Here is a 56,438-nt window from a genome sequence, read left to right as displayed (position 1 = left end):
AGGTCTTCACGACCGAGGGCACGCACACCCCGGCCGTCGGTTGGACCCGCGCCGACTTCTACAAGGCGATCCGCGACGCCGTCGTCCAGCAGCAGCCCGAGCTGGCGCGCGCGAACACGATCTTCTTCGACCTCCAGCCCAACCGGATCTGACCCCTGGTCGCTGTCGTGCGCCTTCGCCCCGGTCCGCCGGAGGCGAGGGCGCACGGCCGGCCTGGTCGATGCGGCGTGCCCGGAGGCTGCCTCCCGCCACCCCGTCGCCGTCGCGGCCGGGTGGCGGAAGGGAGCAGCTGGTCCCGCTCCACCACGCCCCTTCCCTTGGAGGTCTTCGTGACCATCTCCCTGCTGGTGCTGTTCCTCGTGCTCAGCGTCGTGCTGCTGCGCGGTCAGGAGCACGGCGGTGTCGGCCGGGCTCTCGTCTTCGGCCTGACCGGGTTTCTGCTCGCCTCCACGTCGGCGGGCCCGGCCATCAGCGACGTGCTCGGCAAGCTCGCCGGGGCCGTCACCCAGATCGGTGGCTGACGGCGGCGGTCTCCTCTGGTCCCCGGACCCGGCCCCGTGGCCGGCGGCCGGTGGCCGGTGAAGACGCCCCGGCGTCCCGCTCCACCTCGCGCTCCCTGTCCCACTCACCGAGAGGTACTCGGCATGAGCATCCCGCCCCAGCCCAGCGACAACGGCAGCGGCAAGTTTGAGAAGCCGTCCGCGCCCGTCCCGCCGGCGGCCCCCCGCCGCCAGACCAACATCAGCAAGAACAACACCCGCTCGCTGTTCCCGGTGAACGTCACCATCAACGCCCCCTCGACCTCGACGGCCGCGAGCTCCTCGGCCGCGGGCTCGTCGGCGGCGAGTTCCTCGGCCGCCGCCGCGAGCAGCAGCGGCTCCTCGTCCGGCGGAGGCTCGAACCTGGTCCGGCTGGTCCACCAGCTGGAGCGCATCGAGTTCACCACCGACCGCGACCTCTTCCTCTACGCGAAGACCCTGCGGGCGATCGGCCTGGAGCTGCACATGCGCATCGGCATGGACGCCGACGTCGTCGCCGCCGTCCTGTCCCAGTACAAGGGCAAGTGGTACACGTTCGGCCTCGAATCGAAGGTCCGCGGCAAGCTCGTCGGCGCGCACCTGCGGGCCGGGTCCGAGGCCGCCAAGATCGTCGGCCTCGCCGGCGTGAAGATGTACGCCGCCTTCGTCCGGCACTTCGTCAAGCCGGAGACCGAGGCGGCGGAGCGGGCCCGGCGCAACCAGGGCCGCGGCGGACGCGGCGGATTCTCCATCGGCGACAACGCCAGCACGCGTGGCCCCGGCCACCCCGGTGAGGCAGGAGGACGGTACTGATGGCACGCAACACCGACAGCGGCCCCGTCGAGGGCCGCTGGTCGCGGCTCAACGCCGCGCGCACCGCCGCGAAGGAGCGCGTCGAGCAGAACGGGCCGTGGCTGACCTACGGGGTGCCGTGGGCGGCCCCGGTCGTGGGCGGCCTGCTCGTTGAGATCGGCCACCTGACGTGGGGCGGCGACCCGGTCACCACTCCGGTCGCCACCCTCGTCACCGCCACCCTCGGCGTCGGCCTCTCCCGCTGGATGTCCTTCCTGGACCGCCGGTCCAAGAAGGACAAGGCCACCGAGATCGTCCACCAGGCCAACGTCGGCCTGGGGACGGTCGCCGCGACGGCCGGCCTGATCGCCGGACTCGACAACGCGCTGCTCGCGCAGGCCTGGCTCGCCCTGGGCGTCGCCCAGGCCGCCGCGAACAACATGTGGAGCAAGTTCGGCGGGAAGGCGGGCAAGGAGGCGAAGGAGGGCGGCAAGCTGGCCCGGCTCGAGTCCGAGATCGGCCTCGCCAAGATGGAGATCCACGAGGCCAAGTCGAACGGCAAGGGCACCGTCCACGTCCAGATGGAGGCGAAGGACGGCGCCACCGCCGAGGACTTCGCCCGCAAGGTGCCCGCGATGGCCTCCGCCATGAAGCTCGGCGCCGGCCGCATCACCCACACCGTCGACGACGACGACTCCTCCCGGATCAGCGTCCGCATCCAGGTCGCCGACCTCCTCAAGGCCGGCTTCCCCTGGACCGGCCCCAGCGCGTTCGGCAGCAGCTTCGGCGACCTGCCGATCCCGCTCGGCCGCTACGAGGACGGCGAGGACCTCCTCATCAACATCCCCGGCCAGCTCCGCGACCCCGGCCCGCTGAAGAACGGCAACGTGGAGCACTGCATCGCCATGGGCGTCAACGGCGCCGGCAAGACCCAGGCCAACAAGATCCTCATCACCGAGGCGTGCACCCGCACCGAGGTCACGGTCATCGTCATCGACTGCAGCAAGTTCGCCCAGGACTTCGGCCCCGTGCAGCACGGCGTGTGGCCGATCGAAGACGAGTCGGCCGCCAGGATCTTCTTCAAAAAGCTCGGCCCGGTCATCAAGGCCCGCTCCGCCGCCCTCGCGGCCAAGGGCCTGACGGTTTGGAAGCCCGGCTGCGGCATCAACTTCCTCGTCATCATCGGCGAGGAAGCCGCCGACTTCGCCGACGGCGAGGCCTACAAGAAGGTCCTGCGCACCGCCCGCGCCGCCGGCATCTGGTTCGAGTCGTCCCTCCAGCGCGCCACCCACGACAACATGGACACCGACGCCCGCGCCAACAGCCCCGCCGGCCTGTGCTTCGGCCTGCGCGACGGCGCCGACGCCCAGTACTGCCTGCCGGACGAGGCGATCGACGCCGGCGCCTGGCCGCAGTGGGGCAACCGCAAGCCCGGCTACCTGTACGCGGCCGGGCTGGGCATCCCCGAGGACCGGTGGGCCATCACCGCCCGCACCTCCTACGCCAACAATGCCGACCTGGCCGCCGCCGTCACCGCCGGCGCCGCGATCCGCACCCCGCTCGACACGGTCACCGCCGAGGCGTTCGGCGAGCTGTGGACCAGCCGCACCGTCTACCCCGAGCCGCTGCTGGGCGAGGACGACGTCCCCACCCTCGGCCTCGGCCCCACCACCCCCACCCAGCCCCAGCAGGTCGCGGACCCGGCCGACTGGCTGCCCAAGCCGGTCCGCCACACCAACACCCCGCCGGCCATCCAGGCCCCTGTGATCGAGGACATCGACGACGTGGACGAGGACACCGTGGCCAAGGAGATCGCCGAGCTCACCGAGATGCTCCAGCAGGTCGCCGACGACGACCCCGAGCCCGGCCAGTACACCGACACCATCGAGCAGGACATCGAGCCGCCCGCCCAGGACGCCCCCACGCTCGACCTCACCGCCGACGCGACCGAGCGCCTCACCACCGACCAGGCCCGCCAGATGCTCTACGAGCGCCTCGACCAGTGGATCCGCGCCGGCCGTTTCAGCTTCGCCCCGCGCGACGTCGCGGACATCATGCTCCGCGTCGACCTCAAGGACTCCCGCCGCTGGTTCTACCGCGAACGCGACCGCCTGATCGCCGACGGCGTGATCAGCGAGGACGAGTCCGAGGCCGGATTCGGCAGCTACGACCTCCTCCGCTCCCCCCTCGACCCCGGCCCCGACAGCAACGGACAGTGACCGGACCGGGGTGCGCACTGTGCGGGACCCCCGCACAGTGCGCACCCCCCGGGGTCCCTTAGAACCACAGGCGCCTATCGGCCGCACACTGCCGCGCACAGCCCGAAAAACACCTATTCGTCCCCGGCGCACTGTGCGCCCGCCGCCCCCTGCGCACATTACGGAAGGTAACCAGTGAGCCCGACCAAGACGCCCACCCGGCGTCCCACCACCACCCGCCGCAAGCCCGCCGCCAAGACCCCGGCGCCCCGCCCGACCGCCCCGGCCGACGTCCAGTCGGACACCCCGACCGAGCTCCCCGCGACCTTCACCGTCCGGCCCGCTGCCGACCCGGTCCTGGCCGACGCCGCCGACCGCGCCGCCGACGTCCTGGCCCTCGCCGAGGACCAGGCGCTCGCCCTCCTCGCCCGGGCCGCCGTCACCGCCGGCCGCGACCTGACGACCGCCGAGCAGTGGGCAGTCGAGGCCGAGCAGCTGCGCGCGGACGCCGCCGCCGAGGCCGAGGCGGCCACGCAGCGCGCCGAACTGGCGGCCCGGCGGATCCTCGACCTGGCCAACGACCAGGCCGACCTGATCCGCCAGGCCGCGGCCGAGGACGCCCAGAAGCGGCGCGAGGAGACCGACGCCGACGCCCACGCGGCGGCCGACCGGCTGCTGGAGGAGGCCACCCAGCGGGCCGGGACACTGCTGGCCGAGGCCGAGCAGCGCGCCACCGCCGTCCGCGCCCAAGCCGAGCAGAACGCCGAGCGGATCGTCGCCGACGCCGAAGAGCAGGCCCGCCAGCTGGCGGCCGGCATCACCGCCACCGCCGAGGAACAGGCCGCCAAGCTGCTCGGGGAAGCCGAGCGCGGCGCCGAAACGACGCTGCGCCGGGCCGCCGACGACCTCGCCGACCTCCACGAGCAGCTGGACGACGCCCGCCACCAACTGGAGCGCACCCGGGAGAAGGCCGAGCAGGACCTGACCGGTGCACGGGAACTCGCCGCCGCCGTCCAGCGGAACGCCACCGGTTCTGCCGATCGGACCCTGACCGAGGCCGCCACCGAGGCCGAGGCGATCCGCACCCGCGCCGCCGCCACCGCCCGACAGATCCTCAAGGCCGCCGAGGAACAGGCCGAGGAGACCCGCACGGAAGCCGAGGCAACCGCCGGCCGCGTCACCGAAGCCGCCCGCGCCGAAGCCGACTCGGTCCGCGAGGACGCCGAATCCGAAGCCCGCCGGCTGCGGGAGGAGGCCGCAACCGACGCACAGGAGCTCCGCGAAGAGGGCGCCCGCGAGGCCGCCGACCTGCGCGAGCGCGGAGAACAGGCCGTGCAGCGCCTGCGCCGGGACGCCCAGGCCGCCATCGACGAGGCCCGGGAAGCCACCAGCGACGAGCTGCGCCGGGCCAGCTCGAAGCGGGGCAAGGCCGAGGCCGACGCCGAGCGGATCCGCAACACCGCCCGCCGCGACGCCGACAAGGTCGTCGCCGAGGCACTGGCGCAGGTCGCGGAGGCCGAGGCACGGGTCACCGAGCTGACCGAGGAGCAGCAGCGTCTGGAAGCCGCCGCGGCCGCCCGCTACGACAGCTGGTACCGGAGGTCCCACCGCTGGTACCTGGGCCGCATCCCGTGGCTGCTCACCCGCGGCGTCCTGTGGGCGGGCCTCGTGTTCACCAGCACGCGCGAGCACCAGCTCGCGGTGGTGGCCGGCATGCACGACACGCTGGCGTGGTTCCTCGCCGTCTGCCTGGACGGCTGGGTGATCGCCGCGACTCGCAGCAAGATGATCAAGGAGACCCGCATCGCGCTCGCCGTGATGATGCTGTGCCAGATCGCCGCGATCCTCACCGACCTCCACCTGCTCGGCGTCACCCAGGACGCTCACGGAGAGTGGAAGATCCAATGGGGCCTGGCGATCCCGCTCGCCATGGTCGTGCCCACCGCGATCTGGCGCGTCCACGAGCTCATCGACCACGGCAAGGACGCTCACCGCGAGCAGGCCGTGCCCGGGACGGCTGCGGCCGCGCCCACCACTGCCCCCGGCGGCGCTCACGGGGTCCCTGCCCCGCGCCCGCCGCACGGCGGCCAGCCGCTGCCCGCCGCTCACGGCACAGCCGTCTTCGGACCGGGCTCTCACGGCGAGCGCTCACGTGAGCGTGAGATCGCCGCAGGTGGCGGGACTAGTGACGAGCAGCGCGCACTCCCGCCCGGTGCCCCGCCGGGCCCCGTCGCTCACCAGGAAACGCCGCTGAGCGACGCCGCGCTCATGTATGCCCGCAAGGCGACCACCCGCACCCTGTACGACGCGCTCGGCCGCCGGCCGTTGGCCGCCGAGATCCACGCCGCGCTCACCGAGCGCGGTCTGCTGACCGGCACGCCCGAGCAGACGCGCAGCACCTGCCAGCGCGTGCGCGACGCGGTCGAACGCGACGAGCCCGCGCTCAAGCCCCCCGCTCGCACTCCGTAACCAGACCCGACAACGACAGTTCACGCCCCGACTCCTCCGGTGGCCCCCGCGCGGACGACCGCCCGGGGGCCGCCGAAGACGCCGAAGCGTCCACGGCCGACGACCGGCCGCACCCTCCCGACCCAGCCGGAAGGACACCCGCCATGACGTACCCCCAGCCGACGGGGCAGCAGCCCGCGCACCCGCCGGTGCCACTGACGTACTACCCCGAGCAGCCGCGCCCCCTGTACGGCCCCGACGCCACCGCCTACGTGGTGCTGCCCACCGGCGCCGCCCCCCTGCACCAGGGCGTCGTCCAGGCCATCGGCCCCGACGGCCAGCCCCTCCTCCTCGCCCAGGCGCCGGTCCCCGCCTACGGCATGCCCGCCTACCAGCCGATGCCCCACCCGGTGGCCTTCCAGCCGCCCGTCCAGCAGCAGGCCACCCCCGCCACCATCCAGGACTACCTGACCCCGGGCATGGTCAAGCTGCTGCTCGGCACCCTCGCCGTCGGCGGCGCATCCGTCGCCCTGGTCTTCGTCTTCCAGGCCATCGTCGCCGCGGCCGCCGCCCTCCAGACCGTGGCGATCGTCGCCGCCATCGTCTTCGGCGGCATCTTCCTCAGCCGCCTCGCCGGCGGCGGTGGCGGCGCCAAGGTCAACAACAAGATCAGCATCGACGTCGACGCCATCGCCGGACGCCGCATCAAGATGCGCACCCCCCGCCGCTGGCTCTAACCCCGCGGGCCGACCGGCCCCGCCCTATCAGGTAGCGCCCGCCGCGAGCCGCTCGGCGCGCTGACCGTCCGCGACCTCGCCACCCTCCTGGCCGGCCTGCCCGATCACGCCCCCGTGATGGTCCTCGTCCCCGGCTGGAACGGCACCGCCGAACTCGTCGCGGACCGCGTCGACGACTACGACGACTGCCTGCTGCTCGACACCGACTACCCCACCTGCGACCCGTTCAGCCAGTCCCGGGAACGGCGCGCCGCCTGACCCGCCTCACCTCGCGGCCCGCACACCGCCCACCCGGCCCGCCCCAGCGCGGCCGGCACCCCGCTCGATCCCCTGCCCACTGCCCGAACCAATCCCCCCCGATCTGAGAGGCCCTGCTCGATGAAGCTCCGCGCCGATGCCGACAAGCTCGCCGACGCCGTCTCCTACACCGCCAAGGCCCTGCCCGGCCGAGCCGCGTTCCCCGTCCTGCTCGGCATGATGCTGACCACCACGACCACCGGCCTGCACCTGGCCGCCAGCGACACCGAGGTCTACGCGACCGCCGCCGTCACCGCCGAGATCGCCGACGACGGCCGGGCGCTCGTCTCCGGCCGGCTGCTCGCCGACATCTGCGCCCGCCTGCCCAAGACCGCCCAGGTCGACATCGAGCTGGACGACTCCAACGGCCGCCTGATCCTCGCCTGCGGCACCGCCCGGTTCAACCTGCCGACCCTGCCCGCAGACGAGTACCCGGCCCTGCCCGCCCTGCCGGACGCCGTCGCCACCACCGGCGCCGAGGACTTCGCCGCGGCCGTCGCCCAGGTCGCCGTCGCCGTCGGCACCGAGGACGCGCTGCCCGCCATGACCGGCATCGAGATGAGCCTGGACGGCACCGACCTGATCCTCGCCGCCACCGACCGGTACCGGATCGGCCGCCGCGCCCTGACCGTCCGCCCCACCGGCACCCTGCCCACCGTCCCGGCGAAGAAGCGCCGCCGCAAGGCCGACGACGAGACCGGCACCGCGCCGGAGACCGAGGGCGCCCGGATCCTGATCCCCGGCAAGACCCTCGCGGACGCCGCCCGCGCCCTGTCCGGCGACCACACCCTCACCCTGCACTGGTCCGAGGGCCTGTTCGCCCTCTCCCTGCCCGGCGGGCGCAGCTACATGACCCGCCTCCTGACCGGCTACGCCTTCCCGGTCTTCGACAAGATGTTCGCCGCCGACCGGCCCCTGGCCGTCACCGTCCAGGCCGCCGACGCGGCCGCCGCCGTCCAGCGCGTCGCCCTGGTCGTGGGGCGCAACACCGCGATCCGGCTCCACATCACCGACGGCGAAGTGGCCGTCGACGCCGGGTCCGGCGACGACGCCCACGCGAGCGACCGCATCCCCGCCAACGTGACCGGCGACCTCGGCCTGCCGCTGACCATCGCCTTCAACCCGGGCTACCTGCTCGACGCGCTCAAGGCGCCCGGCACCCCCGAGGCCCGGATCGAGATCGCCCACCCCCACCAGCCCGTGCGCCTCGTCGGCCGCACCGACGAGATCGACGAGGCCTACCAGCACCTGCTGATGCCGATCCGGGTCACCGAGACCAGCTGACCACCACCAGCCGCCCGAGAACCGAAGGAGTTCCGTGATGACCGACAACCTCGCCCGCCTCGCCGCCGCCCCCGCCCGCTCCCTGATCAGCGTCGACGGCATCGTCACCGACAGGACCCACCCCGACAACCACACCACCCGGATCGTCCTCACCGACACCTCCGGCTCCCTGACCGTCACCATCCCCTACAACGCGACCGGCGGCACCGCCGCCTACAACACCCTGGACCTCGGCATGTTCGCCCTGATCGCCGGACGGATCGAGAACCAGGGCGACGGTGAGCCGCACCTGGCCGCCGCAGTCGTGGAGTTCACCGACCGGCAGACCACCCGGGACCTGCTGGCCCTGCCCGACCTGGTCGCCGAGGTCCTCGGCCGGTCCCGCAAGGCCATCGGCTCCTGACGAGCGGTCGGCCGACGCCGGCCCCGGCCCCTCACCCCCACCGGCACCGGCGGGGAATGGGGTGCCGGGACCGGCGCGGCTGCCCGGTCACCAGGACCGCAGCCCCGCAGAAGGGACACCCAATGGCCCTGCTCGACACCGTCCTCGCCCGGCTCGGCGCACTCACCGGCCGCACCCGCGCGTACACCACCCGCGCCGGGATCGACCAGCACAACGCCCGCACCGACCAGGACATCCGCACCGAGCGCACTCGCGCCGACCGGCGCGCCCCGAAGGTCCTCACCGACCCGCTCTCCTACCAGCCCGGCCTGCTCGACGCCCGCGCCGCCGTCCTCGACCTCGCCGTCTACCTCGAACACCTCGGCGCCGCCGCCGGCTGGCAGGAACAGCCGCCCGCCCTCGTCGCCGCGCTGTACGGCGCCGCGGACGACGCCGCCGCGCTCGCCGACGAGCTGACCGCCGCCGCCTACACCACCCTCCCCGCCGCGGGCCCCGTCCCGGCCTGGCTCCAGGCCCAGCTCGACGCCCGCAACCCGGCAACGCCCGACGCCGCCTGATCCCCGAAAGGCCCCGCGTGCCCCCCACCCCCCGACTTCTCCAGGCCCTGCTGGACAAGCTGCCCGCCCGCCGCCCCGCCCCGCGGCCCCTCGTCGACCGCGACCACCTGCCCAGCGTCTACCTGCCCGCACCGCCGGCCCCCCGCGAGCCCGCGATCCCCGAACCGACCTGGGAACCGTGGCTCATCGACCAGCAGAGCGACGACCCCGCCACCGACCCGGCCACCGGAGACCGCCCGGACGACCGCTCGGCCGACGCCACGAACGCGTGCTTCCTGGACGGCGCCCCGTACGACGGCGACGGCATCCTCGGCCGCTACTGCTCCTGGGCCTGCGCCGACGCCGACGAGCCGATCAGCCTCCTCGGCGACACCCCCACCCGCTGACACAACACCACACCCGCACCCCGCCCGGGCCCGGCCGCACGCACCGCGCGGCCGGGCCCCGGCACATCCGGAAGGACCCGCCCGCGATGACCACCACCTCCGCCCCGGCCACCGACCGGCCCCGCTGGCACCACGACGCCCGCCGCAACCTCGCCGACATCGACACCTTCTTCCGCCTGGAGTGGCACACCCTCGACACCCCGGCCAAGACCGTCGCCGCCGGTGTCGCCCTCACCGCCACCGTCACCGCCGCGGCCCTGATCCTCGGCGCCGGCTGGACCATCGCCACGCTGCTCGGCATCCTGCTCGGCCTCACCGGCCGCACCGGCCTCGACGCCTGGCACTGGCTCCAGACCACCCGGCCCTGGGACGCCGCCGACCGCCTGGTCCACATCGTCAGCGACCCTGTCCACCGCTACCTCGCCGCCCACAGCGAGACGATCCCGTTCACCGCCGGCACCCTCTTCACCGCCTGGTGGGTGACCGGCCTGCTCCTGTTCATCGCCGTCCACCGCCGCCCCGGACTCACCGGCCGCACCGTCGCCTGGACCCTCTGGGCTGCCGGCACCACCGCCGCCGTCTGGGCCGGAACCGAGCCCGCCAGCCGCTGGACCACCGCCGGGATCACCGCGTTCCTCCTCACCCTCGCCTCCCTGTCCGCCTACACCCCCACCCGCACCGGCAGCTGACAACCGGACACCGACACACCCCGACCCGGGAGACCACCCATGACGACCACCGCGCCGATCACCGACCTGATCACCCCCGGCCGCTTCCCCACCAGCCCGCTCGCCCTGCGCACCGCCGACCCCGGCCGGCAGGCCCAGGTCCGTGCCTTCGCCTCGGAGCAGACCGCCGCGGCCTGCACCGCCGCGATCCGGATCGTCGACCTCTGGGCGCAGGCCGGCACCCACGCGGACCGCATCACCGCCCTCGACCAGGTCCACGCCGAGCTGATCGAGTGGCGCTACCGCCTTGCCCTCGCGGCGGCCAGCCGCCTCGGCCAGGGCCTCGCCCACAACCCCGAGCGCTTCCGCACCCCGATCACCGAGGACACCCCCAACATCGACCGGATCGGCCAGGTCGGGCGGCTGCGGGAAGGCTCGGTGTGGAACGCGACCACCCGCACCTACACCGGTGGCGTGTCCACCCCGGCCTGGGAGGCGATGGCCCGCTACGGCCGCGCCGCCCGGGCCCGGTTCGCCATGGAGGCCCCCGACGACGACGAACTGCAGAACTGGATCACCCTGCCCAACGGCATCCGCCTGGCCGGCAACCGAATTGTCCGCGGGGCCGCCGCCCGCGACGTCGCCAAGCACCTGACCGCCCGCGTCGCCGCGCGAGGCCTGGACGCCTCCCGGATGGAGACCGGAGGAGACCCGATCTACACCGTCACCCCCGACTCCGAGCACAGCGTCCTCCTGCACCAGTGGGCGCTGATCCTGCTGTCCACCCCGGCTCCGACGCTCCAGGACTACCTGACCGCCCGCTACCTGATGTTCCAGGCCCCGCGGACGAAGAAGGGCTCCGACGCCGTCACCCGTGTCTTCGCCGTCGCCGTCGGCGCCGTCCTCCTGGGCACCCAGGCGCCCGCCCTGCCCGACGACATCGACCTGCGCTGCTACGTCCTCGGCCAGGCCGCCGCCTGCCGGTCGTAACCCGACGGCACACCCCACCCGGCGTCCGGTCACCGACGCCGCGCACCAGCCCCGCCCCTCTCTGCCGGGGCGGGGCTGGTGCGCGGCGCGGCCGCCCGGCCGACCCCATCGATCGGAAGGACACCACCGTGCGCGACTGGAACACCCCCGACCACCGCATCGCCGACACCGAGCACGGCACCCTGCACTTCGCCGACGGCATCCGTCTGGTGATCGCCGACTGGCAGGTCACCGAGAACGCGCCCGACCGCGACGGCCACGTCACCACCGAGATCCGCGGCTGGCTCGCCAACGGCGGCGGCACCGGCACCCTCGACGACCCCTACACCAAGCCGATCGCCTCCGGCCCCGCCCGCCTCGTCACCACCGACCTGCGCGGCCGCCGCCCCGTCGCGGACCGCGGCGTGAGCATCCGCTACTACCAGCCCAGCCGGCCGTACCCGAACACCTGGGACCACCGCGGCTGGCTCGTCACCGTCTCCTGGAGCGACCACCGCGCCGACCAGGACGACGAGGCCGGCACGGCCGCCCGCGCCTGAAACCCTCCCGCACCCACCACGGCCCGCCGCCCCGCCCGCCCCGGATCCACAGGCAGGCGGGGCGGTGGGCCGCACACCACCACACCCACCAACCCGACCCGACCCGGCCGCCGGCCGAAAGGCACCCCGTGACCCCCAGCGCGCACCCCGTACTCGACCTCGTCCAGCCCGGCGACCTCGTCGTCATGATCGGAGCCAGCGGCAGCGGCAAGTCGACCCTGCTTCACGCCACCCCGCCCCACCAGATCGTCAGCCTCGACCGGCTGCGCGCGGCAGTCAGCCACCCCGGCGACCAGGGCGCCACCCCCGACGCGCTCCTGATCCACGACCAGATCATCGCCATGCGCCTGAACCGCGGGAAGACGACCTACGCGGACAACACCTCCGTCGTCGCCGCCCACCGCCTGCGCCTGCTCCGCCTCGCCCGCCACTACGGACGGCGCGCCATCGCCATCACCGTCGACACACCGCTGGACACCTGCCTGCACCGCAACGCGCAGCGCCCGGACGAGCAGCGCGTGCCCGACGACGTCGTGCGCCTGCAGCACCGCCTCGCCGCCGCGGTCCGCACCCGGCTGTCCGAGGAAGGCTTCGCCGCCGTCCATCACGTCCGCGGGCACTGACACCCCCCCCGCCACCGCCCGCAGGCGGCCGCCTGATCCTCCCCCGGTGGCCGGGCGGCCGCTTGCCCCGAACCCCGAACGAGAAAGGAGAGGCCGCCATGTCCTTCGACGTCAAGGTGATCAACACCGACGACTACCCGCTGATCGTCACCGTCGACAAGAACAGCGTCGCCGAGGTCCACGGCAGCATCCCGGCCGCGACCGTGGCGGGCATCCTGCGCCACCTCGCCGAGCACTTCGAGCAACAGGCGCCCGCCGAGTACTGACCGGGCGGCCACGCTGCCCACCACCACGCCCCGCACCCAGGCCCGCCCGGCCTGGCGGGCGGGGCGTGCTGGTGCGCGGCGTGGCCGCCCGGCCTGCCCCCCCGCGGAAGGAGAGAACCGGTGACCCCCGCCGACCTCGTCTACGCCCACACCCTCAACCTGCTCGGCTCCGACCCCGGCCTGCCGCCCGAGCTGGAGGCCTCCGTCGCCGCCCTGCGCGAGCGCGCCGACGCCTCCCACACCCCGGCCCGCCCGCCGCTCACCACCCGGATCCGGGCGCGGATCCGCGCCCACTTTCTCACCCGGCGCTCGCCGCGCCTGCGCCTGGGCCGCATCGAGATCACCCTCGACACCTACGCCGTGACGATCGAGCAGCTGCCCAAGCCCGGCTGCGACAGCTGCGGCGACCGCCGCGGCTGGTGGTGCGGCGAGGGCGAGTGGGAGTTCTGCGACTGCGCGCTCGGCCTCTTCTGGCGGCGCCTGCCCTGGCGTCCCGGCCCGGCCCGCTCCTACAGCGCCGAGCCCCCCTTCTAGCCGCCCAGCGGGCGGCCGCACAACCCAACCGCGGCCGCCCCACCCCGCCCCACCATCACCGCCCCGCCCCCGCGACGAAGGGAACGCCCCGTCATGGCGCACACCCGTACCCGATTCCGCCCCCGCCCCGGCTCGCCGACCCGCCCCACCCGGCCGGGCCTGCCCCGCCGCTTCGCCGCCCACCACTACACCTGCGCCGCCTGCGAGGTCACCTGGTCCGGCCCCGAGGCCGACTGCTGGACCTGCGGCCGCCCCGCCACCCGCGAGCACCCCTCCCCCACCAGCGCCCTCCAGCAGCTCCTCGCCCCGATCACCGCCACCGACACCCACCCCGGCCGCGACCACTACCGCGCCCACCAGCCCCAGGACCGGCCGTGACCGCCACCGCCCGCCGCCACAGCGGGCCCATCACCGCCACCGCCCCCGGCCGCGCGCCGCGCACCACCACCGGCGCCGGCGGCCCGAAGGGCTGGGAAGCCCTGGACGGCATCGCCTACCCGGACCTCAGCGGCGACGAGCCCTGCCGCCGGCCCGACACCGACCCCGAGGTCTTCTTCCCCGACGGCGCCCCCGACGCCGACCAGCGCACCACCACCGCCAAGGCCCTGTGCGGCGAGTGCGCGCTGCACACCCGTCAGCAGTGCCTCGCCTGGGCGCTCGCCAACCCGGCCAAGGCCGGCGAGGCCATCTGGGCCGGCCTCACCCACCAGGAGCGCCGCGCCGCTCTGCGCCGGGTCAAGGCCGCCGCCCGCACCGACCGCCAGGAGCCGGAGGCCACCACCGCGTGAACAGCACCCCCGCCCACGCCACGGCCCAGGCCGGAGCCGCGACCGCGACGGCCGTCGGCATGTTCCGCGCCGGCACCCCGGTCGACGGCATCACCGCGACCACCGGCCTGACCGAGCACGAGATCGCCGCCGCCGTCACCCTCGCCGACCAGCCGCCCACCCACCCCGGCAACGGCGCCCCGATCGAGGACCTCCTCGCCTGGGCCGAGAAGCACGACGCCAAGAGCGTGCGCGCCACCGCCCGGCGCGCCCGCGACGCCCTCACCGCCCTGCGCACCCGACGCGACGCCGACCAGGCCGTCACCGCCGCCGAGTCCAAGATCCGCGCCTTGGAGAAGCAGCTCGCCGCCGCCCGCGCCGAACTGCGCATCGCCCGCACCGGCACCATCCCCGTGCCGGGCGCCGGACCGTGGCCCGCCGACCCCACCTCCGCCCAGATCCGTGCCTGGGCCGCACACACCGGCCTGCCCTGCAACCCCCACGGTCGCGTCCCCGACGCCGTCCGCGACGCCTACCAGGCCGCCCGGCGGAGCTGACCACCCGACACAGGGCCGCCGTCCCGGCCCCGGGACGGCGGCGCCCACCCGGACCGAAAGGAACCCCGATGCGCGACCTCGCCCCCACCACCGTCACCGGCTACCTCCACGAGGCCCCCCGGCTGACCGCCCCCCACGGCCCCGCCCTCCTGCGCTGGCGCCTGCTGCTGCCCACCACTGAGGCCGGCGACTACAGCCTCCTCACCTGCATGCTCCCCGACCCCCACCACGACCTGGACGAGACCACCGTCCGCGACGCCTACCCCGCCGGCACCTACGTCGAGGTCACCGGATACCTCCTCACCCCCACCCCCGACCAGCCCCTGCTCCTCCTGGTCGCCCACGACCTCGCCCCCGTCGACGACCCCCAGGACGAACCCATGCCCACCACCGCCGTCGTCCGGGACCTCGCCCCGTACGGGCCCTACCAGAGCGCCGCCGTCACCACCCCCGACGGCGCCACCTGGTGGCACCTGTGGGACGCCACCGGCCACTGGATCGGCCACACCACCGACCCCGCCCTCCTCGACCACGTCATCACCCTGGCCACCCGCGACTGACCACCCGCCCCACCCACCGTCCACAGGCCGGCCGGGCCTCGACCCCGCCCATCACCACGCCCCGCCCCCGGTGCCCGCCAGGCCCAGCGGACGGGGCGCAGTGGCGCGTGGAGCCGACGCCCGGCCGGACCCCGACAGGAAGGGAAGACCACGATGGACACCACCACGCCCATGTCCGCGCTCGACCAGGCCCTCGACCGCGAACTGGCCGCCGTCAGCGCCGACATCGCGCGAACGGACAGCAAGGCCTCCATGCTGCTCGGCCTCATCGGCGTCCTCATCGCCGGCGTGGCCGCCCTCGGCCAGGCGCCCACGTCCGCGCTCGCCCTGGCCGCCGCCGCCATCGCCGCCGCCGTCGCCTCCGCGCTGCTCTCGCTCCTGGTCGTCATGCCCCGCCTCAACCGCACCCGCAGCGATGGTTTCTCCCGCTGGGCCCGCTGCCCCGACCCGGCCGCGATCCGCGAGGCCCTGGCCCACGACGTCCGCCCCGCGCGACTGCACGTTCTCAGCGTGCTGTGCGAGCGCAAGATGCGCCTCCTCCAGTGGGCGGCCCGCCTCGCGCTCGTCGCCGTCCTCGCCGTCTCCGCCGCAGCGCTCCTGTCCGCCGCCGCCTGACCACCCACCACCTCCCCGGCCCCGGCCCGAACCCAGCGGGCCGGAGCCGACCCGTCGAAGGAAGGCCACATGCACCGACCCGTCATCGCTCCTCACCCCGACAGCCCCGCCTCCCAGGCCCTCGGCCTGGACCTGGACGGCACACTCACCCTGGAGAACGGCTGGCAAGGCGGCCGCATCGGCCTGCCCCAGCCCGGCGCGATGGAAGCGCTGCGCCTGCTCGCGAGCAGGCGTGCCGTCTTCGTCTACACCGCGCGCCCGGAGCGGTGGCTGCCGGAGGTCGCGGACTGGGTCAGCTGGTACAGCGGCCTGGACGCCTTCTTCGACCCGGACCCCGAGCGCGCCTACTGGCAGGTCGTGGGCGGACCGATCCTGGTCACCCGCACCAAGTTGGGCGCCGCCGCCTACGTCGACAACCGTGCCGTCCACCACGCCGGCGACTGGACCGCCACCCTCACCACCCTCAGCCACGCGATCGGTCTGCGCGGTACCGGCGGCCCCGCCGCGGCGCGGTCCTGACCGGCCAGGCCGTCCGCAGTCAGCGGGACGAACATTGCCGAACGCCCTCCAGCCGAGCCCCTGGGCCCGTACGGTGCGAACCAAGCCACCACGGAGGGGGACCCATTGAGCACGGACCGTACTGACCTGGACCACCTGCTCGACCTGCTCTCGCTGCTGCCCGGCCCGGACGCCGAGGACTGGTGGATCGACCTCGACGTCGCCGGCACCACCGGCGAGAACGAGCCGCCGGAGACCAAGCGCGAGCGCATCACCTACGTCCTGGGCAACACCGGTCCCTACATCCAGCAGTGCCTGGGCAACCGCACCGACTGGAAGCCGTCCGCCGGATTGCTCGCCCAGTACGTGCTGATGTTCTTCGGCGGCCAAGAGCAAGCCGTCGCCGACGTCGTCAACCGCGGCCTCGGCTACGACACGGAGAGCGCGGCCGGGCTGGAGTGCCTGCGCGACATCCGTACCACCTCCTGGCGCTTGTACCTGGCCCACAACGGACGGCGCCCCTTCCACGAGCGCCTGGCCGACAAGTGGGGCACCGAGACCTTCCAGAACTGACCGACCGCCAGCCCCGGTGGCCCGCCCGAACCGAGCGGGCCACCCCCTTGCCACCCCCGCCCGCCAACCCCCTCGACGACACCGCCAGCCCCATCCCCCCGGAAGGAACCCTCGTGGCGCTCGCCTCCATGTCCGTGCACCCCAGCATCAAGGCCAAGCTCGGCGACCAGGTCCTCGCCGACGTCGCCCGCAACGTCTGGCCCCAGGACTGCCAGAGCTGCAACAGGCCGCTCGGCACCGAACCGCCCTCGCTGTGCGTCGACGTCGACGAGCTCACCAACGTCACCATGGCCACCCTCCATCACACCGCCTGCCAGGCCTCCAGCTGGAACGACAGCCCGATCCTCCGCCTCTCCAACAACCTGTCCTGGCGCTCACACCTGATCAACTGGCCCATCGAGTCCGGTGACGACGGGCCCGTCATCTGGCCCACGCTCCTGGTGAACCCGCACCTCGAAGGCGTCCAGCTGCGCCAGGACACCTTCGGTGCCTGGAAGGTCGCCACCCTCGACCACGCCCACGAAGCCGGACTGCGTGTCGCGGGCCCGGACTTCGTCATCGACCGCCCGCTGCCCGCGCGCGCCGGCCACACCCCCGCCACCCACCTCAACGGCGCCACGGTGACGGTCCGGCTCAGCCCGTTCGAGCAGTGGGGCGGCACCTTCTTCCACCAGGATCAGACCGCCCGCGTCCGCGAACTCGGAGGCGTCATGTTCGGCTACACCACCGCCGTGAACCCCCCGGACATCGCGACCTACGAGGACTTCGTCCAGCCCGTCGTTCAGCGCCAGATCGCCTTCGGCTTCGTCTCCCTGGCCCGCTGACCCAACCCGCAAGGACACCCGTGAACGACGCCTTCGCCACCGACCCCGACCTGCGCCACCTCGCCCGGCTGCTCGCCATGCTCCCCGGCCGGGACGACGTCGCCTTCTGGGCCACCGTCGACAACGGCGCCAGCACCATCGTCGAACCCGGCCGCACCGGCCCGGGCGCCGCCGGCCCGGAGTACATCCTCAGCAAGATGCAGAGCGGCATCGCCAAGCTGAACAAGGCCGAGGACCCCGCCGCCATCGCCTACTTCGGCCACTACCTGCTGATGTTCTTCGATGGCGACCAGCCCGCCCTGTGGAAGTACCTCAACGACCTCTTCTCCGCGCACGGCGGCCGCTCTACCGCCGGCGAGCGCTACACCCGCGACCTGTGCGACACCGCCTGGCGGATCATCGCCCGCTACGACACCCTGGGCGACAACGACCTCGCCGAACGCTGGCCCGGCCACCCCCGGTAGGCAGCCGTCCCAGGCGGGCCGTCCAGTGCAGCTGAGCGTGCCATCCGTGCAGCGCCGCGTAGACGGAAGGGCCTCGTCCCAGGTCAATGACCTGGGACGAGGCCCTTCCGTCGTTTTCGGGGCTATGCGGCCGAGGACTCCTCGGACAGCTCGGCGACCAGCAGTTCCGCGAGCGCAGCGCGGCGTTCGGCCGTCATGTGTTCGCGCAGGAGGGCGAACACGGCTGCCGGGTCCTCCCAGGGGACGGTCGGTGCCTGGGGTTGGGGTTCCTGTCGGGCCTTCGGAAGGCGAGGCGCCTTGGGCTGCCGTTCCTTCTTGAGCTCCCCGACGATCGCAGCCTTCGCGACCTCGGGTTCGAAGTCGCCCGACGGGAGTGCCTGCACGGCCTGCTTGATGACGGCAGCCGTCGGCTCACCGTTGACCTCGACCACCGTGGTGTAGACGTTCTCCGCGGCATCGAGGCCGTGCTGTTCGGCTACCGGCACAAGCTCCCAGGCGCTGGCCTGGTTCAGCTTTTTGGCTCCAATTGGAGCCAAACCACTCGACTGTGCTTCGAACAAGCGCTCCGCGATCTGCCAGGTCCGGATCAGCTTGTTCGCGTAGGCCCGCTTCATGCTCCACCGCGCCAGCAGATACGCCTCGAACGTCTGGTGGCTCTGACGGTAGAGCTTGCCGTCACGGATGATCTGCAAGGCCTTGCCAGCAGCCCAGAAGACCAGCTGGAGGGACTCCACGGCCGCTTCGCACTGCGCCATCGACTCCCGCTCCCGCTCGGTGAGCGTCGGCAGGTCGGAGATCGGGCGGAAGTGGTGCGGCAGCCTGCGCGCGATGTCCACCGCGCTCTGGACCTGCCACTGCTCAGCGGCGGCGTTCGTGCCGCGCTGGCGCCCCATCAGAGGGCCTGCTCGATCGCCAGCGCGAGCTTGTAGAAGTCCTGCCGCGCGCGCAGCGACGTGCCGTTCTCCGCATACTGGATCACCGTCAGGCCGTCTTCGGCAGCGTTGGCGTGGATCTTGTACTTGCGGACGGCGTGGGACACGAGCGGATAACCGCGGTCCTTGGCCCACTGCTGCGCCCTCTTCAGGTCCTCCTGGGTGCGGTCACGTGCCGAGTCCCACTGGTTGACGACCACGAGGAACGGGATCTTCCTCGGCTTGAGGATGTACTCGATGGTGAACTCGGCCGGGTCGCGGGTGAGGAACTCGGTCGTGATCGGCACGATCGCCAGGTCCGCCAGGGCGAGGACTTCCCGCATGGCGTCGGCGGCGCGGCCGTCGCCCAGCGGGTCGGCGTCCGCATCGGCCTCGGGATCGGTGTCCATGAAGCCGGGGGTGTCGACCCAGATCCGGCGTACGGTCGGGTCCTGCAGCAGATCGGGGACCTCTCCCAGCCGCCCCTTGGTGACGACGTAGTCGAATGGGAGTGCATCTTCGGGCACACGGCGTGCCCACTGCTCCATGGACCCCTGGGGGTCGATGCCGACCGCGACGACAGGGGCGTCGAAGCCGGCCTGAGCGGGCTTCGACTCGCCGGATACCGCAGCGAGGTTCACGGTGATGGTGGACTTGCCGGCGCCGCCCTTTCGCTGGATAACGACGATGACCTTTGCGTCACCGACCCGCGTACCGTCAGCGGCTTGATCGGTTTCGCGCCCCGCGGCATCGACATCAGGCGGGGACTGGACAGGGATGACTGTCAAGGGGACCTTCCGTGTGCTTCGCCAGTGCTTGTGCAGCTGGGTACTCGGATCGGGCCGTCCGGCCCGAGTCCGTGTGCTTCCCCGGTGCCCCGGGTACTCGGACACCACCACCTTGCCAGACAGCCGCCCGGCGTCGGGCACGCGGGGCCGGAATATGACAAAACGTCACATCGAGAAGCGGAGAAGGTGGCCCCAGCCGACTGCCGTCGAACCGTACGCGGGAGGTGATCCGGACCGGCTGACAGCTGGTCCGCGGCTCGATTGCTCGAGCCGGGCCGCGCGGCGGCTGCCGGCCTGGCGCGGGCTGCTCGCGGCAGTCAGCGGCTTCGCTGGAGCCTGGGCGCGCCGGACGAGCGCTGAGGGCCCGTCGGCCGAGCGCCGGCAGGGCAGGGACACCGTGCGGAGCGTATGCCGTGGGCACCGGTGAGGTTCTTGGCGATCCGCTCCTCGGGGATGTGGCCGTTGCCGCGGCCGAGGTACTTCAGGACGTGCACCGCGAGGTAGTCCACGTCCTTGGGGTAGGCCCGGCCGTTGAGGACCGCGCGGAGATGGTGGCCGATCTTCGAGGCGATGCTGTAGTCCCCGTCGCCCCAGAAGCCGGTGTTCTGCGGGTCCGGCAGCATGTCGACCAGGTGGGCAAGGTCGGCATCGTCGGCGATGGTGATGACGTCGGGCACGCGAGTTCCCCTCCGAAGTGGCGGCCGTCCCTCGGCCGGCCATGGTGCTGTTCCTTTCCAGTCGGCGGACAGGGAATCCCGCACAACAGTTCTGTAGGGCTCGCTGGCTCAACAGGCGCTTCCCGCCCCGTGGTGGGCGGCTACTTTGGCTGCGGAGTCACGACCGACACCAGGGCGGGAGCGAGCACGCTGGCCAGTGCGACGGCCGGCAGGGCGGCGATGGCCGTGGGCACCCCGAAGCGGGACGCCACCCAGATCCCGGCCCCGGCGAACACCGCCACCACGAGAGCCGCGGCGATGAGACGGGTCATGGACCGGAACGAGAGCAGTGCCTGCGCGAGATGGTCCCGGACGGGCTGGAGCTCCTTGAGCTCCTCTTCCTGGAGCAGGGCGCCGACCCGGCCGGCGACGTAGTTGTCCGCGATCTCGACCAGGAGGACGACGAGCTCCTTCGCGGCGCTCTCGGCGTCGGTGTCGAACCCGGCCTCCGCCACCCTCAGCCGTGCTGCAACGAGCCTGGCGTGTGCCCTCAGCTGCGGCCAACGGTGGGAGCGCCACGGGGTTGTTCTCCGCCGGCGGTACATCTTGAGGATCTGCTGCTCGGCGAAGCGCAGCTCCATCGGAACCCTCGTGAGGTGATTCGGCCGGGTTCTGGGGCCGGCCGCCAGCACGGCCCCGCAGGCGTTCACCACGCCCGCGATGTTGTTGATCGGCACGAATCGGCTCGCGACCCCGAACCACCCCACAGGGCTGCTGCTGATCAACATGCTGCCGAACACCATACAGACGACGATGATGTCGATGATCCGGACTACGACAAGCACCACCGGGACGGCGGGCGAGAAGGCCAGCCGGCCAAGCCCCATCGACCCCTTGGAGACCCCGGCGAGGACGAGCAGCGCGAGCGCGCACCGAAGCAGGTTCCACCCGAACTTGCGCCAGCCGTAGGCGCCCTCCCACAGTGCCCGCCGTATCGCGTTCGGTACCGGCCCCGGACACCCGGCGAGCCGGAGCGACCGCTCCAGCTGCTCGACACGTTCACGCGTCACCTGGTGCGCCGTGTGCCGCATGCGGTAGCTGAGCCTGTAGTTGACCCGCAGCAGCCAGTCGATCACCGGTTTCCCCCTACTCGCCTGACAACCCACCAGAGCGTGCCACGGCGAAGGCCGCGAGATCCGGGACTCCCGGCAACCGGCCGGTCCGGCGGGAGGGCTCTTGCTCACAAACCGCGCAGGCGTTCAGCCCCGTCGGTAGCGGCGGCGCGCGTCTTCCCGGGGACCGCAACGGAGCCCCGGCTCGGTCGGTCCGGCTCCAACCTCGTGCCCGCAGGCCGTGCCGAACCCGCGCGACGGGCCGTTGTGCAACACGGACCCGCTGCCGGGGCCGGACTCCTAGCATGGGAAGCCGGGTGCTGTGGGGGAGTTGGGGGTGGGGATGGACGGCGGCTACAAGGTCGACGTGCGCGCGCTGCTCTCCGGGTCGTGGCAGATGCACCAGGTCTCCGAGGACCTGCTGAACATCGTGACGCTGCTGGCGCGGGAGCTGTCCGCGGCCGGCGGCATGATCGGGGACGACGAGGCAGGGAAGATCTTCGCGTCGGTGTACAAGCCGACGGCGAAGACCACGCTGAACCAGATGGCGAACGCCTGCCACTTCATGGGCCAGGGCTCGCAGACGCTGCTCGCGAACGCGAACAACTACCTGGCGGCCGAGGACGCCGTGGCCAAGCAGCTGCTCGGCGCGAGCGCGGACCCGGCCGGCGATGCCACGGCCGGCCTGGCCCAGCCGTGGATGGCCGCCGGGCAGTGCGCGCCCGACCCGCGGGGGATCGGCGAGAGCCTGCCGGAGGCGCTCGGCAAGACCAGTGGCGTCGACCGGTGGGTGTGGGGGGACCGCTTCCGCGGGGACCCGGACAAGCTCAGGAAGGTCGCCGGGAGCTGGCAGGCCGCCCACCGGCTCACCGTGCAGGTCCTCCAGAGCGCGCAGGACGCCTGGCGTACCGTCGATGCGGTCCACGAGGGCCAGACGGCCACGGCGATCGCGTCGTTCTTCACCGCCTTCGTCGGGCGGCAGGACTACCCGGCGAAGCCCGACAGCACGTCCACGCTGCTGGCCAACCTGGCGTCGGCCTGCCGGCAGCTCGGCGACGCCTGCGACCGGTACGCCAAGCACATCGACGACTCCGCCAGCTTCTTCAACAACTGGTTCGTCGCGCCCTGGGACGACCCCGTCTTCGGCGGCGAAGGCGACGACGGCGGCCTGAAATCCAAGCTCCTCGGCGACACCCAGATCCTCTCGCTCGCCAGCACACCGCACGCCCTCGACGACACCCAGAGCCGGGTCCCCGTCCCCCAGGGCCAGCCCGCCCCGAAGCCGCCCTCGGGCCCGGGCTTCCCCTGGGTCCTGCCCTTCCCCGCGCCGCTTCCCCTGCCCCTTCCGCTCGTCCCCGCGGTCTACACCCCGGTCAACCCGGGCGTCCAGATCCGCACCCCCGTCGCACCCCCGACCCCGCCGATGCCCGGCTACCCGCCGCTGACACCCACCGAACTGGCCACGTTCCGGCAGTGGAAGTCCGGCCTGGTCACCGGCGGCTTCTCCGGCGGTACCGAGGCCGACAAGCGCTACCAGTGGGATGTCGCCGGCTACCCCGAGTACCAGCTCCCCCTCGTACCGCTGCGGCCCAACAAGGAGCCGTACATCATGGCGGACGGCCTCCGAGACACCGACGGCATGATCGTCGAAGCGAAATACGTCCGCGACCCCGCCAAGTGCTACCGCACCCTCGACGAACTCGAGAAGAGCCGAAACAAGGAGAAGGGCGCCAAACCCCCGTTCCTGTTCAAGGACGACGAAGAGGAACTCCAGAAGTACGCGGCCGCCATGAACGACCCCCGCAACCAACAGGTCCGCGGCATGGAGATCGTCACCAACGACCCCAACACCATCCCCTACTGGCGCACCATGATGGCCCTCACCGGCGCCAAGGGCTACGCCCGCTACGTCCCACCCGGCCCCCTCACCGCACCCACCATCTCCTAGGACCAGAAGCCACCATGAACCCCGACCAGCCCATCCCCGACTTCCCCGAAACCAGCACCCTCTTCGTCTTCACCCCCACCCCCGGCACCACCTGGAACCTCACCCTCGACAGCTTCACCCAGGCGCTGCGCCGCAGGGAGGGCGAGGAAGCGTTCGTGCACACCAAGGCGGACGGCGGGGCTTACGGACCCAGCGACGAGCACGACTGGTGGTTCGACATCACCGTGGCCGGCGCGACCTTCGAGGGCATCGGATCCGGCGTCTCGGGGGACGAGGGCTTGTCCCTGCGCAACGCGACCGCCGGCGCGGCCGCGGAGTTCGCCGCCTGGCTGATTCAGGAGCTGGTGCCCGCGAACGGCAGGGTCGACTTCAACACCAGGGCCGGCATGGAGGCCGGACTGCCCGACGAAGTCCTGACCGAGCGCACCATCGCCGGACTCGAAGCCGTCTTCCGGGAGCACCTGGCCGACATGTGACACCGCCCTGCGGCTGCGGTGAGGCGGTCGGATCTACTGCCTGTGAACCCGGGCTCGCCTGACGCCACCGTGGGGTGGCCGGCTTGCAGCCGCCCACCCCACGGTCCTCTCAGCCCATGCTCGGCTGTTCCGGGGTCGGCATTCCAGTCAGGAACAGGTCGAGGAGCTGCGGGGTAATTGCTGACTGGCCGTGCCTCTGGACCTCTTGGGATATCAGGTTCGCGGCCGCGTGGCCGACAAGGGAATTCCGAATTCTCTCGTCGGTCTCACCGAGCTTGTCGAGGACCTGAGCGAACAACAGCGCCTCGCGCGCAAGACGCCGGACCCGCAGCGGATCGCCGCAGCGATCCCACGCCTCCCCCCATGCCACAGCATCCGCAGATGGGATACCGAGTGTCTCGACTAACACGATGACCTCCGCCTTGTCGGGGAGTCGCTCGCCTTTCAGCGTGCGTTCAAGCGTGCTGTGCGGCAGGGCGTTGTAGCCGGCGCGCTTCTCCAGCTCACGAGGCGATGGCGAGCCCGACTCGAACAGCAGCCACTTGATACTCCGGCGCAGCTCAGCGAAGTCGCTGATGAGTTCCGGCTTGATCAGGTTCCGCCGGGGGAGGTATCCCCGGGTTGCCGGGCGCGCGTACCAGTTATCGGGTCTATACCAGTCCGGCCTACGGTCGGACCGGGCCTGGAGCCAACTTAAGTGCAGACCGCGCATGTCGAGTTGGGTTGCGTGGCAAGCTGCAGCGATGGCGTGGAGAACAGGGAAATCAGGGAGCGATTTCGCCGTCATTACGCGGCGGACCGCTCCGATGTTCAGGCCTGTCGCGTCCGCGATGGCCTGGAAGGTCGTGAGGCCGTTCGACGTGCACAGGTCTTCGAGGTAGACGGCGATGCGCTTCTGCCACAAAGGGCTCATCGTCGGAGTCGCCCTCAGACGTCCCATCGGTCACCGCCAGGTGATCTTGGGGATGCGGCGCGCGAGTACGGCCACGACGATGGCGCCCACCCCGGCGAACAGGCCGAGGATGGCCATGATCGGCTTCCCGGCGACCAGCAGGACCGCGCCCACGATGAGGAAGGCGATCACGACGATGGCCTCGGCGGTGCTCATCGGACGGCGGGAAACGAGTTCCGTGCCGTCGTCGCTGTCGTCTGGGGCCTGGCCCGGCCCGGTACCGCAAGGGGGCGCCGACGGCGAGGTCCGCAGGGGGGCGTCGACGGCGGTGAGAGGGGCGTCGGCGCGGCTGTGCGCCGCGCCGTGGTCGAGGTGGTCTGTCACCGTTACCTTTTCTGAGGGCTGACGGCCTGTCCGTGCCTGTCGGACAGGGACGGCTCCGTGCGGCACAGGAGCGGGCCGCTGCGGGTACGACGCGAAGTCGGGCCGACATCTGTGTCGTCCCGACTCGTGCCCGCCCGTAGCTGGCTGCTGCGGGCGGGTGGACTCCAACTACGTGTGCACGTTGACAACCGAGCCGCCTTGCCGGGCGGGCTCGTACATGCGACCTCCAGGATCCCAAGGGCAACTCCTTCGGCCCAACCACATGGATGCCCAATCACGCAAATTTCGCCGCATGTGCCCCAACAACGCCCCATATTCGTGTCGAGGGGAAACCGTTCTATCCCGGATAGAAAGACACGCCTTCCGGTCGACGCCTTGGATTCGATGGCCCGCTGCGGTGCTTTCAGATAAATCTGTAGGTTCGGTCTGACGGGGTTGACCCGATTCGACTTGCCGTCACCGATCCAGCTTGCAAGCCTGATTGCACTCTGAGGCGGTGGACTCCAACCACGGATCAGGCCCCGGCGCATCAGGTGTTGCCGCACCCGCGCCCCAGGCCGGAGCGGGCTCGAAGCCGCTCCGGCCTTTCTCATTCTGGTCCGATGAGGTGACGGAGCAGCTGGCGGGCCAGCCGCCCGGACCATCCGCCGCCATCCTCGCCTGCTGACGCCGACCTCCGCGGCGCGCGGCTCGAAACGACGATGCCCGGCGCCCTTCCGCCCACGAAGAGGGCCCACCGGAACTCTCCGACATCCGGCCGACGCACCAGAGGCCCCGCCAACTCCGGCGCGATCACCACGGCCCCTGACCCCCGATCCGGTGGGCGCCCCGCCCGAGCGGTGACCTGCGGCGTTACTCGGGAGTTCTCCAGGCGACTGTCGTCGTCGAGCTGAACCTGGAGAACACAGTGCGTCTTCGCCCCGCGCTCGCGGCCGTCCTGGCCGCCACCGCCGTCCTGCTAGCCGCCGTCCCGGCCCAGGCCTCCACTGTCCATGCTGCGCCCCGGCTTCTCCGGGTGGGGGAGACGGTGTCGATGCCGTTGGCGGAGGCGATCGTCGCTCTGTCGGTGGCGGAGGAGAGCCGGGACGGGTACGTGCGCGCCGCGTTCCGGCACTGGATCGACGCGGACAAGGACGGCTGCAACACGAGGGCCGAGGTGCTGATCGCGGAGGCCGTCGAGACGCCGGCCGTCGGCCCGAAGTGCGCGCTGCTGGGCGGGAAGTGGGTGTCGCCCTACGACAACCTGGTCGTCGACGATGCCCGGCAGCTGGATGTGGATCACGTCGTACCGCTCGCCGAGGCCTGGGACAGCGGGGCCTCGGCCTGGAGCGCCAGCGAGCGGGAGGCCTACGCGAACGACTTGGGTGACGGCCGGTCGCTGGTGGCGGTGTTGGCGCGGAGCAACCGCGCGAAGGCGGACAAGGACATCTCGGAGTGGCTGCCTCCGCTGGCGTCTTACCGCTGCACCTACCTCACGGACTGGACGGCGGTGAAGACTCGCTGGCGTCTGAGCGTCGACGCCCGAGAGCGCGAGGCGATGCAGCAGCTGGCGTCCGGCTGCCCGAACGAGACGCTGACGGTGACGTTCGCCCGCTGACCACCCCGGTGCCCCCTCCCGCGTCGATGCCGCCGGCCCACCAATGGGCGACACGGCCGGAGTGGCTGGCGGTCGGCGCACACCGGTAGGGCTGGGACAGCGTTCGCTGTCCCAGCCCTGCGCCGTCTCTGGGGTGGTCAGCCGTCGGCGCCGGCGTTGGCGACCAGGCCACCGGGGCCGAGCGGTCGGCGGGCGCCGCGCGGGGCCTGCCGCTGTGCTGGGTCTGCGGTGGGTGCGGGGATCGGGGCGGCTCGCTCGACCGCGGTGAGTCGGGCCTCCGGGGTGGGCTGGTCGGTGGGTGTATCGGCGGGTGTATCGGGGGCGGGGTGCCACAGCGGGCGCCGGTCGGAAGTCATGATCGCCAGTCTGGCAGTCAGGAGGTGTGCCAGGCGCGGCTGCTGCCGATGAAGTAGGCCGTCGGGTCGGTGCTTTCCCCCGCGCTGGGGCCGGCGACGTTCAGGTCGCCGTGCCACACGACGTCGGCGCCGTCCGGCAGCATCACGGGCACGGCCTGCCCGTCATCGTCCACACCGTGGGCGACGGCGACCCGTACGTGCGGGGCGCTCAGCAGGCCCTGCGTAGCGGTGTGTCCGTTGGGGCACACGTAGGTGGCGTCGGGGCCGTCCACCACGACGGTCCCGCCGGGCAGGGTGCCGCACGGGGTACACCCGACCGGGACCGCGCAGGCGCCCATGCCGGCGGTCCAGCGGTACACCCGTCCACCGTCCATCCGGACCGTCAGCGGTCCCACCGGGCGCGGCGCCTGGGGCAGCAGCCGCTCGGCGTCGCCGATGGTCCCCGCCAGCACGTCCAGCAGCGGCTGGACCTGCCGGGCGAGCCGCGAGGGCCGCGGCTCGACCATCATGGTCGGCTCGTCGGGCATCTGGACGTGGATCAGCCGGTGCTGGATGCGCCACAGCGGGCTCTCCTCCCGATCCCGCTCCGACCTGCGCGGGTCCCGGTAGGGGCTGTGTCCCTGCCCATCGAGGACACGCTGGATGTGGCCCTCCAGGTGCCACGCCAGTCCCCGGCCGTCCACGACCAGCGCGGACCGCACGGCATCCAGCGGCACCTCCCCGACCGTCACCGCCCGCTCGTCGGCCTCGACGTAGAAGAGGAGAGCGAGCACACCCAGGCGGTCCCGGTCGGGGGCCTGCTCCCAGCCCGGGCCGAGCAGCCGGGCCGCGCGCGCCACGGCGTCGCGCCAGGCAGCCGGTGCCGTGCTCCAGCACAGCAGGCCCATCGCGGTGGGCAGGTCCGCCAGGACGCGGCGGGCGGTATCGGAGCTGCGCATGGTCCCCTCCTCAGTCGGTAGCGTCACCGTAGCGGTACCGGCGGCGCCGGCGAAGAGAACCAGGGGCCGAGCCATACGGCGTCCACCTGCGCCAGGTGCGGGGGTTGCCCGTTGGCCCGGGCGCAGCGTTGGGCGGGCGGTCGAGGCCTGCTCTGCACGGGGCGGTGCCCCGGCTCTCGCGGCTGTTCCGGCGGGCCGTACGATGTCGATCATGGAAAGCGACGCGCGAGGCATCAAGGATGGCGGCGGGGGTGACGGCGCCGCCCGGTGCGGGTGGTGCGGGAAGCCGGTCCGCGCTACCGGGGCGGGGCAGCGGCCGGGGTACTGCAAGGGCCGCAGCTGTTCGTCCAAGGCCTACCGGGCCCGGCTGAAGCAGCGCCAGGAGGCCTCGCTGGAGGCCGCCCTGGATGACTCGCGCGGGGCATCAAGGGAGCTCGAATCCGCGAGTGCCCGGCAGCTCGCCCGCCTCGGCGAGATCACCGAGCGCACCGCGAGCCGGCTCGCCCAGGCCCTGGATGCGCAGGCGGGGGCGATGGAGCTGAGGGTCAGCCTGTCCAGCCTCACCAACGTCGCCGAGCGCCTGCTTGCCGAGGCGCGCGCCGCCGTGCAACTGGCCCAGGCCGGCCAGGACGGTCGGGGCGGCGGCGGCCTTGATGGCTCGCGTGAGCCACTGACGGCCGAGGCCGATGCCCCGCGGCCGCAGGCGGAGACGTCGGCGTCGCGACCGCGGCCGAGCGCCCCGGAGCAGACCCCGGCGGCGGTGCCACCCACATCCGGACCGTCCCGCCCCGATGGCTCGCGCGAGCCATCGCCCGGTGCCGGCCGCAACGGAGGCCAGGGCACGCGCGAGGCATCACGCGAAATCGAAGAATCCACGCGCGAGGCATCAACTCTCGCCCCCGAAGCGCTCGCCCGCGCCGGCCTGACAGCCCCGCTGTCACCGCTGGCCGTCGGCACCGCCCGCCGCCCCGACCCGGCCGACGACCAAGTGCCACCCCTGACCCTGGGCCCCGCCGCCAACTGGGCCTCGCCCGCCGCCCGGGAACTGGGCACCCCAAGACGCGACTACGCGCTCGGCGACGGCCTCGTCCACCTCACCTGGCCGACCGCCCCCGGCATCCAAGCCCTCGAACGACGCGGCACCCTGGCCGGCTGGATCGAGGTCTACGACTTCACCGGCGCCTGGGTCGCCATCATCGACGGCCGCCCCGTCGCCGACGCCACCGACACCCTCCCCCTGCTCTCCAACGACCCCGCCGACGCCCTCACCCTGCTGCGCCTCGCGCTGCGCCGGGGGTTGGCCTGAGCCGGGTGGACCCGGCGCCCGGCTCAGCGCGGCTCGGACCTCGCGGGAGCCGCCCGACGAGGAGGCGGGGCGCCGGTGCCCCGCCTCCTCGCGCTGCTTACCGGTCTTGGGCGATCGTCTCGATCAGGGACCGCCGTACGACCACGGTCCTGGCGATGCTGTCCGCCCAGGTCTGGTGCCGGGCGTGGACGACCGGGCGCAGGAACCCGGCGCCGGCCGGGAGGGTGTCCAGGACATGCAGCAGCCCACGCAGGATGCTGCGGGCCGCACCGATCGGCGCCCCCGTCTCCTCATCCACCGTCACCACCCCGGCGAGCCGCTGCCCCAGGCTCTCCCCGGTGCGGCCCCGCTCCGCCCACTGAACGACCAGCCAGCCAGCGCCCACCAGCCAGTACCCCTGCGCCAGCCACCCCCGAACGTCCACGTCCGCCAGCAGCGCGAACAGCTGCAGCACGGCGAGCCCGGGCTGCGCCGCGTACAGCGAGGCCAGGTACGCCGTCATCAGACCACCGGCGATCCCGAGGTCGACCCCGGCCGCCGTCGCGCGCGCCGCCCACCCGGCCAGGCCCGGGATCGCCGCCGCCCTCGGGCGGCGGGGCCGCGGCAGGGCCGGCACCACCGGGGGCGGATTCGGCGGAATTGCAGGCGCCCACCAGGGAGCCGGCGGCGGACCGGGCACCATCGGAGGGGATACCGGTCGGCAGCCCGAGGCGGAGGAGTCGTTCATGATCCGGACAACGATGCAGCTGCGGACCGGTGCCGCGCGGGCCCGCCGGACGTGGCGGCCCACACCGGCGCGGCCGCCATTGACCTCGTCGACGTGCTCGAAGTGTTCGCCGACTATGCCGCCCCTGGCTCCGCCACCGGCGACTCGTGTGCACGGCTGCTGAGCGGGGTGGCGGCTGCGAGGGCCGCGGAGAAGGCGTTCGTCGCGGAGACCATGGTGCCGGACGAACCATCAGCGCCCCATTGGACGTTCAACGGGCACCCGCGGACAGGGGCGCCAGGACCGACCCCGACATGTGGTGCAAGTCACATCAAAATCTTCAAGATCTTTGCCGGAACCGCCCGTCGCCGTCCCCAGAGGATGGGGAAACCTCCCCGGAAGACGGAGGAATGAGAAGAGATGACCACCACGAGCCAGTGCTGCGATCTTCCGGCTGGACTCGCTGCGCTCGCCGAGCCCACGGGCTGGACCGGCCGAACCGTGAAGTGCATGAGCCCCGAGATGGGCACCGCGGCCAGGAGCTGGGCTGCCAGCCAGATCGGCATCCCGCTGCTGCTGGGCGGCCCCGGCGGGCTCCTCATCCCGACCGGCCCCGTCGCGATCACCTGGACCTACCGGAAGGTCGAGTTCTCCTTCTATGAGCCGGGGCTACTGGGGTACACCCGCTTCGGGTTCGCCGCGTTCGAGGTGGAGCCGCCGACGAAGGAGATGCTCCTGGCGGCACTCGCGGCCCGGTGGGCGGCGATCGTGGGCGACTACGCGACTGTCGACAACTTCACCCGCAACGTCCTCGGCCACGCCGACGCCCAGCAGTGCCGGGACGCGGTGATCAACGGCCTGCTCGACGACTGGGTCGACTGGCTCGGCAGCTGCCTCACCGACCCCGAACTGCTGAGGATCCTGCGCTCCTACACCGCCGCCGAGCGCCGACGATGGACGGAGATCTGGGAGCACCGGCCCGGCGGCTTCCAGTGGCGGGCACCCGACGGAACCGTCCGTACATGCAAGGGCAAACGGGTGTGGCTGCTGGAGACGCCGAACCGCGACGGCGTAACGGTCTGGGACGTATACCCGGACAAGCCCGCCGCCGGCGCGCTCGCGCTCGACCACGACTTCACCGACCCCCGGGTCGACGCCGTGCTCCGCGGCCTCGACCCGACGGAGGCAGCCGTCGCAAACCTCTGGGCCTCCCGCAAGGCCACCTGGGCCGACGCCGCCCTCGACCTCGGCCTGCCCGCGGCCTACGGCGACCGCGTCCGCCGCAAACTCGGCCACCTCGGCGACCGGCACACCCGGCGCGCCCTCGGCGCCGAGGCGGTGACCCGATGAGCCGCCGCCCGCCCGCTCCGGAGGCGGAGCGCGGTCTGCTGCTGCGCGTGCCGGCCGCGCCGACCTGCACCGCGATGGCCGGCACCGGCTCGGTGGCCGGCGCCCTGCTGTCCGGCACGGTGCCGCCCGACTCCCCGCTGGTGTGGCCGCTGGTCGTCCTCGCTCTCGGCTCCATGGCCTACGACCTAGGCGTCAGAGCCCTCCGGCGGCGAAGCAACTGACGAACGGGACGGGAGGAAAGCCGGCCCGGCCACGGGTCGGCGGCCCCGGCTCGCCGGCCGGGGGCGCCGGCAGTCCACGGTGTGGTCGCCAGGCGGGGGACGCCGTGCCGCGGGGTGCCGGGGATCGAGTCTGACCGCGTCCACGTCGGCGAGTCGTCTCGGTACGCAGCGCCTGACCGGCTCCAGCAAGTGACCTCCATCACATGATGTGACGGACGGTAGTTGACCGTGAGTCAACTGTCAGGACTGGGTGTCGAGGCGCAACCGGCTGGAACGTCCTTCCCGGGGAGGCGCGCTATCCATTCCCGTTGCTCTCCGTGTCCGATGATGATCTTTGGGTGAAATTAGTTCGGCTGAGGTGCGTGAACTGGGGACATCGACCGCTTGACTATCGGCAGGCCACAACGTGGCGCTGACGAAGCAACACCTCGTCAGAATGTGACAAGCAAGGACAACTCCCTATGAGCCGCACCTGCATTCGACCCGCACCCGAGCGCAGAGAGGGACACCCCCCTCCGCCCGCCGGAGCCCGCCCCGGGCGCCCGCGCCCGGCCCGCCAGTGGGGGGCATGGGCCTGATGAACGAGGAATCGCTGTTCGCCATAGGCCCGGAGCCGGCCCGCGACCCGGATGCCGGGCAGCCGGCCACGCCCGCCGTGGACCTGCCGGTGGACCTCCCGATCGACTACGAGGCCTTTAACCTGACCCACCGCCCCTCCTACCTGCGCCTCGCCGAGGAAGTCCTCGGCGACACGGAGGCCGCCGAGAAGGTCGTCCAACAGGTCCTCACCCAGATCGCGGTCCACTGGCCCCAGCTCCTGGCCAGCCCGGACGTCGTGGCCAGCGCCTGGACCATGCTCTGCCACGCCATCCGTTTCGAGGTCCGCCGCCGCGAGCACGACCCCGAACTGCTCGCCCGCCTCAACGACCTGCGCGTCATGCTCGCCCAGATGCGCGCCTCGCTGCCGGACGCCTACGTCGTGGACGACGACGGCCGGATCGAGACCGGCCTGTTCGAGCAGCTCGGCAAGCTCACCCCCCGCCAGTTCGACATCGTCATCCTCCGGGCGGCCAAGAGGTCCACCTACTTCGTCGCCTGGTTCCTCGGAACTCACCCCAGCACCGTGGACCGCCACCTCAAGCGCGCCCTCGACCAACTGGAGGAGGGGCTGCGCCCCCTGCACGTCCTGAAGTCCGCCCGCCCGACCCGCAGAGGAGTACGCCGGTGAACAAGCCCATCGCCGGTCCCCCGGAAACCGCCGTCCCCGGACCGTTCGGCAAGCACGAGCAGGACGTGGAGATCCTCACCGACGTCGGCGCCGGGCCGCGCGCCTGGCCGGCCGACTACCTCACCGGCGGAGGCCAAGCCGACGTTCACCTCGACCGGCTCCTCGCGGAGCGCGAGAGGGAGGTCCCGGCGGACGAGACACCGGGCGGCCCCGGCTTCGCGCAGGCCCTGCGCCAGATCGCCGCCGACGTCGCCCGCCACCGGGCCGGTACCTACCAGGAACCCGAGTGGTGGCACGACTACAACGGCGCGCGCCTCGGTTTGGACTCCCTGGCCCGCGACGCGATCTGCGGTCCCAAGGCCGCCACCCTGCTCTCCCGCTTCGCCCACGAGGAAAGCCGTACCTGCACCGTCTTCGCCAGTGGGGCCGACACGGCGGACATCGAAATCGAGATCGAGGGCGCGCGGGTCTTCGGCTGCTTGCTCCACCTTGCCGGACATCCCGTCAGCGCGGCGTTCTGGTGGCGGATCGCCGCCGGTGCGGGCGACCAGCGCGCTGCCTTCGCCCTCTACCTCCAGCACCTCGGCGTCGGCGAACTCGACCAGGCCCAGTGGTGGCTGGCCCAGGCCTGCCAGGCCGCCGACGGCCACGGGACAGCGATGGAGTCCGGCCTGCCGCCGATGCCCGACTACTACCGAACCCTGCCCACCGTGATGGGGCCCTGGCGCACCAGTGAGAACTCCAGGCCCACCGCCTCGCTCGCCCGTGAGGTCGGCCGTCTGGTCGAGCACACCGACGTGGTCGGGACCGACATCGCGGGCATCGCCCGCCGACCCGGGCCCGGCCTGGCCAGCCGCCTCGGAGAGCTCGCCGGTCACCGCTGACACGTACGGCCCCGAACCGCAGCGCCGCGGCCCGGGGCCGGCTCCGCCCTTCCGTCAGCCGCCGCCCCGGCCCGGCCCGCGAAAACGAAGCCAGCGGACTCCACGAACTCTGACCCCGCCCCACACGGAGACACGATGCCCCTCACCCGCGACCCCGCCACCCTCGCCCTGGCCACCTCGGCCGCCGGCTACCTGCTCACCCTCACCGCGCTCGCCCTCACCGCCATCACCGCCCCCAGCCCCGCCCGCCGCCGCGAAGCCCGCACCCTCCTCGCCCTGCTGCTCCACCGCCGGCGCTGACCGCCGGGCCCGGCCCCCGCGCTTGATGGGAACATTTGTTCGATTTAGGGTGGGGGTGTGACCAGCGCAGTTCCGTTCTCCCGCCCCCACCCCGGCCACCCGGAGTACCAGCCCGGCGACGCCGAACGGGCACCGCGCGAACTGATGTCCGGCCCCGGACGCTGCTGGACCACCGAGCCCCGTTGGCGCTGGGCCGAGATCCGCCTCGGCGGCCGGTGGCGGCCATGCCGGATCGAGAACTGGCGCCTGCACCAGGGCTCCACCACCTGGGTCGCCCTGGTCCGCTGGGGCCCCGGCATCGACGACTGGGGCTGGTACCTCCACCACCCCGACACCATCCGCCAGGCCCCGCAGCCCATGTCGGCGGCGGTTGAACCGTGACCCACTTTGGACGGTTGAGTTCTGACTCTCGCGTCGTCGGTGGTTTTGTTCAGTCGTTGTCGGTGGTGGCGGGGACGCGGCCGAGTTCGCGGCCTCGCATGCGGTAGGACTCGCCCTTGAGCGAGTGGACCTCGGCGTGGTGGACGAGCCGGTCGATCATCGCGGCGGCGACGGTCTCGTCGCCGAAGGTCTCTCCCCAGCGTCCGAAGGGCTTGTTCGAGGTGACGATCACGCTCGCGCGTTCGTATCTGTTTGAGATCAGCTGGAAGAACAGGTTCGCGGCCTCGGCCTCAAACGGGATATACCCCACCTCATCGATCACGATCAGCGGGTAGCGGCCGAGCTTGACCAGTTCGTCCTGGAGCCGGCCGGCGTGGTGGGCGGCGGCCAGGCGGTCGACCCACTGGGCGGCGGTGGCGAACGCGACCCGGTGGCCGGCCTGACAGGCCCGGATCGCCAGCCCGGTCGCGATATGTGTCTTGCCCGTGCCCGGCGGCCCCAGGAAAATCGCGTTCTCCTTCGCGGCGATGAAGTCCAGTGTTCCCAGGTGGGCGAGTTGCTGGCGCGTCATTCCGCGCAGATGGGCGAGGTCGAGTTCCTCGATGGTCTTGATCGCGGGGAAGCGGGCGGCGCGGATGCGGCCCTCGCCGCCGTGACTGTCGCGGGCGGCGACTTCGCGTTGCAGGCAGGCGACGAGGTATTCGAGGTGGCTCCAGGACTCGGCCTGCGCGCGTTCGGCGAGCCGCTCGGCGGCGTCCAGCAGCGCGGGGGCTTTCATCGTGCGGGCGAGGAAGGCCAGGTCGGCGGTGGTCTGTCGGGTGGTGCGGGCGGCGGGATCGCCTGTTTTCGCCGTGTCGGTGACAGTGTTCTGGGACTGGGCAGCGGTGCGGGGCATCATGTGTCCTCCTTTCCGGCGCCGCCCTCGATGAGGGTGAACATGCGGTCGTAGGTGCCCAGTTCGCGTTGCTCGACCTCGATGCCGAGGCTGTCCGGGGCCAGCACCGCGGCTCGGGCGGTGGCCGCGCGGGCGGCCTGCTGATGGATCACCTCGCCGCGCATGAGGTCGGCCGCGGTGGCGTGGTCGGGATCGGTCAGGCTCTGGTGCCTGGCCCAGCAGCGCGGATGGCGGGCCACGGTCTCGTCGCCGCAGGTGACGGTGATCTCCTCGTTGTCGGCGTGGACCATCACCGTCCGGCCGATCGCGCGAGGGTGGACGGAGTAGTCGTTGGTGTCGACGCGGATGTAGTGGTCGCGGCCGATACGGATGCGAAGCGGCCACCAGTGGGGCGGGGCGACCGGCGGGATGGTGAGCATCGCGGTGCGGTCCACCTCCCACCGGTCCGTGGGGCGGGCGTCGATCGAGCGGTGATGCCGCCGGTTGGCGATCTGCAGCCAGGCCGTGAGCTGGCGGTTGAAGTCGTCCGGGCCGGTGAAGGTGCGGCCGGGCACGAAGCTGGTTTCCAGGTAGCCGTTGGCCCGCTCGACCAGGCCCTTCGCTTCCGGGTCACGGGGCCGGCAGAGGTGCACCCGGGTGGCGAGCAGGCCGGCGAACGCGGCGAACTCGCTGGTCAGCCTGCCCTTGCCGACACCGGTTTCGTTGTCCCAGACCAGCGTCTTGGGGACGGCTCCCCAATTGGAGAGCAGGCGCCAGTGTCCGTCGATGAGATCACCGGTGGTCCGCGAGGGCAGCATCCGGGCGGTGATCACGCGCGAGTAGCCGGAGACGATCACGAGCACCGGTGGGCGGCCCGACTGGCCGTAGCCGAGCGGGATGTCGACCGGCGGGAACCACAGGTCGCACTGGGCAAGCTCACCGGGCTGGTAGACGGTCCGCGAGACCGGGTCGACCGGCAGGTAGGCGGGACGCAGTTCGCGCACGCGCTCCTTGAGGATGGTCATCCCGCGCTCCCAGCCGATGCGCTCGGCGATCACGGTGGCGGGCATCGTCGGGGTCTGCTTGAGCAGCTCGCGGATCGCGGGTTCCACGGCGTCCACCGCCGAGCCCTTCAGCGGCCGCTGGTAGACCGGCGGCCGGTCGGTCGACAGGGCCCGTTTCACCGTGTTCTTCGAGATACCCAGATGCCGGGCGATCCCCCGGATCGGCATGTGCTCGGCCCGGTGCAGCCGACGGATCTCGGCCCAGTCCTCCACGGAAATCACCCTCTCCTCCTGACCCTCAATGAAGATCAGGATGATCAGACGATCGCGAGGTGGGTCACCGTTGATCCGCCGTTCAGCGGTCAGTTTTCACCCGTCACCGAGACGGACACGACGGCCGCTGTCTTCTGTTGCCGCCGCCCGATGCCCTGACCGGATCCGGGTGCCAGGGCGCGACGGCGGGTGATGGGGCGACTGGTGAGCGAAGTGGTGAAGGAGGCGAAGGCATCACGCAGGTGGATGGGACGGCTGGCGGGCCGGAAGGCCCAGGTGGTAGGGACTGTGTGGCCCATGCCGCCGGATTCGCCGGGTGCAACGGTGGAAAAGAGGCCTGGGTTGGGAGAGCGGCCGTGGACGAGCATGCTGACGCCCGCCGCGTCATCGACGGCTTCTTCGCCGAGCGCGAGGCCTTGGCGCACACCCGGACTGGTTTTCCCCTCGAGGCGGACGCCATCCGCTCCCAGCGCGAGCGCTTCGCCCGCACGGGCCGGCTCACCGCCGACGAGGTTCTCCAGGTACGGATGTGGGCGGTCGACCGGGCCCTGGCCGCATTCACCGAGGAACGCCGTCCGGCCAGCGCGGTCGAGGAGGCGGTTCGCGCGTACCGGATCGTCGCCCGCTGGGCCGAGGAGCAGTACCAGAACAAGCCGTGAGCACGCCCGCAGCGCCAGGCCCGTGGAGCGAGACGGGTCCTCGGCTCGGGACCGGTGGGAACGGGCCTCACCGTAATCGGGCCCGGTGGGGTGCGCCGTGAGCCACGCGCACACCTTGTCCCTTCCTCCGGCCGCCCGGCCAATGCTGCCTGGCACGGCACTGGTGCGGGCCGGAGCAGCCGCGCCCTACAGGGGTCATCGGTCACAGTGCGCTGGCAGCCCGGCCGGTCCCGCCGATGCTGCTGGACCTCTGCACGACGGGTCCTTCATGGACTCGGCCGGGCTGAACGCGCTGCTGCTGGCCAGGAACCCGAGCATGGTCGCCGGGCGGCTGTGGTCGCCGCCGGCGGTGCCCGGCGCACCCGGCCCCGGTGCTGCTACCGGCGCCTGCTCGCCTATCTCGCCGCCGGCGGCACTCTCACCGGCCCCGCCAACCGCACTGGCCTCGGCGACGACCCGGCGTTTAGGCCCGGGGCGTGGCTGCGCAAACAGGACAAGGCCCGCATCGACGGCAAGCTGACCGAGCAGCAGTCCGCCCTCCTGGACGCGCTCACCCGGCACGCCACGACCGTGACCGGCTGACCCGTCGCACCTCACCGTCCCGGCCAGCTCCGGTCAAGGCCGCCACCCGCCCCGACCCGAACCCCCACCGTGCCCGACGACCTGGCACTGGCCTTGCGCAGCAGCCGGCTCGCCCCCGCCGCCCGGACCCCCATGCGCCTGGACAGAGCCAATCAGGAAAGCGTCCGCAGTGTGGTGACTTCGCTACGTCAACGAACGCTTGCCAGCCGTGCGTCGCAGCCCCGGCAGCACTCGCCGTGCAGGCGTCCGTATGTCACCTCATTGTGTGTGGCGCACGCCCGCACGAGATGCGAACCAGTGGGGGTGAGTCGCCGTTGCGGGACGGGCGTACTCGGACAACAGGGCGCTTAGTCTTCGGCGCGCTGGGTGACGGGGGCATCGGTGCGGTCGCCGGGAAACTCGTACCAGCGGCGTTGCAGGCAGACGTACCGGGTGTCCGCTTCGACCAACCGGACGAAGGACGCGACGGTCTCCGCGAGGCGTTCCTGCGCCCCGGGATGCGAGAGCTCGCCCCCCGCGGTGAAGCCCTGGTGCGACTGCGGGAGGCTGAACATATCGGGATAGACGCGAGTACCGAGGTGCTCCAGCGGCACCCTGAGCGACCACAACCCCCGGTTGCCCCCGATGAGCGAGGGCGAGGCCGACACCAGCAGTGCGTGCTTGGTCTTGAAGGGCTGCGGCCGGATGCGTGAGACCCAGTCGATGGCGTTCTTGAGTACCCCGGGGACGGACGCATTGTACTCGGGTGAGGAGATCACGAATGCGTCGCAGCGTTCGAGCCGGTCGCGCATGGCCAGTGCACCCTGGGGTAGGCCCTCAGCCTCCTCGAGGTCTCCGTCGTAGAGGGGCATGTCGAAGTCGCGCATAGCGGCCAGGTCGACGTCGGCTCCGGCCTCGCTGAGCAGGCGGGCGGTGAGGGCGGCGAGGCGGGCGTTTGTCGATCCGGCGCGCAGCGCGGCACCGAAGACGAGCACCCGCACGGGCTCGGGCTGAGCGTTCGTTGTCATGATCGGTCCCTTCCGCCAGGGTTGCTTCGGCGGCCAGTCTCCACCACCACAACCCTTTCGAACCCGGAGACTTGCAGGGACGCTCAGCTACCGATTGCCTCTGGGCCGCCCGAGCCCGTCCGCGCCCTGTTCCGGGGTGCGTTTGGGTGATCTCACTCACCACGTGAGTCCGTCGACGAGGCGCCGGCACTCCTTGAGGAACTGCCGTGCGGCGGCGAGTTCGCGGGCTCCCCCGGCGAAGGCGACTCGACGTTCCGGCCCGGCACCTGGCTGCGCAAGCAGGACAAGGCCCGCACTGAGGGCAAGCTGACTGACCAGCAGGCCGCGCTCCTGGACGCGCTCACCCAGCACGCCGAGACCGTGGCTGGCTGATCTGGGGCCCCTGGCAGCGGCCGGCCCCGACACTGTCCCGCCTCTCCCGCCTGTCCGGCCGACCTGCGACACTCTGGTCGAGGGGGTGGACCGATGGTGCTGCTGCGCGAAGCCGTAACCGTGGTGGTCCGGGACTTGCCGGGCACCCACCGGGAACTGACCGAGCTGGGGGCGGAGCTCGGTTTGCCGATGCCCGATGAGGACAGTGGATCGAAGCGCGAGCGCTTGGAGGCGTGCCTGCGGGCGCTGACCGACGATGATCTTCTTCCGGTGGCGCAGCGGCTTCTCACCTCTGCACGGGTGCAGGTTCACGGACCTGCGCGATACGGACTTGAAGACGCCGTCTGGTCCGCCGGGCCGGTAATCGAGATCCCTGGCAGGGTACGCCGTGAGCTGGCCGCAGCCCTCGATCTGGGCGACCTGGTCCACCGGCACGAACGATTCGAGCGACTGCTGAAGCAGTTCTGGATCATCGACCACGACCCGCTGACCACCTTGTTCGGATCGTCGACCCCCAGTCTCCGGGCGCTGATCCGCCAGCACTTCTTCCGTAACCCCGAAGACTGGTCGGTGGAGAAGCTGTTCGAGGAACTCGGTGCCTTCGAGGCCACTTCCGCGCGCTTCGGCCGTTTCCTCGCGGGCCTGGTCGACCCCGCCATCCTCCCGGACACTGCAGCGCAGCACCGCATCGTCGCTGCGATCAACCCCGTGCTCGCGGGCACCGGAAGCCGGCTGGAGGAGACCGGCGAGCGGGACGGCTACCCGTTCTTCGAACTGGTCCGCACCGGTCCGGGGGCGCCACGGCGCCTCAAGACCCTGGTCTTCGCCACCACTGCCAAGCCGGACATGCGGATGGTGAGCGTCCTGGACAACGACATCGAGATCCTGGACAACGGGGACGACACGCACCTGGTGTACGACCGTCCCATCGGACCGGGAGGTCTCTGCTGGAGCAACCTCCTGAACTGGTGGCAGGAGACACGGGGAACCGGCGACGAGGTGAAGGACAGGAAGGCTCTGTACGACCGGCTCCTGGAATCCATGCCCACGGACGGCGAGTCGCCCCAGCGAGCCTTCTGCCGCGCCTATTACGAAGCCTTCGCCAGCCGGAGCTGGGATGTGCCGGCGCTGCTGCCCGAGGTCTGGCTGCACTGGGATCACAAGACCGTGAAGGAACGGGGCGTGCGGGCGCTGCTGAACCATCGCATGGACTTCCTGCTCCTCCTGCCCAACGGAGTCCGTGTGATTGTGGAGGTCGACGGACCGCAGCACTACGCGACCACCAAGGCAGTCGACGACACCGTGCGCGGCGACCGCGATCTGAGGTTCCGCGGCTACGACCTCTGGCGAATCACCACAAGCGAACTCAGCCGGCAATCGCTCTCCTCCTTCGTGGGGCCGTTCTTCGCCGCCCTCTTCGAGCTGCACGGGCTGGACGTGCCGTCGGCGCCAACTGCCGCCTGACGGAAGCGCTGCCGAACGCCAACAACGGCGGCAGCCATCCCACCGGACAGTCTCGTGCCGCGTCAACCGGGGCGGTGGCCTTCAGCCGGTGGGGGCGGGCTGCCCTGGATGAGGCAGGTCCCGTAGCGGCGCGGTTCGGGCGAATGCCCAGCCCCACACCGTTCCCTGTTGTGGCGGGTCGGTGATTCGTTGGGTCGGGGTGTTCCTGGGCTGGGGGGTCATGGGTTGGTTGAGAAGGGCCAGGCCGTGGTGGGGTCGCGTTCGGGACGGGGGCCGGTTTCGTGGGGTGTTGCTGGCTGGGTATCGGTGTGGTTCGACCTGCACGTTTTGGTGTTTGGTTGAGAATTTTCGGGTTGCGTGAGATGTACTGGGGTTTTCCGCAGTCCGGATGAGAGCCCTGTATGCGCCGGGTTGGCCCGACCCGGACCGTGTCGGTGGGGGGTCGTAGGGTGCGGCGGGTGACGACACCCGATTCGTATTCCGGGCCGCCCGTGCCCGGTGTTCTGCCGGATCCGTGGGTGGTGGTGCGGGGGACCGACTGGCTGTCCCTGGACACCGGGTTCGGGCCGAACGCGGAGGTGCCCAGGGTGCTGGCGCGGCTGCTCGTCGACGACCTGACCGGAGAGGAGGCCAGGCGGGTTCTCGGTGATCTCGGGCTGCGGCATCAGAACACGATCTACGTGGCGACCGTGCCAGCGGCGTTGTGCGTCGTCGCTGTCCTGGCGCGCCGTGCGGACCGGTGTCCGGGGGCGGCGGACGGGGTGTGCATTGTGTTGCTGGAGTGGCTGGCAGGCGTCGCTCACGACTTCGACGACGCCTGCCCGCCGGGTTGCCAGCGATACTTCGGTGACGTGTTCGTGGACGGCTTCACCCCGGTGATGGCCGCCGCGCGCGCCCTGAGGCCGGTGCTGTACCTGGCTGTCGCCCCGTTCCTCGACGATGTCGACGTTGGCGTGCAGGATTCCGCGCTGTCTGCCGCCCTGGTGTTCGCCGAACATCCCGACCTGGCCGGGCAGCGTGACGGCCTGGCCGCACGCGCCCGCCGCCTCCTGCTCACGTGTGACATCCGGTGGCAGCGCCGTCAGGCTCTCGATGCTCTGACCGCGTGGGGCCATGACATCACCGGCCTCACCCGGCCCGGCGACGAGGACCGCGGCCCGTATGTCACCGGTCCGGCTTGGCCTTTCGACGACGGGTACTGCGACGACCCGCCCTTCTGACCGTCCCGACGGGGAAGAGGGCCGGCCGCATCACCACCCGGCCCGGGTACCCGCCGGTCGCGTTGGTCGTCACCGACGCCGGACCGGTCGCGTTGGAGGGCCGGCAGCAGGCCGTGGCGGATCTGTCCGCCGGCTGCTGGCGCGGCCGGTGGTGCGGGGAGGTTCGCGACTACAACGACGACGGGTGGCGCGAGTGCGACGACGCGGTGCCCATCGTCGCGACCACCCTGGAGCTGCTGGCCGCCCGCGGGCCGCTCGGGCCGGTGCGGTGGCGCTTCGGCCGCTCGGGCCGGCACTCCCTCATCGAGGCGCTGGAGAACCCGAACAACCGGGCCGCCTACGACTTGCGCCAGGCCGCCCGCGAGGACGAGCAGCAACGGGTTCACCAGGAGCTGATGGACTCCCTGGTCTGCATCGACTGCGGCGACGTTCCCGAGGAGGAGAGCACCTGGGCGTACGGCCCGAAGGGACAGGTCGAGTGGACCCGCCGCCCCGGCGGCCGTTGCTGGTCCTGCCACCAGGACCGCGAGGACCGCCTGGAACGGGAGGCCGAAGAACAACTGGAGGCCGCCCGCGCAGCGAACGCCGCGCTGCGCCCGTGCTGGACGTGCCGGGGCTCAATCGGGGGGAAGGAGGGCTCGGAGCTGGAGCTGCTGTGGCGGGTCGGTGATCGGCTGGGCAGGGTTGTTTGCGGGCTGGGGGTTGATGGGTTGGTTGAGAAGGTCCAGGGCCGTAGTGGGGTCGTGTTCGGGGCGGTGGCTGGTTGCTGGAGCGTTGCCGGTCGGGCGTCAGGGTGGTTTGAGCTGCGGGTTTTGGCAGTTGGTTGAGAATTTGCAGGTCATGTGAGAAGCGATGGGGATTTCCGCAGTCTGGATGAGAGCCCTGTATGCACTGGGTGGGCCCGGGGTGGCTGGTGCCCGGTTTGCCTGGGGTTTAGTGGGTGCGGTGTCGGGTCCAGGTGGTGAGGAGGTCACCGGACAGCGGGGTGAGGCGGGGTAGGCCGAACCCGGCTCCTGGCGCTGCTGGAGCTGTACGCCGACGGCCCGCTGAGCTTCGACTACCGGTTCAGCCCGGACAAGGCCACCCGGCGGGCGATCCGCCTGCTCACGGCCCTCCTGAGCGTGCCTCCCAGAGCCGTACGCCGCCACGCCCGCGGCTCCCGCTGGCCCGCCGGCCGCAAGCTGCGCCAGGCGGTGAACCACCAGACGGAGGAGGAGTTCTGCCCTGCGCGCCTGGCCGAGCGGGCAGCGAAGCAGGCCCGCGCGGAGGCGGCGGACGCCCGGCGCCGAGCCGCGCGAGCGAGCCGCGGAGAGAAGTAGCTCAGCCTGCGAATCTACGGTTTGTTGTCACTGGGGGATCAGCTGGTGTCACTAGACCCTGCTGACGGTGGCGTATGGGGGCGGGGAGCGCTGGGTGTCACCAGGGTGCGGATGTGTAGTGACATCAGGAGACTTCGCGCAGTGACATCTTGATGCAGATCCCTAAGCGGGCGGTCAGCTCAGTGCCAGATGGTGTTGGGCCTGTGCTCATGAGTTCCGTACCAGGCTCGGGGCTGCGGTCGTCGGCATGGGGTTCAGGGGCTGTGGTGGGTGGTGTGCCCGGGCAGGGGGCCGTAAGCGGCGCAGAACTCGCAATCACAGCTGGTCATGGAGTTGGCCTGGCAGTGGGCGGTGGGCCAGTACGGGGACGCGCAGGGGCCAGGGTCGACAGGGGTGTCGTCGCTGGGCAGGGTGCGGTGGCACCAGCCGCACTGGATCGCGGCCGGCACGCCGGCCTGACGCAGGCACCGTGCCGCGTGGGCGGCGATGTCGAACGGGATGCCCGACTGGACGGTGGCGGGCGCGCTGTCCAACAGCTGTCGGCTGCGCCACAGGCTCAGCCCGGTGACCGTGCGGACCGCTTTGAGGGCCGTCGGGTCGTGAGGGGAGTTGCCGGCCAGCAGGACTGTGAAATCCGGGTCCTCCACGGATGCCCCTCGTCGGTCGGAGTTGTGCCCGGTGCCAGTCAATCGTCCTGGCAGGCTGTCAGGCCACGGGTTTTCGCTTCGTCGGGGCGGCGGCCTGGTCGGTCATGGCACCAGTTCCAGCATCGATGCCGGTGGCAGTGACGGGTTGGCGGCGGCTGCTTCCACCGTCTGCCAGTTGTCGTCGGTGAGGAGTTCGACGATGACCGCAGGCGGTAGGGCCGGATGACCGGCGGCGATGGGCCTGGCCTGCCGGTCGGTCAGGCACACGAGCAGGGCCGGGGCCGTTGCGTGGCGGTGGCGGGCGATTTCGCGGAACGCTTTGTGCACCGGCGGCCGGTGTCGGGCCAGGTGTTCCAGCAGGGCAGGTGTCGCGTCGGGATTGGCTGCCACCTTCGCGACGACTCGCGCTCCGTGCCGTTCGACCATCGCCCGCAGCCGGGTTTCGGAGAGCCCTGGGTGCGGCGCGACGGACTTGACCACTTTGGCGTCGGGGTCGCGGGCCAGCGTGTAGCGGGTTTCGGCCGGCAGGTCGCGGCGCTGGGCCAGGAGCATCCGCACGGTCGCTTCGGGTGAGGCGGCCAGCTCTTCGACCTCGGCCGGACAGGCCGCGGCGATGCGCGGCAGCAGGGGCGAGCCGAGCGGGGTGGCACCGGTGAGGTGGGCGAGGACGTCGAGTGGCAGGCGCGGGTGGTGCGCGAGCCGGCGCTGGACGTCGTGGCCGATGTCGGTGGCCAGGGTGCGGATCAGGGCCTCGTCGATCGCGGGATTGTCCGCGAGCCGGGCACGGACCCAGGGGACGGGATCCTCGGCGAGTCGCGCGTGCACCTGGGGCGGCAGGTCGGGGCGGGCGGCCAGTTCCTGGCGCAGCAGCACCGAGGGGTGGTCGGCGAAGAGCGCGGCGACGGCTGCGGGGGTGGCCGGGTTACGCAGGGCCGCCTGCTGGATGTCGTGTACGGCGGACTCGTGGGAGCCGTCGCAGGCGGCTCCCGGCGGCAGCTCGCAGTCGGGCTCCGGACAGAGCGGGTCGTGGACGAAAGGGGTCGTCTTACGGTCGCAAACCAGGCAGGACCGAGCCGCGGGCAGCCCTTCGCCGGTCAGCAGCGCCGCCAGTAGGGCCGGTGGCGTCGCCTCGTTGGCCGCTGCCGCGCGGCGGACCTCGGTGTGCGGGTGCTGCGCGAGCCGGGCGGCGAGGTCCGACGTCGTCCACAGCGCGAGTTCCGCGACGACCCGCACCTGCGGGTCCGCGGCGAGCGTCAGCGCCACGTCCGGCGGCAGATCGGGGCAGGCGGCCAGCTTCTCCCGGTGTTCCACGAGGGGACCGGTGGCGAGCAGGCGCCCCCACTGAGGCCTGCCAGCGCCTTCTTCGAGCAGGGCGAGCGCCGCGCGCGGCTGTACGGCGGGGTCGACGTCGTCGGCGGTGAGCCGGCCCTCGTACGCGAGCCGTACTGCGGCCTCCTCGAAGCGGGAGGCCAGTGCCTTCACTTGTGCATGGCTGAGGTCCGGGCGGCAGGCCAAGGCCTCGGCGAGGTCGGCGTCCGCCACCGCGATCAGCCGGTCGACCAGTTCGCAGGGCAGGGAAGGGTTGGCGGCCAGCCCGTACAGAACGTGATTCACAGGTGAGGATCCTGCCCGACGCGTGATCGAACGGCTCGTGGATTTCGGCGTTGCCGCCTGCCGTACCGGTATCCGGCAGTGGTCCGAGCACGGTACCCGGCGGACCGGGGCCTGCTCCGATTGAAGGTGGTCAGCCTTCCGTCCCGAAGCGCGTCGGCCACGTGTACCGCCGAACCGCTCCACTCTCAGCCGCCGCCCGTCCGCACGTGTACCGCACGCCCCGCTCTGGTGTCAGCGGAATGCCGATTGCGGTGTCACACCTGTGCAGAGTCCGGCTTCCTGGATTGAGGGCGCCTGTGTGCAGAGGGCACGGGTTCTCGCGGCGTCGGGGGAGTGGAGGTGGTGCTCGTGCCGGAGGAGAACGGGCCAGCCAGCTCGGGGCCGGTGGTGCCGGTGGCGCTGGCGCGGCAGCAGGCGGTGGACCGGCTGCTGGCCCTGGATGCGCGCGGTGAGCTGGTGACCGGCCATGTGCGGTTGGTCGCTGACGCGGTGGGGGTGTCGCTGCGCACGGTGTGGCGCTGGCTGGCCGCGGCCCGTGCCGAGGGAAGGACCGGCGTGAAGGGGCGGGCGCGTTTCACGGTCACCCCGCAGCTGCATGCCCGGCTCGTTCTGTGGTGCGGGAACGCGGCCGCGGTGCACCGTGAACTGCTCGCCGAGGCCCGCGCCGCCGATGACGACCCGGAGGAGACGGACAAGCCGGTGGTGGTGCCGTCGCTGGCGACGCTGCACCGGGCGATCCGCCGGGACCTGAACCCGGGCCAGCGCGCGGCCCTGACCGGCGGGGAGGGGGCCCGGCGCGGTCACGACGTTCACCTGCGCCGGCCCCGGCAGTGGCGCAACGCCTGCTGGGAGGGCGATCACAAGCACGTCCCGGTCGAGGTGGACCTGCACGGCGAGCTGGTGTGCCCGTGGGTGACCTGGTTCATCGACTGCGCGACGAATGCCGTCACCGGCGCCGCGATCACCCCGCACGCCCCGTCCCGGGACGCGATCCTGGCGGCGCTGCGCATCGCGATCTCCCGCGACGACGAGGCGGGTCCCTACGGGCCGGTCGGCGGCCTGCCGGCCCTGGTGCGCATCGACCGCGGCAAGGACTTCCTCTCCCGCACCGTCACCTCCGCGCTCGGCGCCCTCGCCATCCCCGTGCACGACCTGCCCGCCTACAGCCCGCACCTGAAGGGCACGGTGGAGAACCTCAACCGGTGCGCGGAGCGGATGCTCTTCGCTTCCCTGCCCCGCTACACCCACGCCCCCACACCCTCCGTCCGCCGCCGCGACCGGACCAAGGACGAGACAGCGCCTCTGACGTTCACCGCGTTCGTCCAACTGCTGCTGGACTGGGTCAACTGGTGGAACACCGAGCACGCCTCACAGGCCCTGGCCGGCTGCACCCCGCTGCAAGCGTGGCTTCAGGACCCCACACCACTCGAGGACCCCAAACGGGGGCAGCTGTGGGCGTTCACGCTGGAGGACGACGGCCGTGCCCGCACGCTCACCAGCAGCGGCGTGTACTGGCGGGGCCGCTACTACGTCGGCGACTGGATGCAGGGCCTGGCCGGGGACGGGATCAAGGTCCGCATCCGGTTCCTGCCCCACCACTCCCACGAGGTCGAGGTCGTCGACGCGGTCACCGGAGCCCGCCTGGGCGCCGCTCACCTGGCCGATGCGGCCACCGACGAGCAACGGGCCGCCGTACGCCGCACCAGATCGGCTGAGCAGCGCCGTCTGAAGAAGGCCCTGGCCGCCGCCGAAAAGCTCCGCACCGAACGGTACGCGGCCGTCACCACCCCCCGAACCCCCGAGCCACTTCAGACGCTGACCGCGGCGCAGGCCGAGGCCGAGCTCGCGGCAGCCGACGGCCGGGACCTCCAGTCGCTGGCGCTGCCCGGGCTGCTCCCGCACGCCCCGGTCCCGGACGGATGGGTCCTGCCCCGCACCACAGCGCATGCCGAGCCCGAGCGCGCCGACGGCGGCCCAGCGGATCCGCCGACCTGAACAGCCGCAGCCCGCACCACACCGCGCCGCAGTCGCATCCGTGTCCTGCAACGCCCCGTTTCAAGCCCGCCCATCGCCTCGGCCCGGCCGGCCGGGCCGTGACCCCACTCAGACCTGCCGGCCCCATCTGCCCCGCCCGTTCCTATCTCTTGAGTCCGTGGGAGCCCGCATCGTGACCACCGCACCCGCCGTCCGTCCCGGCATGCTGCCGCCCGAGCGCGCCGACCACTACCTGAACCTGGAAGGCGCCCGCACCGTGGCGACCGAGGCGCTGCGCACCGCTCAGGACAACATCGCCGCCACCCTCGAGGCGCGGGCGATGATGTGTATCGCCGGCGCGGCGGGCAACGGCAAGTCCCTGTCGGTGAACGCCTCGCTGCGCCTGCTCGCGCCGGACAACTCCTACCGGATCGCGTTCCGGGCCCGGCCCACCCCGCGCGACATCCGCCACGAGCTCTTCCGCGCCCTGGGCCTGCCTGGCGAGCCGCCCGGGCGGCCGATCGAGTTCGACACCGTCCTCAAGAGCGCCCTGGCCCGCGGCTTCCACGTCCTGGTCTGCGACGAGGCCCAGTGGATGTCGCGGGAGTGCTTCGAGTACTGGCGCTACCTGTGGGACGACCCCTCAACCGACATCGCCGTCGTTTTCGCCGGCGGCGACGGCTGCGCCAAGGTGCTGCGTCGCGAGCCGATGCTCGCCTCCCGCATCTACATCTGGCAGCACGCCGTCCCGCTCACCCTCCCGGAGGTCCTCGAGGCGATCCCGGCCTTCCACCCGCTGTGGGCAGGCATCGACCGCGATCTGATCGCCCTGGTCGACAAGCAGGCCGCCCACGGCAACTTCCGCGCCTGGGCCCGCATCACCAAACTCGCCGCAGACGGCCTTGCCGCCCAGGGCCGTACCTGCGTGGACGAGCACCTGCTGCGCCAGGTCTACGGCCGCCTCGGCGTCGGGACGTGACCCCGCACCCGGTGCGCGGTGTTGTCACCCTCGCCCTGGACGTCGGCGACGAGGCGGCCTGCACCCGGGCGGCGCTGGCCGCCCACCGGCCGGGCGTCGGCCGGATCACCGTGCACCCGACCCCGGCCGCCGGCCACCCCGAGGACCTCGCCCTCGACGTCCTCGCCGCCCTCGGCAGGCCCTACGCGGCTCCCGGCCCCTGGACCCGTAAGCCGGACCTCCTGTGGGCGGCCGCGGCGGCGTGGATCCACACCCTGCCCGTCTGGCACCTGATCATCCTGCGCGCCCACCTGCTCACCGCCCCCAACTGGCATCACCTGCTGGAGCTGCACCACCGGACCGGCGTCCACCTGACCATCGTCTGCCACCGCACCCCGCCCCGGGCCCTGACCGACCTGCTCCACGCCACCGACCACCGCACCACCACCGGCCTGCCCCCGCACATCCCGCCCGACGCCTTCCCCCGTGCACCAGTCCCGCCCATCCCACACCCCACCACCCTCGCCCGGCTCACCCTCCCCGCCCTGAGCCGCCTCGCCTGGTCCCACGCCCTCCCGCCGTCCTGCGCCTGCACCCCTCGCCACCGCCCGCGACCCCTCCCCGCCGACCTCCTCCCCGACCGGGCCGTCGAACGCATCCACTTCCTCGCCCATCCCCAGCACGCCGCCGCCCTCGCCGTCGCCCTGGCCACCGGCACCCCCTACCACCACCTCGCCACGGCAACCCCCGCCGACTACGACCCCCACCACGCCACCATCACCCTCCACGACCCACCCCGCTGCGCCACCCACCGTCTGCCGGCCTGGGCCGTTCCCCTGCTGGACAGCGCCGCCCGCTACGTGCGCCTGGTAGACGCCGGCCCGAACCTCCTGGCCCCACCCGGCAGCTCGCCGGCCCTGCTCCTGCAGTGCGCCGAGCACTGCCGCCTCGTCCCGTCCATGGACCTGGGCCACGACTTGCCCACCGACCGGTCCAGGGTCGCCGGTGCCCTGCCGGACCGCCCCGGCCAGAGGACAGCCGCCAAGGTGTCCAGCCACCGCTCGCCCCGGGGAAGCCCCACTTCGAGGAGACGGCGGACGCGGGCGCAGGACACGGTCCGGCGGGAGTGGGAGCGCATGTACGCGGTGGCGGTGGCGTTCGCTGCAGAACACGGCCACCTGGACGCCACCGGCAACGGCACGGACCGGGAACTGGCCCACTGGCTCGCCCACCAGCGGCACCTGCACGGCGAAGCACAGCTCCGTCCCATCTGGACCTCCCGCTTGACCGAGCTTGGGATGATCTGGAACGACGACCCGAATGCCTGGGAGCGCGGTCTTGCCTACGTCCGCGCCTTCGCCACCCGGACCGGCCACCTCGCCATCCCCGTCGCACAGACACTCGACGGCTACCCGCTCGGCGCGTGGATGGCCGCCCAGCGCAGAGCCAAAAAGCTGACCAAACACCAGCAGAAAGCACTCGACGCCCTGGACCCCCTATGGCGGTTGGAACCGGGCTGGAACCGCTCCTACCGGCGCATGACCGCCTACCTCGCCGCCGGAGGCACCCTCACCGGAGCGGCCAACCGCACCGGCCACCCCACCGACTCCTCCTTCCACCCCGGCGTCTGGCTGCGCAACCAGACACAGCGCGCCCGCGACCGGAAGCTCAACCGGCAACAGATCGAACTGCTCAATGCCCTCAGCACAGTCCGCCCCGCCTGAGCCGCTGCTGGCGCCAGGAGCGGCATGACCGTCTAAGCCAGGCCCTTGTTGATCGCGGCGAAGAGCTTGGTCCAGGACTGCTGCTCATCGCTCGTGAGGTCGCTCCAGCCGTGGTCCGTGAGCCAGGCCAGGAAAGTCTTCGCCAGCTTGTACTTCGAGAAGCCGGTGATCTCCTTCGTGAAGATGTCGACGATCGGGCGCTTGGGCTGGGCGGCTGCGGTGGTGGTCGCGTCCCAACCGAGCTTGTCGAGTGCGACCGTGACCAGGGTTTCGCGGAGGAGGTCCTCGACCTCACACCCGGCGACCGGGCCGGTGTAGTAGTCCTTGGCCCGAAGGATCTGGTTGTTCTTGAGCAGTCGAACGAGTTCGTCCTGGGTGGCGGCCTTCTCGCCGGCCGCGTCCGAGTCCAGGAGCGCGGTGACCTTCAGCTTCTGGGTGTGCAGGATCGTGCAGTAGTAGATGACCTTGCTGGCGCTCCCGGATGGAACGATGGCAATGTCGTCGCGCATCACGCCGTTGACCCCGGCCTCGCGCATCGCGCCGGCGACGCCTTCGAGGAACCACATGTCGGTGAGCCCCTCGACAACGAGGTTCCGCTTCTGGGTGAACATGCTCTGCGCGAGGTCGTAGCCGAGCGCGGCCTGGAGCGGGAACACCGAGCGCGGGTCGTCGGAGACCAGCTGGCCGTGGATCCGCGTGCCGACCGTCCGGTCCGGCATCTCCGCCAGCCGCACCCGGTGGAGTTCCTCGGAGCCGACCATGAACGGCGAGTGCGTGGTGTAGATGATCTGGTTGTCCTCGGCGAGCATCGCCACGGTCCTGCGGAATTCGCGCTGCTTGAGCGCGTGCAGGTGCAGGCCCGGCTCGTCGAGCAGCAGGATGGCGTTGTCCAGCTTGTCCTTCGTCTGGGCCCGGAAGACGACGAAGAAGCTGACCAGCCAGCGGAAACCCTCGCTCCGCTGGTCGAGCTCGACCTCGACCCCGATGTCGTCGACCACCACCACCTTCAGGTACTGCCCGTCCACGACCAGGCGCAGCTGAAGCTGCTCGTCGCCCCACACATCACTGATCAGGCGGGTGAGCATGACGCTCGCCGCGTTCAGCTTGTACTGCCGAGCATCGCGCTGGTCCTGCCACTGTTTCTCGGCCTCCCGGTAGGCGGCCATTGCGTTCTCGTCCTGCGGGTTCGGGGGCAGAGAGGGCGCAGGCTGGCCATCCATCGCCGACAGCTCGGCCGCCGTGAAACCGAGCAGCTTCAGCAGGCACAGGTTCCCGAAGTCGAACTCCTCGTCCATCTCATTGGTGGCCTGACGCTGCGCCAGGTTCGCAAGGTGGATCCGCGGCCGGACCGTAAAGAACTGCGAGTAGTACACGAACACCGGCGTCCGGGGGATGAGGATCCCCCCGGCCTGAGAGAAGATCCCGTGGCGGCGCGCGGCGGCACGGATCCGGTCGAACTGCGCGTCGGCCGCAGAGTTACCCTCCTCGATGACCAGCAACGCCCGCTCCAGCCACGCGTCGAGATCAGTTGCGAACTTGCCCCACACCGACCTGGCGCCTTGCATGTTCGCCAGCAGTTTGTCGAGCTCCTCGGCCAGCTGCTCCCCTTCCTCACCGCGCTTCTGGATGTGCGCCTTCAGCCGGGCCGTGTCCTTGCTGATCGCGTTGAAGGTGAGCGAGCGCTGGACGCCGGGAAGGTCCCACCTGAGGTTGTTGCCCATGAAGCGGATCAGCTCGAACGTCTTCGCGTCGGCGAAGACATCGGGGTCGATCGCGTGCAAGGCGGCGATGTCGTCCGCGTTGAGAGTGAACGTCGCGCGTGCAACCTCGATGTCTTCGACATCCTGCCCGCCGCTGTCCAACTCGGTATACCGGGAGCGCGGGTAGTCCTTCAGGGCGTCCAGACCGCTTGCTTCGCCCTCGGGCGGATTCACCGACTGCAGCGCACGGAGTACGGCGGTCTTGCCGGCCTCATTGGCGCCGACCAGGATCGTCTTATCCTGCTCTATCTCGAACTTGGTGGTGTCGAAGACCGACCGGTAGTTCATCACCTGCGCTGCGCTGAGCCTCACCACTCACTCCTCACCTCGGGCTTCACCGTACGCCCGTAGTCGAACGGGCTTCCCCCAATTTCGGTTGCTCACACCAGATGTGGTGCTAGGCCGAAGCCGTTCGCAGCGGCTCCCCGCTGGAACTCCACGAGGAGGCGGGCCCGGGAGGCGCCGGCCACCGCTGGGTGGTCGGCGGCTTCGCCGTCCCGCTGTGCCGCGCGCGGCGGTCGTCGTCCCATCGCGTTGTTCATTCTTGACCTATGGCATCGCGGTCGCCGTCCCGTCCGCCGCCTCGCTGGTCCCGTCGCTGCTCGCTCGACTGCGGCGCCCCGGCCCGGGCCGACCTCGGTGGCCAGTCGGGAAGTAGTTGGTGTGGCGGTTAGGGAGACGAAGTTCGCCTCTGTTTGCGCGCGGTGTGGCGCGTCCGAGCACGTGCGGCACGTGCTTGCTCGGCGGCGCTAGAGAGCTCCAGTACGCGATTCCCGTCATTAGCCAGGTCTGGCAGGGCTTCGACGATGCGGCTCAGCGACCGCGTGCTGGGGATACGCCTGCCGCTCAGGAAGCCCTGCAGCCGCCCCAGGGTGATGTTCCTCTCGCCGGCTTTGGGGCCACCGGGCATCGTGCTGTCTTCATGTGGCTTTTCATCGTGAGCACGTGACAGCGACTCGGACAGCTTCAGCAGTTCTTCTTCCCGGGCCGGCAGATGACGCTGAAGGAGGTTCACGAAGCGGCGGTGCTCTTTCGGCAGTTCAATCCGCACTGCCGGGTCACGCGGCGTGGATCGGGAGCTCGCCTCAAGGCGTTGGCGGTGTTCACGGAGACGATTGATCAACTGGGACTGCGGCGCCGTCGTGAAGGCCGCCCAGGCCCACCAGGAGCCTGGGGCATCGCTGGACAACTGCACGTGATGCAGACCTGTGAAGTGTGCCCGAAGCAGCGCGGACAGCGTGCGCTCCGAGCAGATTCTCGTGCCGGACAGGGCCCCGTAGAGAGCCGCTGGTGACACCCCGGTGTCGCAGGAGACGCGGGGAATGTCGAGGGGGTCGAGCAGGGCACGAAGGTCGAGGGCGAACGCGGCTCGGGGTCCATCTGAGCGTTCGACGCCCCGTCTCGGAGTGGGCATACGCCAATCTTCCTACCCGATCCTGTCTGTGATGTATCGCAACAAGTTTTCGCTGATCGCCGATTCTGGGATCTCGTTACTGTCCTCAAGTCAGCACGCGCCAGGCGTGGTTGGCAGACCGGGCCTGGTCATGTCAGTTCCGATATCTCTCGTTGGGAGCCAGCAGATGACCGACCCTCGTCGTACCCGTTCGTTCGGCAGCATCCTTCAGCGGTGGCGCGCCAAACAGGCCAAGCACCTGCGGCGCATCACGCTGTACAGCATCACCAAGGGCCTGGCCTACGGGGTGTCCAGCACCGTGGGAGCTACGGCTACCAGCTACGCCCTGTGGTGGATCCACTCCCGCTGACCGTGGTTCAGGAGGCGGCCGAATTCCTGCGGAAGCCCGAGACGGCTGATGAGTAGCCGGCCACCCGGACCCGGCCGATGCGGCGCCAGCCGTGCCGCCGCCTCGTCCGAGGGCGCGTCGCAGCCAGTTCTGACCGACCGCGCGGCCCCCGGGGCCCGCTGCCCTTCCGCTGCGCGCGGCCCAGCCGGTGACCTCCGGCTGGGCCGCGTTGCTCTGTCGTCAGTGCCGCTGTCCACAACCGGCCTCGGTCAGGGTGGCGCCATGACGCTGAAGAAGACCACAGCGCCCTGCCAGGCCCACGCCGCCGACAGCTGGGGCAACTGCCCGATGGCAGAGCTGCGTACCGTCCAGACACGGCTCCTGGCGCTGCTGGAGCGGTACGCCGACGGCCCGCTGAGCTTGGACTACCGGTTCAGCCTGGACGAGACCACCCAGCGGGCGGTCCGCCTGCTCGCGGCCCTCCTGAACGTGCCTCCCAGAGCCGTACGCCGCCACGCCTGCGGCTCCCGCAGGCTCGCCGGCCGGCAAGCTGCGCCAGGCCGTGAACCGTCAGACGGAGGAGGAGTTCTGTCCCGCGCGCTTGGCCGAGCGGGCAGCGAAGCAGGCCTCGTACGGAAGCGGTGGATGCCCGGCGGCGAGCCGCGGAGAGACGTAGCTCATCCTTTACCGCAGGGTGTGACCTGTTGGTGTTGTGGGCCGTGTTTTGGCCTCTTTCGCTGGGTTGTCTGGACCTTTTGTTGTGTCTGTTGGTGGCGGGGTTTGGTGACTGTGTGTGGTGACGGGTGGAGTTGGGGGGTTGGGTCGGGCTGGTTGGGGGGCCGGTGGGGTGTTGTGGGCCCGTTTTCGGGGCTGAATTCCGCTGGTAATTCGGTTGGGTTGTTTTGGTGGATTGGTTGGTGGTGGTGTGAATTCGGGCCGGATTTGCTGGGTGGGGGTGGTGGCGGGGGTTGGTGTTCGGTTTCGTCCGGGCCGGGCCCGCCGTCCGGGGCCGTGCCCGTTGCCCGCCGCGCTGCGCCGCCGTCCGGGCCGTGCCCGTCGCAGCGCCCTTCGCCCGGCGGCTGGGTGGCCGTCAGGCCGCCCTGGAGGCTGTTCTGGTGGTGGTCCGGGAGACCGTCCCGGCGCCGTCCTGGTGGTGGGTGGGGGCTGTCGCGTTGCCTGTCGCGATGGGGTGCTGTCGCGTGTTGTGACGTGGGCGGATACCCCTGTTCCCCTGTGTGTGGTCTGGGCGCGACAGGTGGGTGCGACAGGGCGCCGGGGCGGGGCTGCGGCTGCTGCTGGGTGGTGGCCGCCTCCGGGGGCCGACGACCGCCAGGTGCTGGTGGCCGCCGGGAAGGCCGGCCTTGTCGGCGGCTTGGTCCTGGTGGTGGTGTTCGGCGGCCGGGTGGCCGGTGGTGGGGGTGCAACACGGGGCCGTGTTGGGGGTCTGACGAGGCGTTATGTGGCTGGGGCGGGGGCGGGTGGGCGTGTTGCACCCCGTGTTGCACCGGGTGGCGCCGGTTGGCCGGCCTCGACGGCCCGCCCGCGTCGCCCGGCGCCGGGCCCTGGCCCTGGTCGGCCGTCAGGCCGTCCCGTTGCGCCGTCTCGGCCGTCCGGCCGCTGTGCCCGCGCCCGTCCTGGCCGCCCGGTGCCGCGCCCGTCTTGGTGGCCGTCCAGGTCCGGTGTTCGGTTTGGTGTAGCCGTTCCGGGAATTGCCCGGGTGACGCCGGGTGGGATTTCCTGGGCGGCCTGGAAGGGCGGTCGCCGTGTCGGCGTGGAGGGCCGTAGGCCCCTTTTCGAGGTGCCCGAACTCGATTCCCCGCCGCTGCGCCCCGAAAGGGTTCCGGATTGCCCCAAGAAAGAGAGAGGAAGGGAATTTGGATTACCGCCGGGAGTGCGGCCGGATAGAGCCGTGATGGACGATTGCCGCGAGGTTTCCTGTTCGCCTTCGGCGCCCGTCAGGGAACCGGTAGGATAGGGCTGTGCGGAAGTCGGGGAAACGCCGCCGGATTCGCTGCGGATTTCGGCCGGGAGTCTGCGGTTGAGGGCCCGTCAGGGACCACCGTCCGGGGGCACGTGAGGGCCCGCCACCCGGGGCCGGGGAGGCTGAGCCGGGGCCGAGGCCCGGAGGTTGCTCCCGAGGGCCGCAGGCCCCGCCCCAGGAGCGCCGGATGGGCCACCAGCCCAGCAATCAGGCGGCGGACCGGCCACCGGCCGGGACCGGGGGAGGGCCCCCGGGGTGGGGTTGTGACTGATACCCGAAGTCCGCGACACATCGTCAACGACGAGGGGCCGCAGGCCCCGGCCGGCACCCCACCCTCCGGAGGGATGGGCCGCTACCCGAATTCCGCGTCACATCGTCAACGCTCACCCCCGGGCGCAGCCCGGGAAACCCTGCCAGCCAATCGGCCCGTAGGGCCGTGAAAACACCTGCCCAACAAGACCGGAAAGCCGACCGATTGACGGGCCGTAGGCCCGGGGAAAAGCCACCAGAAAGGCGGAGCGCAGCGACGCCCGACGCCCACCCCAACGGCGCGTACCGCGCCCACGAATTCGCCACCGGCGAATTCCCCCAACCACCCACCATCCGCCGAGGCGCAGCCGAGGCCACGCCACGCACGGTGACGGCGTAGCCGGCACCCCCGCACCTGGCGGTGCGTCAGCACCGCTGCTCCCGCGCCAGCGGGAGCTTAAGCCGCAGGCTTCCGCCCGATCG

General features: G+C 71.8%; 62 protein-coding genes (1 of these 62 running past the window's edge). 45 read left to right on the top strand and 17 right to left on the bottom strand.

Translation table 11 applies throughout. The features are described 5' to 3' along the window. The 26 genes from ACWDBE_RS34230 to ACWDBE_RS34105 form a co-directional block, all read left to right on the top strand. Nucleotides 1-152 carry the 3' portion of a hypothetical protein gene (locus tag ACWDBE_RS34230; protein WP_449809885.1) on the top strand. Its footprint begins 97 nt before the window's first position, so the window shows 152 of its 249 coding nt (coding positions 98-249); its start codon lies beyond the left edge, outside the window; it ends in the stop codon at nucleotides 150-152. A gap of 177 nt (nucleotides 153-329) precedes the next feature. After that, entirely contained in the window at nucleotides 330-521 is a 192-nt protein-coding gene (locus tag ACWDBE_RS34225; protein WP_449809884.1) for a hypothetical protein, read from the top strand. Between the two features lie 123 nt (nucleotides 522-644). Next, nucleotides 645-1,331 carry a hypothetical protein gene (locus tag ACWDBE_RS34220; protein ID WP_449809883.1) on the top strand — a complete coding sequence of 229 codons (687 nt, stop codon included), beginning with the start codon at nucleotides 645-647 and terminating at the stop codon, nucleotides 1,329-1,331. Next, a complete protein-coding gene (locus tag ACWDBE_RS34215; protein WP_449809882.1) occupies nucleotides 1,331-3,529 on the top strand; it encodes a hypothetical protein in 2,199 nt (732 codons plus the stop codon). Before ACWDBE_RS34220 ends, ACWDBE_RS34215 begins: the two co-directional genes overlap by 1 nt. A gap of 174 nt (nucleotides 3,530-3,703) precedes the next feature. Next, a complete protein-coding gene (locus ACWDBE_RS34210; protein WP_449809881.1) occupies nucleotides 3,704-5,977 on the top strand; it encodes a hypothetical protein in 2,274 nt (757 codons plus the stop codon). A gap of 143 nt (nucleotides 5,978-6,120) precedes the next feature. Further along, nucleotides 6,121-6,693, top strand: coding sequence for a hypothetical protein (locus ACWDBE_RS34205; protein ID WP_449809880.1), 573 nt, complete (start codon nucleotides 6,121-6,123; stop codon nucleotides 6,691-6,693). A gap of 117 nt (nucleotides 6,694-6,810) precedes the next feature. Further along, nucleotides 6,811-6,951 (top strand): hypothetical protein, encoded by a 141-nt coding sequence (locus tag ACWDBE_RS34200; protein WP_449809879.1) that lies wholly within the window; start codon nucleotides 6,811-6,813, stop codon nucleotides 6,949-6,951. 120 nt (nucleotides 6,952-7,071) lie between these two features. After that, nucleotides 7,072-8,274, top strand: a complete 1,203-nt coding sequence (gene dnaN, locus ACWDBE_RS34195) for a DNA polymerase III subunit beta (RefSeq protein WP_449809878.1) — start codon at nucleotides 7,072-7,074, stop codon at nucleotides 8,272-8,274. 37 nt (nucleotides 8,275-8,311) lie between these two features. After that, entirely contained in the window at nucleotides 8,312-8,677 is a 366-nt protein-coding gene (locus tag ACWDBE_RS34190; protein WP_449809877.1) for an OB-fold nucleic acid binding domain-containing protein, read from the top strand. Nucleotides 8,678-8,799: 122 nt separating this feature from the next. Then, nucleotides 8,800-9,234: a hypothetical protein gene (locus ACWDBE_RS34185; protein ID WP_449809876.1), complete on the top strand. Its 435-nt coding sequence runs from the start codon at nucleotides 8,800-8,802 to the stop codon at nucleotides 9,232-9,234. 17 nt (nucleotides 9,235-9,251) lie between these two features. Then, entirely contained in the window at nucleotides 9,252-9,620 is a 369-nt protein-coding gene (locus tag ACWDBE_RS34180; protein ID WP_449809875.1) for a hypothetical protein, read from the top strand. Nucleotides 9,621-9,706: 86 nt separating this feature from the next. Beyond that, nucleotides 9,707-10,309 (top strand): hypothetical protein, encoded by a 603-nt coding sequence (locus tag ACWDBE_RS34175; RefSeq protein ID WP_449809874.1) that lies wholly within the window; start codon nucleotides 9,707-9,709, stop codon nucleotides 10,307-10,309. Between the two features lie 39 nt (nucleotides 10,310-10,348). Further along, entirely contained in the window at nucleotides 10,349-11,278 is a 930-nt protein-coding gene (locus ACWDBE_RS34170; RefSeq protein ID WP_449809873.1) for a hypothetical protein, read from the top strand. A 128-nt stretch (nucleotides 11,279-11,406) separates the two neighbouring features. Then, entirely contained in the window at nucleotides 11,407-11,817 is a 411-nt protein-coding gene (locus tag ACWDBE_RS34165) for a hypothetical protein (protein WP_449809872.1), read from the top strand. Nucleotides 11,818-11,945: 128 nt separating this feature from the next. After that, a complete protein-coding gene (locus tag ACWDBE_RS34160) occupies nucleotides 11,946-12,440 on the top strand; it encodes an AAA family ATPase (protein ID WP_449809871.1) in 495 nt (164 codons plus the stop codon). A 98-nt stretch (nucleotides 12,441-12,538) separates the two neighbouring features. Continuing rightward, nucleotides 12,539-12,706, top strand: a complete 168-nt coding sequence (locus tag ACWDBE_RS34155) for a hypothetical protein (protein ID WP_449809870.1) — start codon at nucleotides 12,539-12,541, stop codon at nucleotides 12,704-12,706. Nucleotides 12,707-12,826: 120 nt separating this feature from the next. Further along, nucleotides 12,827-13,240, top strand: coding sequence for a hypothetical protein (locus ACWDBE_RS34150; protein WP_449809869.1), 414 nt, complete (start codon nucleotides 12,827-12,829; stop codon nucleotides 13,238-13,240). Nucleotides 13,241-13,333: 93 nt separating this feature from the next. Next, nucleotides 13,334-13,618, top strand: coding sequence for a hypothetical protein (locus ACWDBE_RS34145; RefSeq protein WP_449809868.1), 285 nt, complete (start codon nucleotides 13,334-13,336; stop codon nucleotides 13,616-13,618). Then, nucleotides 13,615-14,028, top strand: a complete 414-nt coding sequence (locus tag ACWDBE_RS34140) for a WhiB family transcriptional regulator (RefSeq protein WP_449809867.1) — start codon at nucleotides 13,615-13,617, stop codon at nucleotides 14,026-14,028. The genes ACWDBE_RS34145 and ACWDBE_RS34140 overlap by 4 nt, the downstream gene beginning before the upstream one ends. After that, the gene (locus ACWDBE_RS34135) at nucleotides 14,025-14,564 is read left to right on the top strand and encodes an Lsr2 family DNA-binding protein (RefSeq protein ID WP_449809866.1); all 540 of its coding nucleotides are present in this window, start codon (nucleotides 14,025-14,027) and stop codon (nucleotides 14,562-14,564) included. The genes ACWDBE_RS34140 and ACWDBE_RS34135 overlap by 4 nt, the downstream gene beginning before the upstream one ends. 68 nt (nucleotides 14,565-14,632) lie before the next feature. Beyond that, the gene (locus tag ACWDBE_RS34130; RefSeq protein WP_449809865.1) at nucleotides 14,633-15,124 is read left to right on the top strand and encodes a hypothetical protein; all 492 of its coding nucleotides are present in this window, start codon (nucleotides 14,633-14,635) and stop codon (nucleotides 15,122-15,124) included. 153 nt (nucleotides 15,125-15,277) lie between these two features. Then, nucleotides 15,278-15,739: a Pycsar system effector family protein gene (locus tag ACWDBE_RS34125; RefSeq protein ID WP_449809864.1), complete on the top strand. Its 462-nt coding sequence runs from the start codon at nucleotides 15,278-15,280 to the stop codon at nucleotides 15,737-15,739. A gap of 69 nt (nucleotides 15,740-15,808) precedes the next feature. Next, complete coding sequence (locus ACWDBE_RS34120; protein WP_449809863.1) at nucleotides 15,809-16,258, top strand: hypothetical protein; 450 nt, start codon at nucleotides 15,809-15,811, stop codon at nucleotides 16,256-16,258. Nucleotides 16,259-16,363: 105 nt separating this feature from the next. Next, nucleotides 16,364-16,810, top strand: coding sequence for a hypothetical protein (locus tag ACWDBE_RS34115; RefSeq protein WP_449809862.1), 447 nt, complete (start codon nucleotides 16,364-16,366; stop codon nucleotides 16,808-16,810). A 113-nt stretch (nucleotides 16,811-16,923) separates the two neighbouring features. Then, nucleotides 16,924-17,634, top strand: a complete 711-nt coding sequence (locus tag ACWDBE_RS34110; protein ID WP_449809861.1) for a hypothetical protein — start codon at nucleotides 16,924-16,926, stop codon at nucleotides 17,632-17,634. A gap of 20 nt (nucleotides 17,635-17,654) precedes the next feature. Then, a complete protein-coding gene (locus tag ACWDBE_RS34105) occupies nucleotides 17,655-18,098 on the top strand; it encodes a hypothetical protein (RefSeq protein ID WP_449809860.1) in 444 nt (147 codons plus the stop codon). 122 nt (nucleotides 18,099-18,220) lie between these two features. On the opposite strand, the gene ACWDBE_RS34100 is transcribed toward ACWDBE_RS34105, so the two are convergent. The 4 genes from ACWDBE_RS34100 to ACWDBE_RS34085 form a co-directional block, all read right to left on the bottom strand. Next, on the bottom strand, nucleotides 18,221-18,991 hold the full coding sequence (locus ACWDBE_RS34100; protein WP_449809859.1) for a hypothetical protein: 771 nt from the start codon (nucleotides 18,989-18,991) through the stop codon (nucleotides 18,221-18,223). Beyond that, entirely contained in the window at nucleotides 18,991-19,797 is an 807-nt protein-coding gene (locus ACWDBE_RS34095) for a ParA family protein (RefSeq protein ID WP_449809858.1), read from the bottom strand. The genes ACWDBE_RS34100 and ACWDBE_RS34095 overlap by 1 nt, the downstream gene beginning before the upstream one ends. A gap of 317 nt (nucleotides 19,798-20,114) precedes the next feature. After that, nucleotides 20,115-20,474 carry a hypothetical protein gene (locus ACWDBE_RS34090; protein ID WP_449809857.1) on the bottom strand — a complete coding sequence of 120 codons (360 nt, stop codon included), beginning with the start codon at nucleotides 20,472-20,474 and terminating at the stop codon, nucleotides 20,115-20,117. 140 nt (nucleotides 20,475-20,614) lie between these two features. Beyond that, nucleotides 20,615-21,589 (bottom strand): hypothetical protein, encoded by a 975-nt coding sequence (locus ACWDBE_RS34085; protein WP_449809856.1) that lies wholly within the window; start codon nucleotides 21,587-21,589, stop codon nucleotides 20,615-20,617. Between the two features lie 319 nt (nucleotides 21,590-21,908). On the opposite strand from ACWDBE_RS34085, the gene ACWDBE_RS34080 reads away from it, so the two are divergent. Both ACWDBE_RS34080 and ACWDBE_RS34075 read left to right on the top strand, forming a co-directional pair. Beyond that, nucleotides 21,909-23,513: a restriction endonuclease fold toxin-2 domain-containing protein gene (locus tag ACWDBE_RS34080; protein WP_449809905.1), complete on the top strand. Its 1,605-nt coding sequence runs from the start codon at nucleotides 21,909-21,911 to the stop codon at nucleotides 23,511-23,513. Nucleotides 23,514-23,527: 14 nt separating this feature from the next. After that, complete coding sequence (locus ACWDBE_RS34075) at nucleotides 23,528-23,989, top strand: hypothetical protein (RefSeq protein WP_449809855.1); 462 nt, start codon at nucleotides 23,528-23,530, stop codon at nucleotides 23,987-23,989. 109 nt (nucleotides 23,990-24,098) lie between these two features. Here ACWDBE_RS34075 and ACWDBE_RS34070 read toward each other — a convergent pair whose 3' ends face one another. Both ACWDBE_RS34070 and ACWDBE_RS34065 read right to left on the bottom strand, forming a co-directional pair. Further along, entirely contained in the window at nucleotides 24,099-24,893 is a 795-nt protein-coding gene (locus ACWDBE_RS34070) for a hypothetical protein (RefSeq protein ID WP_449809854.1), read from the bottom strand. A gap of 39 nt (nucleotides 24,894-24,932) precedes the next feature. Next, the gene (locus ACWDBE_RS34065) at nucleotides 24,933-25,265 is read right to left on the bottom strand and encodes a hypothetical protein (RefSeq protein ID WP_449809853.1); all 333 of its coding nucleotides are present in this window, start codon (nucleotides 25,263-25,265) and stop codon (nucleotides 24,933-24,935) included. A 907-nt stretch (nucleotides 25,266-26,172) separates the two neighbouring features. Here ACWDBE_RS34065 and ACWDBE_RS34060 point away from each other — a divergent pair. Beyond that, nucleotides 26,173-26,862: an HNH endonuclease family protein gene (locus ACWDBE_RS34060; protein ID WP_449809852.1), complete on the top strand. Its 690-nt coding sequence runs from the start codon at nucleotides 26,173-26,175 to the stop codon at nucleotides 26,860-26,862. Nucleotides 26,863-26,999: 137 nt separating this feature from the next. Here ACWDBE_RS34060 and ACWDBE_RS34055 read toward each other — a convergent pair whose 3' ends face one another. Together ACWDBE_RS34055 and ACWDBE_RS34050 are read right to left on the bottom strand one after the other, a co-directional pair. Next, on the bottom strand, nucleotides 27,000-27,218 hold the full coding sequence (locus ACWDBE_RS34055; RefSeq protein WP_449809851.1) for a hypothetical protein: 219 nt from the start codon (nucleotides 27,216-27,218) through the stop codon (nucleotides 27,000-27,002). A gap of 17 nt (nucleotides 27,219-27,235) precedes the next feature. Further along, nucleotides 27,236-28,156 (bottom strand): hypothetical protein, encoded by a 921-nt coding sequence (locus tag ACWDBE_RS34050; RefSeq protein ID WP_449809850.1) that lies wholly within the window; start codon nucleotides 28,154-28,156, stop codon nucleotides 27,236-27,238. A gap of 211 nt (nucleotides 28,157-28,367) precedes the next feature. On the opposite strand from ACWDBE_RS34050, the gene ACWDBE_RS34045 reads away from it, so the two are divergent. After that, nucleotides 28,368-29,462 carry a hypothetical protein gene (locus tag ACWDBE_RS34045; protein WP_449809849.1) on the top strand — a complete coding sequence of 365 codons (1,095 nt, stop codon included), beginning with the start codon at nucleotides 28,368-28,370 and terminating at the stop codon, nucleotides 29,460-29,462. 97 nt (nucleotides 29,463-29,559) lie between these two features. Here ACWDBE_RS34045 and ACWDBE_RS34040 read toward each other — a convergent pair whose 3' ends face one another. After that, the gene (locus ACWDBE_RS34040; RefSeq protein WP_449809848.1) at nucleotides 29,560-30,078 is read right to left on the bottom strand and encodes an RDD family protein; all 519 of its coding nucleotides are present in this window, start codon (nucleotides 30,076-30,078) and stop codon (nucleotides 29,560-29,562) included. A gap of 600 nt (nucleotides 30,079-30,678) precedes the next feature. Here ACWDBE_RS34040 and ACWDBE_RS34035 point away from each other — a divergent pair. From ACWDBE_RS34035 to ACWDBE_RS34010, 6 genes are all read left to right on the top strand, one after another. Then, nucleotides 30,679-31,518 carry a hypothetical protein gene (locus ACWDBE_RS34035; protein WP_449809847.1) on the top strand — a complete coding sequence of 280 codons (840 nt, stop codon included), beginning with the start codon at nucleotides 30,679-30,681 and terminating at the stop codon, nucleotides 31,516-31,518. After that, entirely contained in the window at nucleotides 31,515-31,739 is a 225-nt protein-coding gene (locus ACWDBE_RS34030; protein WP_449809846.1) for a hypothetical protein, read from the top strand. The genes ACWDBE_RS34035 and ACWDBE_RS34030 overlap by 4 nt, the downstream gene beginning before the upstream one ends. Before the next feature lie 577 nt (nucleotides 31,740-32,316). Next, the gene (locus tag ACWDBE_RS34025) at nucleotides 32,317-32,967 is read left to right on the top strand and encodes a hypothetical protein (protein ID WP_449809845.1); all 651 of its coding nucleotides are present in this window, start codon (nucleotides 32,317-32,319) and stop codon (nucleotides 32,965-32,967) included. Beyond that, nucleotides 32,964-33,851, top strand: coding sequence for a hypothetical protein (locus ACWDBE_RS34020; RefSeq protein ID WP_449809844.1), 888 nt, complete (start codon nucleotides 32,964-32,966; stop codon nucleotides 33,849-33,851). Before ACWDBE_RS34025 ends, ACWDBE_RS34020 begins: the two co-directional genes overlap by 4 nt. 135 nt (nucleotides 33,852-33,986) lie before the next feature. Beyond that, nucleotides 33,987-34,151, top strand: coding sequence for a hypothetical protein (locus ACWDBE_RS34015; protein ID WP_449809843.1), 165 nt, complete (start codon nucleotides 33,987-33,989; stop codon nucleotides 34,149-34,151). A 57-nt stretch (nucleotides 34,152-34,208) separates the two neighbouring features. Beyond that, nucleotides 34,209-34,532, top strand: coding sequence for a hypothetical protein (locus ACWDBE_RS34010; protein WP_449809842.1), 324 nt, complete (start codon nucleotides 34,209-34,211; stop codon nucleotides 34,530-34,532). 49 nt (nucleotides 34,533-34,581) lie between these two features. Here the strand turns inward: ACWDBE_RS34010 and istB are convergent, their stop codons facing one another. Continuing rightward, nucleotides 34,582-35,430 (bottom strand): IS21-like element helper ATPase IstB, encoded by an 849-nt coding sequence (istB, locus tag ACWDBE_RS34005; RefSeq protein WP_449809841.1) that lies wholly within the window; start codon nucleotides 35,428-35,430, stop codon nucleotides 34,582-34,584. Beyond that, a complete protein-coding gene (gene istA / locus ACWDBE_RS34000) occupies nucleotides 35,427-36,692 on the bottom strand; it encodes an IS21 family transposase (RefSeq protein WP_449809840.1) in 1,266 nt (421 codons plus the stop codon). The genes istB and istA overlap by 4 nt, the downstream gene beginning before the upstream one ends. Nucleotides 36,693-37,039: 347 nt before the next feature. Between istA and ACWDBE_RS33995 the strand changes: the two genes are divergently transcribed. Continuing rightward, nucleotides 37,040-37,342: a hypothetical protein gene (locus ACWDBE_RS33995; RefSeq protein WP_449809839.1), complete on the top strand. Its 303-nt coding sequence runs from the start codon at nucleotides 37,040-37,042 to the stop codon at nucleotides 37,340-37,342. A gap of 333 nt (nucleotides 37,343-37,675) precedes the next feature. Next, nucleotides 37,676-37,924, top strand: coding sequence for a helicase associated domain-containing protein (locus ACWDBE_RS33990; RefSeq protein WP_449809838.1), 249 nt, complete (start codon nucleotides 37,676-37,678; stop codon nucleotides 37,922-37,924). Between the two features lie 347 nt (nucleotides 37,925-38,271). On the opposite strand, the gene ACWDBE_RS33985 is transcribed toward ACWDBE_RS33990, so the two are convergent. Together ACWDBE_RS33985 and ACWDBE_RS33980 are read right to left on the bottom strand one after the other, a co-directional pair. Next, the gene (locus ACWDBE_RS33985; protein WP_449809837.1) at nucleotides 38,272-38,931 is read right to left on the bottom strand and encodes an NADPH-dependent FMN reductase; all 660 of its coding nucleotides are present in this window, start codon (nucleotides 38,929-38,931) and stop codon (nucleotides 38,272-38,274) included. A gap of 156 nt (nucleotides 38,932-39,087) precedes the next feature. Further along, nucleotides 39,088-39,282, bottom strand: coding sequence for a hypothetical protein (locus ACWDBE_RS33980; RefSeq protein ID WP_449809836.1), 195 nt, complete (start codon nucleotides 39,280-39,282; stop codon nucleotides 39,088-39,090). Nucleotides 39,283-39,396: 114 nt separating this feature from the next. Here ACWDBE_RS33980 and ACWDBE_RS33975 point away from each other — a divergent pair, with 114 nt between their 5' ends. The 3 genes from ACWDBE_RS33975 (at nucleotide 39,397) to ACWDBE_RS33965 (ending at nucleotide 42,814) form a co-directional block, all read left to right on the top strand. Then, nucleotides 39,397-40,767: an AbiJ-related protein gene (locus tag ACWDBE_RS33975; RefSeq protein WP_449809835.1), complete on the top strand. Its 1,371-nt coding sequence runs from the start codon at nucleotides 39,397-39,399 to the stop codon at nucleotides 40,765-40,767. A gap of 458 nt (nucleotides 40,768-41,225) precedes the next feature. Then, complete coding sequence (locus ACWDBE_RS33970; protein WP_449809834.1) at nucleotides 41,226-41,987, top strand: hypothetical protein; 762 nt, start codon at nucleotides 41,226-41,228, stop codon at nucleotides 41,985-41,987. 62 nt (nucleotides 41,988-42,049) lie between these two features. Beyond that, complete coding sequence (locus tag ACWDBE_RS33965; protein ID WP_449809833.1) at nucleotides 42,050-42,814, top strand: hypothetical protein; 765 nt, start codon at nucleotides 42,050-42,052, stop codon at nucleotides 42,812-42,814. 746 nt (nucleotides 42,815-43,560) lie between these two features. Here the strand turns inward: ACWDBE_RS33965 and ACWDBE_RS33960 are convergent. Together ACWDBE_RS33960 and ACWDBE_RS33955 are read right to left on the bottom strand one after the other, a co-directional pair. Beyond that, a complete protein-coding gene (locus ACWDBE_RS33960; RefSeq protein ID WP_449809832.1) occupies nucleotides 43,561-43,953 on the bottom strand; it encodes a ribosomal protein L7/L12 in 393 nt (130 codons plus the stop codon). A 102-nt stretch (nucleotides 43,954-44,055) separates the two neighbouring features. Continuing rightward, a complete protein-coding gene (locus ACWDBE_RS33955) occupies nucleotides 44,056-45,567 on the bottom strand; it encodes a hypothetical protein (protein ID WP_449809831.1) in 1,512 nt (503 codons plus the stop codon). Nucleotides 45,568-45,984: 417 nt separating this feature from the next. Between ACWDBE_RS33955 and ACWDBE_RS33950 the strand changes: the two genes are divergently transcribed. From ACWDBE_RS33950 to ACWDBE_RS33940, 3 genes are all read left to right on the top strand, one after another. Continuing rightward, nucleotides 45,985-47,562, top strand: coding sequence for a Mu transposase C-terminal domain-containing protein (locus tag ACWDBE_RS33950; RefSeq protein ID WP_449809903.1), 1,578 nt, complete (start codon nucleotides 45,985-45,987; stop codon nucleotides 47,560-47,562). A gap of 172 nt (nucleotides 47,563-47,734) precedes the next feature. Beyond that, nucleotides 47,735-48,520: an ATP-binding protein gene (locus ACWDBE_RS33945; protein ID WP_449809830.1), complete on the top strand. Its 786-nt coding sequence runs from the start codon at nucleotides 47,735-47,737 to the stop codon at nucleotides 48,518-48,520. Next, on the top strand, nucleotides 48,517-50,223 hold the full coding sequence (locus ACWDBE_RS33940; RefSeq protein ID WP_449809829.1) for a helicase associated domain-containing protein: 1,707 nt from the start codon (nucleotides 48,517-48,519) through the stop codon (nucleotides 50,221-50,223). The genes ACWDBE_RS33945 and ACWDBE_RS33940 overlap by 4 nt, the downstream gene beginning before the upstream one ends. 32 nt (nucleotides 50,224-50,255) lie before the next feature. Here the strand turns inward: ACWDBE_RS33940 and ACWDBE_RS33935 are convergent, their stop codons facing one another. Together ACWDBE_RS33935 and ACWDBE_RS33930 are read right to left on the bottom strand one after the other, a co-directional pair. After that, a complete protein-coding gene (locus ACWDBE_RS33935; RefSeq protein WP_449809828.1) occupies nucleotides 50,256-52,295 on the bottom strand; it encodes an AAA family ATPase in 2,040 nt (679 codons plus the stop codon). Nucleotides 52,296-52,653: 358 nt separating this feature from the next. Next, complete coding sequence (locus ACWDBE_RS33930; RefSeq protein WP_449809827.1) at nucleotides 52,654-53,178, bottom strand: hypothetical protein; 525 nt, start codon at nucleotides 53,176-53,178, stop codon at nucleotides 52,654-52,656. 385 nt (nucleotides 53,179-53,563) lie between these two features. Between ACWDBE_RS33930 and ACWDBE_RS33925 the strand changes: the two genes are divergently transcribed. Beyond that, entirely contained in the window at nucleotides 53,564-53,746 is a 183-nt protein-coding gene (locus ACWDBE_RS33925) for a hypothetical protein (protein WP_449809826.1), read from the top strand. Nucleotides 53,747-56,438 lie beyond the last annotated feature (2,692 nt).

The organism is Kitasatospora sp. NPDC001132, assembly GCF_053598415.1.
Note: the sequence above shows the minus strand (reverse complement) of the source record. Positions and strands in the feature narration are given on the sequence as shown.

Coding starts and splice junctions, on each gene's coding strand:
- ACWDBE_RS34050 (WP_449809850.1), bottom strand. CDS start 28,156: ATGCGCAGCTCCGATACCGCCCGCCGCGTCCTGGCGGACCTGCCCACC.
- ACWDBE_RS34055 (WP_449809851.1), bottom strand. CDS start 27,218: ATGACTTCCGACCGGCGCCCGCTGTGGCACCCCGCCCCCGATACACCC.
- ACWDBE_RS34025 (WP_449809845.1), top strand. CDS start 32,317: ATGAACGAGGAATCGCTGTTCGCCATAGGCCCGGAGCCGGCCCGCGAC.
- ACWDBE_RS34220 (WP_449809883.1), top strand. CDS start 645: ATGAGCATCCCGCCCCAGCCCAGCGACAACGGCAGCGGCAAGTTTGAG.
- ACWDBE_RS34030 (WP_449809846.1), top strand. CDS start 31,515: ATGAGCCGCCGCCCGCCCGCTCCGGAGGCGGAGCGCGGTCTGCTGCTG.
- ACWDBE_RS34080 (WP_449809905.1), top strand. CDS start 21,909: ATGGACGGCGGCTACAAGGTCGACGTGCGCGCGCTGCTCTCCGGGTCG.
- ACWDBE_RS34170 (WP_449809873.1), top strand. CDS start 10,349: ATGACGACCACCGCGCCGATCACCGACCTGATCACCCCCGGCCGCTTC.
- ACWDBE_RS34130 (WP_449809865.1), top strand. CDS start 14,633: ATGCGCGACCTCGCCCCCACCACCGTCACCGGCTACCTCCACGAGGCC.
- ACWDBE_RS33975 (WP_449809835.1), top strand. CDS start 39,397: ATGGTGCTGCTGCGCGAAGCCGTAACCGTGGTGGTCCGGGACTTGCCG.
- ACWDBE_RS34125 (WP_449809864.1), top strand. CDS start 15,278: ATGGACACCACCACGCCCATGTCCGCGCTCGACCAGGCCCTCGACCGC.
- ACWDBE_RS34035 (WP_449809847.1), top strand. CDS start 30,679: ATGAGCCCCGAGATGGGCACCGCGGCCAGGAGCTGGGCTGCCAGCCAG.
- ACWDBE_RS34205 (WP_449809880.1), top strand. CDS start 6,121: ATGACGTACCCCCAGCCGACGGGGCAGCAGCCCGCGCACCCGCCGGTG.
- ACWDBE_RS34045 (WP_449809849.1), top strand. CDS start 28,368: ATGGAAAGCGACGCGCGAGGCATCAAGGATGGCGGCGGGGGTGACGGC.
- ACWDBE_RS34145 (WP_449809868.1), top strand. CDS start 13,334: ATGGCGCACACCCGTACCCGATTCCGCCCCCGCCCCGGCTCGCCGACC.
- ACWDBE_RS34100 (WP_449809859.1), bottom strand. CDS start 18,991: ATGGGGCGCCAGCGCGGCACGAACGCCGCCGCTGAGCAGTGGCAGGTC.
- istB (WP_449809841.1), bottom strand. CDS start 35,430: ATGATGCCCCGCACCGCTGCCCAGTCCCAGAACACTGTCACCGACACG.
- ACWDBE_RS34015 (WP_449809843.1), top strand. CDS start 33,987: ATGCCCCTCACCCGCGACCCCGCCACCCTCGCCCTGGCCACCTCGGCC.
- ACWDBE_RS34175 (WP_449809874.1), top strand. CDS start 9,707: ATGACCACCACCTCCGCCCCGGCCACCGACCGGCCCCGCTGGCACCAC.
- ACWDBE_RS34075 (WP_449809855.1), top strand. CDS start 23,528: ATGAACCCCGACCAGCCCATCCCCGACTTCCCCGAAACCAGCACCCTC.
- ACWDBE_RS34185 (WP_449809876.1), top strand. CDS start 8,800: ATGGCCCTGCTCGACACCGTCCTCGCCCGGCTCGGCGCACTCACCGGC.
- ACWDBE_RS33925 (WP_449809826.1), top strand. CDS start 53,564: ATGACCGACCCTCGTCGTACCCGTTCGTTCGGCAGCATCCTTCAGCGG.
- ACWDBE_RS33985 (WP_449809837.1), bottom strand. CDS start 38,931: ATGACAACGAACGCTCAGCCCGAGCCCGTGCGGGTGCTCGTCTTCGGT.
- ACWDBE_RS34215 (WP_449809882.1), top strand. CDS start 1,331: ATGGCACGCAACACCGACAGCGGCCCCGTCGAGGGCCGCTGGTCGCGG.
- ACWDBE_RS34120 (WP_449809863.1), top strand. CDS start 15,809: ATGCACCGACCCGTCATCGCTCCTCACCCCGACAGCCCCGCCTCCCAG.
- dnaN (WP_449809878.1), top strand. CDS start 7,072: ATGAAGCTCCGCGCCGATGCCGACAAGCTCGCCGACGCCGTCTCCTAC.
- ACWDBE_RS34190 (WP_449809877.1), top strand. CDS start 8,312: ATGACCGACAACCTCGCCCGCCTCGCCGCCGCCCCCGCCCGCTCCCTG.
- ACWDBE_RS34155 (WP_449809870.1), top strand. CDS start 12,539: ATGTCCTTCGACGTCAAGGTGATCAACACCGACGACTACCCGCTGATC.
- ACWDBE_RS34200 (WP_449809879.1), top strand. CDS start 6,811: ATGGTCCTCGTCCCCGGCTGGAACGGCACCGCCGAACTCGTCGCGGAC.